Here is a 55,746-nt window from a genome sequence, read left to right as displayed (position 1 = left end):
CCGGCACCGCCACGGCGGCCTACGGCGACGACGACCGTCTCGTCTCCACCACCGATGCGCGCGGAGAGAAACTCTTCTACAGCTACGATTCCATCGGCCGCCCGCTCACCGTCCGGGAAGACGGCGCTAACGGCACCATCCGGACGGAGAACACCTACGACACCGTGCCGGATGCGCTGGGCCTTCCCTCCAGCGCCACCCGCTGGATCGGCGGCAAGGCGTACATAAGCACCGTCAACGACTACGACGAGAGCTACCGCCCCCTGTCGACCACACTCACGGTTCCCGACGGACACGGCGACCTCACCGGGTCCTACAACTTCTCCCAGACCTACAACATCGACGGCAGCCCGGAGACGATGACGTACCCGGCAGCCGGTGGCCTGCCCGAAGAGACGATCAAGTTCCACTACGACGCGACACTCGGGCTACCCGACTGGCTCGGGACCGACTACCCGGACATCGTCACCTACGTCCAGAGCACCAAGTACACCAACACCGGACTCCTCCAGCGCCTCGACACGTCTGGCGCCAAGGAAGACCCCTACCTCAGGCAGTCCTTCTGGTACGAGGACGGCACCCAGCGGCTCAAGTCCAGCGCCGTCCAGCGCTTCCCCGAAGCCCCGAGCGTGCTCACCAACTCCTCCTACGAGTACGACGACGCCGGCAACATCACCAAGATCGCCGACTATTGGGACGGCACAGGCACCACGCTCGTCGAAAACGACGTTCAGTGCTTCCGCTACGACCATCTGCAGCGCCTCACCGAGGCCTGGACCCCCAAGGCCAACGACTGCGTCAAGACTCCAGGGCAAGGCACCGTGCTCGGCGGTGCGGCCCCCTACTGGCAGTCGTACAGCTTTCAGAAGAACGGCAACCGGGCAAGCCTGACCAACCACCCCGTCCCGGGCAAGACCACCGAGACCACGACCACCTACACCTACCCTTCACCGACTCCCGGCACCGACGGTGCACCGGGCAACCACCGGTTGGCGTCCACTGAGACGTCCACACTCGGCTCCCCCGGCTCCTTCACCCACGCATATGCCTACGACCAGGCCGGCAACACCGTCCAACGCCCCGACGGCAAGGGCAAGCTGCAGAACCTGGCCTGGGATCCCGAAGGTCATCTGGCGAAGGTCACCGACGCCGACAACGGTGAGGAGCTGGGCTCCTACATTTACGGACCCGACGGCTCCAGGCTCCTGGCCAAGGACAAGACCGGCGAAACCCTCTACCTCGGCGGAATGGAGCTTCGAGACACCTCGACCGCGGCGCCGACCGCCCGGCGCTACTACGGCTTCGCCGGCAGCACCATCGCCATCCGCACCACAGAGAACGGCCTGACCTGGCTCGTCGCCGACCACCAGGGCACCAACAGCATCGCCATCAGCCAGGACACCAGGACCATCCAGCACCGCCGCCAGGACCCATACGGCAACCCACGCGGTGCGGTCCCCGCCAACTGGCCGGACAAGAAAGGCTTCGTCGGAGGCGACAACGACCCCACCGGCCTCACCCACATCGGCGCACGAGAGTACGACGCTTCCATTGGCCGCTTCGTCAGCGACGATCCGATCACCAGCGGAGACCCGCAACAAGCCAACGGCTACACCTACGCCGACAACACTCCCATCACCGCCAGCGACCCTTCCGGACTCGCGCCCAAGGGCGGCGGTGTACTGGACCTCGGCGCGTACCGGATGTGCCAGTTCTACGGCTGTCGAGACGAGCTCGCGCCGGGCACCGTCAAGGAGTGCAACAGCGGCTTCTACTGCGGCGTGGCAACCCAGCTGACCGACGACCTCCTGGGGCCACTGGAAGATCTGGCTGACGGATGGTGGTGCGCCACGAACTTCTCGGCGTGCAAGCAGAAGGTCATGGACTTCGCCAACGCCGTACTCGCACAGCCAGATCAGTTCATCAAAGACGCGCTCTACGGCATCATCGCCCCCATCGCCGACCCCATCAGAGCAGGCGAGTGGGGTAAGGCCATCGGCGCCGCGGCATGGATGGCGCTCGCATTCATCGCCACCGACGGCCTCAGCACCATCCGCAAGAACATCAAGAACGCCATCGAAACCGCGCTCAAGAAGCGCGACGGCGGAGGCGACGGCAGCAGCGGCTCCCATGGACTCCCCGGCTCGTCCGGGTCGGACTCACCCGGCGACGGCAGCCCGACCAGCAGCATCGACCCCGGTGTCACGACCGGATCCCCCGAGCTCCCCGACGGTGAACCCGGCAAGAAGAAGGACGGAGACGAGGGGTCACCCGAAGCCGACGGAGGAACCGAAGCCGGCAGCGACACCAACGGCGAAGCGGACAACAGCGGCGGCCCCAAGTGCAACTGCTTCACCGAGGGCACCCCGGTCCTCCTCGCCGACGGCACGAGCAAGAGCATCGAAGACATCGACGTCGGCGACAAGGTCACCACCCTCAATACCGACAGCGGCCAGCAGGAGACCCACACCGTCACCGCCCTCTTCCACAAGACCGCCGCCATCCTCGTCGAGATCACCATCCAGTCCAACAGCAGCGACGGATCCAACGACGTCAGTGACACTGGTCAGCCTGACAACGACACCGTCTCGGGCACCGACCCACCCTCAGCCGCCGGCCAGAGCTTCACCGTCACACCTGAGCACCCCATCTGGGAAGCCAGCACACGGACCTGGACCCTCGCGGGGGACCTTCAGATCGGCGACCGCCTCCTCCAGGAAGACGGCGCGACCCCCGTCATCACGGCAATCCATCGGCTCGAGCCCAGCACACCGTTCACCGTCTACAACTTCACCGTCGACGGCACCCACAACTACTACGCGACGACGCTCAATACTCTGGTACATAACTGTTCGTCCGGCGAAGCCGATGAAGTCCTTGACGGCCTGGGCGACCACGTCACAACTGGGCAAGTAGTTGACGGGGGCAAGAGGATCGGCCCGCCGGTTCAGAGCGGGGAAAATAGTTCCACCTCGACCATCAATGAATTCCTCATGGGATCTCCCCATATTGAGAACCCTCGCGCCGGAGCACCGCATCCAGCTGCATCGCATGTCGAGACGAAGATTGCATGGGCCATGAGGAATCGCCCTGTAACACACGCAGTGGTTGTAATCAATAATCCCACTGGAGTGTGCCGGGGGATATACTCATGCTCGAATGCTGTTCCAGCGATTCTACGAAGTGATCAGAGTATGACCGTGATGTTTCCTTCAGCCAACGGATGGAGTCAGGTCACATTGAGAGGACTCAGCGGTTGATTCTAAATGCACTAACCCGGCACGGGTGGCATTATGCGGAGACACTGGAAGCACAGCTTCAGCTAGCATCTCAGCTATTGGAGACCCTGCCACCGGAATCCAGTACTGGACGTTTTCGTGACCCGGGAGGCGACGCGGTATTCAGCTTCTCCGACCGAATCCACGACGACGTCACGGAGCTGCCGACGAACTTCTTGCGAGTTGGACTCAACTCAAAGACCGGATATGGTGCGCTCATCTGGTTCGTGAGCGAGAGGGACCCGCGGAAAGGCGGCATCTACGAGCAAACATGGATCAGCGATAATCCATCACCTCCGGCCAGGGATCCGCGGGTGGTATCTGATCCGGGCGGACCTCGGTTTCACCATCTACGGAGCACCCTTCCCAGGGCGCGAGTCCAGGCGGCGATCGACGAATTCTGTCGGACCGGAACCGGTGATCGCCCAGCCTGTGTGGACTGGGTAATAGGTCACCCGAGCGGGCGCCGTCAAGATGAACCTCATATCGACTACCCACCAGCGGTCGATGACCCCTGGGCCTGAGAGTTCATGGGACCGACATTCGTGCGCCGGAGCGGGCCTGCACAGTAGCCACGGCGCGTGGGGCGCGGACAGCAGCTCGCACCTCCGCCGCCCCGGCGGCTGTCAAGTTCGCTTCTTCAAGTCGGAGGGCCTCAGACGCATCCCGATCAGCTCGCCCAGCGGCTCCTCCTCGGCGATCCCGAGACGCTGGCCTCGTACGCCCGATATCTGACCATTCTTGGTCTGCCCGGTGTCGCCTGACCGGCCTTGTGGCCGCGCCCGATGGCCCGGCTGGAGTTGACCGAGGCCGCCGGGGAGGATCCCAGAAGGTCATCGCCGACTACAACCTGTAGCGGATACGGCCCGGCGTCCACATCAGGGCGCCGGGAGGGTGCGGACGACTCCCGACATCCTCCCCATGCCCAACTTCCAAAGAAGTGTTTGCATCCACTCCTTTGCAAAGCTATCTTTGCCGTCATGACAGATGCCACCCACCCCGAACCCGCCCCCGAGATCCGCCTCGACGCCCGCGCCATCCGCGGCGTCGCCCACCCCCTGCGCGTCCGCATCCTCGACCTCCTGCGGCGCGGTGGACCGGCGACCGCCACCATGCTCGCCGAGCGGCTCGGCCAGTCCAGCGGCGCGACCAGCTACCACCTGCGCCAGCTGGCCGCGCACGGTTTCGTCGTCGAGGATCCCGAGCGTGGGACGGCGCGGGAGCGCTGGTGGCGGGCCGCGCACCGCTCGACGCATCTGGTGTCCACCGATGACGTCGATCTGGCCGACGCGGAGTTGTACATGCGGGCGGTGGCCGAGCGCGACGCGCTCCGGACGCAGGCGGCGATCGGTGAGCTGGCGGCGATGTCGCCGGAGTGGCGCTCGGCGTTCAGCATCCGCTCGCACGCACTGATGCTGACCGTCGATGAGGCGCTTGAACTCGGGCGGGAGCTGGCCGCGGTCTTCGCGCGGTACCGGCGCGACGACGAGGGCGAGGCTCCGGAGGGGGCGCGGCAGGTCAGTGCGGCGATGCAGATCCTGCCGCAGACGGGCGGACGGCTGTGAGACGCCTGGTCGGCTTCTACGCCGGCTTCGCCGTCGCGCAGGTCGGGACCTATATGGCCGCACTGGCGCTGCCCTGGCTAGTGCTGTCCACGAGCGGATCGGCGGCGGCCACGGGTGTGCTGGCCTTCGCGCAGATACTGCCGTTCGTGCTGGCGAGTCTGCTGGGCGCGCCGCTGATCGACGCGCTGGGGGCGCGGCGGGTGGCGGTGGTGTCGTCGCTGGCGGGGATGGCGGTGACGGCGACGGTTCCGCTGCTCTACGGCGCAGGGTTGCTGCCGTATGGGGTGCTGCTGCCGGTGGTGGCGATCGCGGGTGCGTTTCAGGGGCTGGGGACGGGCGCGCTGCGGGTGCTGCTGCCCACGGTGATCGCCCGGGCGGGGGCCGGGCGGGAGCGCGCGCTGTCGGTGTTCCATGGCTTGGACCGGTTGAGCACGCTGGTCGGCGCGCCGGTCGGTGGTGTGCTGATCGCCTGGGCGGGCGCGGCGAACGCGTTGTGGGTGACCGCGACCGCGCTCGGGCTCTCGGCGGTGCTGACGCTGTGGTCGGCGCGGGGGACGACGCCACCGCGCGAGCGGGAGCCGTACTTCACCGCGCTGCGCACGGGTGCGGCGTTCATGCGCGCCGACCGGCTGGTGCTGGCCATGTGCGTGATGCTGCTGGTCACCAATCTCACCGCGCAGGCCTTCAGCGGGGTCTACGTGCCGGTCTGGATCCATGACGTGGTCGGCGATCCAGCCGCTCTCGGGACGCTGTCCGGCGTGATGGCGGCCGGTGCACTGATCGGCACGGTCCTGTTCACGTGGCTGGCGCCGAGGTTGCCGAGGCGCTGGACGTTCGCGATCGGTTTCATGGTGGCCGGGCCGCCGAGGTTCTTCGCGCTGGCCTTCCTGGACTCCCTCAGCGCGATCCTGGTGATCTCCTTCCTCGCCGGGCTCGGCGCGGCGGTGCTGAATCCGATCCTGTCGGCGGTGCAGTACGAGCGGATCCCGGAGCGGCTGCTCAGCCGCGTCCTGGGCTTCACCGGCTCGATCTCCTGGCTCGGCATGCCCTTCGGCGGGCTCCTCGGCGGTCTGGCCATGGACTCCTGGGGACGCGTCGGCGCGCTGGCCACCACCGGCTCGGTGTACCTGCTGGTGACCTTGGCGCCGTTCCTGTTCCCGGTGTGGCGTGGCATGGACCGGGCGCCGAAGGTTCTGGCGACCGTCCACTGAGGCCCGTGTTCGTCGAGAGTGGACGGAGGCGCCAGAGTGCATATGGACCGCATACATCGAATGGTTTTACGGCCCTCCCGGTACCGTTTTCCCGATCACGCCATTGACCTTGATCGATTCATGTTGCTAGCGTTCCACAATCGACATCACCGGCACCACTACCGGTGATGCACGACGGCCCTCGGGAAAGGAATTCCTCATGGCATTCGCGAAACTCGCCGACCGGCTGCTGAACCGTTTGGTGCCGCAGACCGGCGCCAGCGCCGCCCCGGACTGCCAGGTGTACACGGAGGTGACCGGCATCGGCTGCGGCCCGGGCAAGTACCGGCTGCGCAAGCGTCAGTGCTGCGTGGGCACCGGCTGCACCCCGTGGATCTACTACGGCGGCTGCGCCGTCCCGTAACGATCGGGCGGGCCGGGTGGCGTGGGCGCCGCCCGGCCCGGTACCGCCGAAGCGTTCCCGGAGCGCTTTTCGTACGGAGTTTCGATTACGCGACCCCGGGCCGGATCATCATTTCCCGACCGCATTTCCCGCCAGGCCATGGTGGGCCTATTTTCATGCCCTCCAAGAGATTCCGGGGTACACAGAGTGGCCGGGGTCAGGTAGCCGTTTCCTCCCGCGCGAACGCCGCGTCGAATGCCGCCCGCGGCGGCTCGAAGGCATGGCGGCGCAAGAATTCCAGAGCCTCGGGTGCCCCGGCCAGGCGGTCCATCCCGGCGTCCTCCCACTCGATCGACAGTGGACCGGTGTAGCCGATGGCGTTGAGGGCGCGGAAGCAGTCCTCCCAGGGGACGTCGCCGCGGCCGGTGGACACGAAGTCCCAGCCGCGGCGGTGGTCGGCCCAGGGCAGGTGGGAGGACAGGACGCTGCGGCGGCCGTCGGCGGGGCGGATGCGGGTGTCCTTGCAGTCGACGTGGTAGATGCGATCGGCGAAGTCGTGGAGGAAGGCGACGGGGTCCAGGCCCTGCCAGATCATGTGGGAGGGGTCCCAGTTGAGGCCGAAGGCGGGGCGGTGGCCGATGGCGTCGAGGGTGCGGCGGGTGGTCCAGTGGTCGTAGGCGATCTCGCTGGGGTGCACCTCTAGCGCGAAGCGGACGCCGTGCTCGTCGAAGACGTCGAGGATGGGGTTCCAGCGGCGGGCGAAGTCGCGGTAGCCCTCGTCGATCATGTCGGCGGGTACGGGCGGGAACATGGCCAGGGTGTGCCAGATGGAGGAGCCGGTGAAGCCGACGACGGTGCCGACGCCGAGGGCGGCGGCTGCTCGTGCGGTGTCGGCCATGTCGGCCGCGGCGCGCTGCCGGACGCCTTCGGGTTCGCCGTCGCCCCAGACGCGGGCGGGGAGGATGGCCTGGTGGCGGGCGTCGATGGGGTGATCGCAGACGGCCTGGCCGACGAGGTGGTTGGAGATGGCGTGGACGCCAAGTCCGTGCTTGTCGAGCTGGGCGCGTTTGGCCGGGATGTAGGTGTCGTCGGACAGGGCGCGCTCGACGTCGAAGTGGTCGCCCCAGCAGGCGATCTCCAGGCCGTCGTAGCCCCAGGAGGAGGCCAGGCGGCAGACCTCCTCGAAGGGCAGGTCGGCCCATTGTCCGGTGAACAGGGTGATCGGTCGGGGCATCGGTCTTCCTCTCGTCTGTTCTATGTGGACGGGTGAGCGAGGCGACTCTTTCACCGGTGGGTGGGTGAGTCCAGGGGTTGCCAGGTTCCGGTTCGCGCCGAGTGCTCCACGGCGTCGATGACGCGCTGGACGCTGAGGGCGTCGGTGAAGGAGGGTTCGGGGTCGCGGCCGTGGGCGATGGCCTCTATGAGGTCGCGCATCTGGTGGGTGAAGGTGTGCTCGTAGCCGATGAGGTGCCCGGGCGGCCACCATGCCGCCAGGTAGGGGTGTTCTGGTTCGGTGACCAGGACGGTGGTGAAGCCCCGGGTGGTGGGCGGTGCGGTGGCGTCGAAGAACTCCAGTTCGTTGAGGCGTTCGAGGTCGAAGGCGAGGGAGCCGTGGGAGCCGTTGATCTCGACGCGCAGGGCGTTCTTGCGTCCGGTGGCGAAGCGGGTGGCCTCCAGGGTGGCGATCGCGCCGCCTTCTAGGCGGGCGGTGAGGATGGCGGCGTCGTCGACGGTGACGGTCCCGGTCTCCGCGGGCGCCTCTGGGAGTGGGCGCTGGCGGATGAAGGTCTCGGTGAGTGCGCTGACGCCGGTGATGTGCTGTCCGGTGAGGTATTGGGTGAGGTCGATGATGTGGGCGCCGATGTCGCCCAGGGCCCCTGATCCGGCGCGGTCACGTTGGAGGCGCCAGACCAGGGGGTGTGCGGGGTCGACGATCCAGTCCTGGAGGTAGGCGGCGCGCACGTGCCGGACGGTGCCGATGTCGCCGCGGGCGATCATGTCGCGCATGAGGGTTACGGCGGGCACGCGCCGGTAGTTGAAGCCGCACATGGCGCGGATTCCGTTGGCGCGGGCGGCATCGGCGGCGCCGGCCATCGCCTCGGCCTCGTCGAGGGTGTTGGCCAGGGGCTTTTCGCACAGGACGTGTTTTCCCGCGGCGAGGGCGGCGAGGGCGATCTCGGCGTGGCTGTCGCCGGGGGTGCAGATGTCCACGAGGTCGATGTCGTCGCGGGCGATCAGCTCCCGCCAGTCGGTGTGGTGGCCCTCCCAGCCGAGCCGGTCGGCGGCCTCGGCGGTGCGCCGGGGGTCTCGCCCGCAGACCGCGACCATCCGGGCGCGCAGGGGCAGATCGAAGACGCGGTTGACGGTGCGCCACGCCTGTGAGTGCGCGGCTCCCATGAAGGCGTGCCCGACCATGCCGATGCGCAGTTCCTTGTCATCCATCGTGGACACTCGCGTGGGCCCTTCCGGTGCGGGGGTCAGAATCCGAGCGGCAGGTAGCCGGCGGCGTTGTCCTTGGTGATGGTCTCCGAGGCCAGGACGATCTCCTTGGGCACGGCCAGCTCCACCAGGTCCGACATGCCCCTGCCCTGGGCGATCAACCGCGCGAGGGCGATGGCCGAGGAGGCCATCGAGGGGCTGTAGGTGACCGAGGCCTTCAGGACGGAGTTGTCGGCCTGGATGGTCTGGATGGCCGCGGTGGACCCGGCGCCGCCGACCATGAAGAACTCGCCGCGGCTCGCCTGGCTGATGGCGGCCAGGACGCCGATGCCCTGGTCGTCGTCGTGGTTCCACAGGGCGTCCATTGTGGGCAGTGCATTGAGGAGGTTGGTGGCCTCGCGTTGCCCTGAGTCGGCGGTGAACTCGGCGGCGCGACGGTTGGCGACGCTGAAGCCGTAGACGGCGAGGGCCTCCTTGAAGCCGCGGCTGCGTTCCTGGGTGAGTTCGAGGGAGTCGATGCCGGCGATCTCGCCGATGATCGGGCTGGCGGTTCCGGCAGCGGTGAGGCGGGTCCCGATGTAGTGGCCGGCGGCCGCGCCCATGCCGTAGTTGTCGCCCTTGATCTGGAGGCGGTAGGCGAGGGCGTCGGGGAAGGCGCGGTCGAGGTTGACCACGGGGATGTCGGCCTTCATGGCCTCCAGGCCGAAGGAGTTGAGTTCCTTCCCGTCGTGTGGGAGGACGACGATGACGTCGGGCTTCTGGGAGACGAGGGTTGCCAGGGCGGCGCGCTGGGCGGCGGCGTCGGCTCCGGCCTCGACGGTTTTGAGGGTGACGTCGGAGAAGGTGGCGGCCTGGGCCCTGGCGTTGCCGGTGATCGCGGCGATCCAGCCGTGGTCGGCGGCGGGGGCGGAGAAGCCGATGGTGACGGCCTTGCCGGGGCTGGAGTTGGGGACGGCGTCGCCGCCCTTGGTCTGGGCGCTGGAAGGGGTGTCGTTGCCGGTGCAGGCGGCCAGGGCCGCGGTGGTGGTGAGGATGGCGCCGCCGAGCAGGATCCTGCGGCGGTTGATGGGGCCGGGTTTCATGGCGGTCTCCTGTGTGAGGGCGTGGTCGTCCCGGCGACCGCCGGTGAGCAGGTCGCCTGGGCCGGACTGTGGGGTCAGGTGGTGGGGGCGGTGACGGCCTTCTGCCGGTGGAGGAAGGCGGTCAGTGAGCCGAATTTGATCTGCTGGACCAGGACGGCGGCGATGATGATGCCGCCCTTGACCATGTTCTGCGCCTCGGTGGAGAGGTTGTTGACGGCGAAGAGGTTGGTGATGGTGGAGAAGACCAGGACACCGAAGATCGCGCCGGTGATGGTGCCGCGCCCGCCGGACAGCAGGGTGCCGCCGATGATGGCCGCCGCGATCGCGTCCAGCTCGTAGAGGTTGGCCATCGCCGCCTGCGCGGACGTGGCCTGCGAGGTGAGCAGGACGGCGCCGATGCCGCAGCACAGTCCAGATAGGACGTAGAGCAGCATCGTGTGCCCGCGGACGTTGATCCCGGCCAGCCGGGCGGCCTCGGGGTTGCCTCCCACGGCGATGGTGCGGCGCCCGAAGGTGGTGCGGTTGAGCAGGACGGCTCCTGCCGCCGCCACGACGGCGAAGATCAACACGATCAGCGGGATACCGAGAAGTTTCGTGGTGGTCAGGGAGTTGATGGTGGCGTTGAGGGACAGCTGGGTCTGTTTGCCCGAGATCTGGGCGGCCAGGCCGCGTGCGGCCACGAGCATGGCGAGGGTGGCGATGAAGGCGACGAGTCGTCCGTAGGCGATGAGGATCCCGTTGACCAGGCCGACTCCGGCGCCGACGGCCAGGGCGGTGAAGACCATCCCGGCGGCGCCGAAGCCCTGGGTGTCCACAGTGGTCGACCAGACCCCGGCGAGGGCGACGATCGCGCCGACGGACAGGTCGATGCCGCCGCCGATGATCACGAAGGTCATCCCGACGGTGACCACGCCGATGGCCGCCGACTGCTGGAGGATCGTCGCGATGTTGCCGGCCAGCCAGCCGGGATCGCCGTAGAGCTCGGGCTTGGTGAGGAAGCCGATGCCGAACAGCGCGATCAGGATCGCGGCCAGGCCGAGGTTTCGGCGGATGGACTCGCTCACGTCACTTTCCTCCCATGGCCAGTTCGAGGACCTTCTCTTCGTCGATGCCCTCGGCGGGTCCGGTGTGGACGATGCGCCCGGCACGCATCACCAGCACCCGGTCGGCCAGCCCGAGGCATTCGGGGACCTCGCTGGAGACCATCAGCACGCCCAGGCCGTCGGCGGCCAGGTCACGGATCAGCTGGTACAGCTCGGCCCTGGCACCTGCGTCGACGCCCCGGGTGGGCTCGTCGAGCAGCAGCAGGCGGGTGTGGCCGAGCAGCCAGCGTCCGAGCACGACCTTTTGCTGGTTGCCACCCGACAGCGTGCCGACCGGCCGCTCGACGTCGGGTGGGCGCAGCTGGAGCCGCTCGGCGAGGGCGCGGGCGGCGGCGCGCTCGCGGCCGGGACGGGTGAGCCCGGCCGCGGAGAAGCGGCGCAGGGCGGCCAGGGTCATGTTGCGGTAGACCGGCTCGCCGAGGATCAGCGCCTGGCTCTTGCGTTCCTCGGGCGCCAGGACGAGCCCCGCGCGCACCGCTCCCGGGACGCCTCCCCGGACGGGCCGCCCGTCGAGGGTGATCGCACCGGAGTCGGCGCGGCGTGCTCCGGCGATGGTCTCCAGGAGCTCGGAGCGGCCGGAGCCGACGAGTCCGGTGATGCCCACGATCTCACCGGCGGCGACGGACAGGCTCACGTCGGTGAACTCCGCCCGGCGGGTCAGGCCACTCACGGTCAGCAGCGCGGGTGCGTCCACAGTGGTCGGACGCGCCGGAAAGATGCTGTCGATGGCGCGGCCGGTCATGCGCGTGACGAGGTCCCTGGCCGGGGTGTCGGCGGGCAGGCCGGTGGCGGTGCTGCGGCCGTCCTTGAGAACGGTGACGCGGTCGCCGATCTCGCGGATCTCCTCCAGGCGGTGGGTGATGTAGATGACGGCGATGTCCAGCGCGGTCAGCTCCCGCACCACCCGCATCAAGTTGGCGACCTCGTCATGGGCGAGCACGGCGGTCGGCTCGTCCATGACGATCAGGCGCGCCTCGTGGCTCAGCGCCCGCGCGATGGACACGAGCTGGCGACCAGCGGCCGGAAGGGTGTGGACCATGCGGGCGGGGTCGAGCTCGGCGTGGCCGAAACGCGCCAGCAGCTCATCGGTCCGGCGTAGCATCTCGGCGCGGCGGACGAAGCCCGCCCGGCGCGGCTCGTGTCCGAGGTAGACGTTCTCGGCGATGCTCAGGTGGTCGACGAGGTCGAGTTCCTGGTAGATCGTGGCGATCCCGGCCCGCATCGCCTCCATCGGCGCCGCGAACGCCACCGGCGTCCCCTGCCAGTCCATGCGCCCCGAATCCGGCCGGTGCGCACCGGAGAGGATCTTGATCAATGTGGACTTCCCGGCGCCGTTCTGGCCGAGCAGGCAGTGCACCTCGCCGCGCGCGACCGACAGGTGCACGCCGTCCAGCGCCCGCACTCCGGGGAAGGTCTTGACGACGTCGGTTAAACGCAGGATCTCGTTCATGGCGCCTGCTCGAAGGCCGCGTCGCTGGCCAGCACGGCCGCACCGGTCACACCGGCCCGCGCGCCCAGCTCGGAGAGGACCACGGGGAGGTTCCCGGTGGCCAGCGGCAGCGAACGGCGGTAGACCACGCTGCGGATCTCGGCGAGCAGAATGTGCCCCAGCTGCGCCAGTCCCCCACCGATGACGATCATCGACGGGTTGGCGAAACTGACCAGACCCGCCAGCACCCCGCCGATCTGGCGCCCGCCCTCGCGGATGAGGGTGATGCAGGTGACGTCGCCCTCTGTGGCGCCCACGGCCACGTCGACGGCCGTGACCGTCCCGGCCGCGGCGAGACGCTCGGCCAAGACCGGCGACTCCCCCGCCTTCGCGGCCACAAGAGCCTCCCGGGCCAGTGACGCTCCACTGAAGACCGCCTCCAGGCAGCCGATGTTGCCGCACGAGCAGACCGGCCCCTGCGCGTCGACCTGGATGTGCCCGATGTCGCCGGCGCAGCCGTCCTTGCCGCGGTACATCTCCCCCGCCAGATGAACCCCGCAGCCGATCCCGGTACCGATCTTGACGAACAGGAAGTCGTCGACCGAGCGGGTGACACCGCCGTGACGCTCGCCGATGGCCATGATGTTGACGTCGTTGTCCACCACCGCCGGGCATCCGTAGTCGCGGCTGAGGGTGTCACGGACGGGATGGCGGTCCCAGCCGGGCATGATCGGCGGCGATACCGGCACGCCGTCGCGGAAGCTGACCGGTCCGGGCACGCCCATGCCGACCCCGGCGAGCCGGTCGAAGGCCCCGTCGGCGCGGGCTTTGGCGAGGAGTTCGCCGATGCGCGCCAGGATCGGCCTGGGGCCGGTGCGGATGTCGGCGGGCTCGGAGTAGGCGGCGATCGTCTCCAGGCGTCCGTTGGTGACCTCGACGTCGAGTGAGCTGGCGCCCAGGTCGATGGCGGCGAACCGCAGGCCGGGGTGGAGTTCGACCAATGTGGACCGTCGTCCGCCCCGTGAGGCCGCGGGCCCGGCCTCGCTGATGGTCCCGGCGGCCAGCAGGCGGTCCAGCTCGGCGAGCAGCCTGGGGCGCGGTGTCTCCAGCCGGTCGGCGAGCTCGGCTCGGGAGAGTGGCCCGAGGTCGCGCAGCAGGCGCAGGAGTCGGGTGTGGAGCGGGGGCATGTGGCACCTCGGTGGTTCGTGTGGTGCCGGACACGCTATCGACTTCTGCGGCGGAGGTCCATAGTTTCTCTCCGAGGATCTCTAACTTTTGTTGATTTCAGCGAAAGTCCGGTGGTGAGCGCCGGAGCTACCATCGGCTACCCGTCGCAGGTCGCGGCCGAAGGGAGAGTCCATGGTGGACATCGAGCTCGACGTGCCCGCGCCCCTGCGGGACTGCCTCACCTATTGCGAAGACGAGTGCGTGCTCGACTGCTGCGGCATCGCCGCGGTCTCCACCAATCCCACCCTCATCGCGGCCTGGCGTGATCAGGCCGGGCCGGTCGCGGTGGCCGAAGCCCGCCGCCAGATCGCCGAGCTGACCGGGGTCGTCCAGGACCGCTCTCGCAAGGTCATGTCGAGGCGCCTCAACCACTACGCCCACGACGAGCCCAGCCGCCGCGCGCTGCTGGACTTCCTGGCGGCGATCGACGCCGGGCTCACGGCCGTCGGCAGGCGGTGAGGAATGGCGGCCGTCCGAGTCGACGGCTCGGGTGGGAGAGGTCCCCGGCGGTGGCGGACCTCTCCCCTATGTGGACGTCGCGGCGGTGACTAGCCCAGTTCGGCGTAGAGCGCGACGCCGTTGCCGTCGGGGTCCAGGACGAGGGAGAAGCGGCGTCCCCAGGGTGCGTCGTAGGGGTCGACGGATCCCTTGACTCCGGAGGCGACGAGCTCGGCGTAGATCCGGTCGACCTCGGCGGGCGAGCCGCAGTCGAAGGCGACGGTCATGGCCGGGCCGTTGGTGGCGGGGGTGTAGCCGGAGGAGCCGTCGCCCTGGATCATGGCGAGGTCGTCCCAGACGAGCTCGACGCCGTTGCCCAGGTCGTAGTGGACGGACTGCTCGGTGTCGGCCTCGGCGGGGATGTCGAAGCCGATCTTGCGGTAGAAGGCCAGGGAGGCGGCCATGTCGGCGACGATGAACTCGACGGCGGTCATGCTGTAGCGGGGTGGCATGGCGACAGCCTAGGTAAAGATCATCTCGGTTTGTTAACGATACGCGCCAGCCGGGCCTCGGGGACACCGATCTCCTCGTCGAGGCGCTCGACGCCGTCGCGGGCGAACCCGGCGCGCTCGTAGAAGGCGATCGCGCCGGTGTTGGGGACGTAGGCGTAGACGCACACCGGGTCATGGCCGCGCGTCTCCAGGTCGGAGACGGCGTGGGCGAACAGCTCGCGCCCCAGGCCCGTCCCGATCCGGGCGGGATCCAGGTAGAGACCGTAGACCTCACCGGCGGCGGGCCCGAGGTCGAGATCCTCGGTGGCGGGACCGGTGCGGCAGAAGCCCGCGACCTCACCGTCCACCACGGTCACCCAAAGCCGGTGCTCGCCGGGAATGGCGTCGAGGTACTCCGCCCAGTCGGCGGTCTCGGCCGCGGCGTCGAGGCCGTCGAGGTCCATGAACTCCGCGTAGGCCGCGCGCCAGGCGCGGACCTTCAGCTCCGCGATGGCCGCGGCGTCAGCGGGGGTCGCCGTTCTGATCACGCCCGGAGTCTAGGAGGGCGGTTGGCCGTCGGCACCTCTTTTGCCCGCCACCAGGTCCGATGCCGTGACCGGATCGGGCGCGGCGAACGTCCACCGCACCCGATCCGTGGGCTCAGCGCAGGACTCGCAGCGCCTTCGCCCACGCCTCGACCTGGTCCAGCACCCGGTCCAGCTCCGCCTCACGCGATGCCGCCGGCGCGAAGGCCGGGTACTCGGGGAAGTCGCCGGCCACCGTCAGCGCCACCTGCGCGGCGACCGTGGCCAGCCGCAGCTCGGACGCCACCAGCCGCAGGTGCTCCACCGCACGCGCACCACCGACCGCACCCAGGCCCACGAACCCGGCCGCCTTGTCGTTCCACTCGGCGTAGATGTAGTCCAGCGCGTTCTTCAAGGCGGCGGTGGGCCCGTGGTTGTACTCCGGGGTGACGAACACGTACCCGTCGTAGGGCGCCACGGCATCGGCCCAGGCCCGGGTGTGGGCGCCCTCGTACTTGCCGAGCGCGGCGGGCAGGGGCTCGTCGTAGACGGGCAGGTCGAAATCGGCCAGGTCGAGCAGTCCGTAGGACGCCTCGCGCCCGTCCGCCCGCTCCAGGACCCAGTCGGCGACGGCGCGGCTGACGCGTCCGGGACGGGTGCTGCCGACGACCACGGCGATGGAAACCATCTCTCACTCCTTCGAGTTGATGTATCAACCCGATTCTGCGCACCTCCGAGTTGATACGTCAACCCGGGGGCTATGATTTAACCGTGGGCAACGGAATCGACGACGGCGACCGGGCGGTCTGGGACGCGTTCTTCGCCATGCAGATGGACTTCTGGCGGCACCTCTCCCGGATCCTGCAGACCGAGACCGGGCTCTCCGAGCCCGACTACGCCATCCTGCTGGCCCTGCGCGACGCACCCGGCGGACGCCTGCGCGCCTACCAGCTCTCCGAGGTCACCGACTTCGAGAAGAGCCGCCTCCACCACCACCTGCGCCGCATGTCCGTCCGCGGCCTGCTGACCCGCGAGTCCGAAGCCGACGACCCCCGCGCGGCCGTCGCGGCCATCACCCCCGAGGGCACCGCCGCCATCACCGCCGCCGTCCCCAAACGCGAGGAGCACATCCGGCGCTGGCTGCTCGACGCCCTCGACGACGGCCAGAAGGCCGCGCTCACCGACATCTCCGAGGCGGTCCTACGTGGACTCAAGGACAAGACCGCCAGCGCCGAGTGACAGAGCAGGGCCCGACGCCACGTCCTGTCACGGCGATGCGATGGGCTGATCGGGAAGAGCGACGGCATAGCCCGGGTCGCGGCCTGATGCGACACGGACGTAGCGAAGCAGCTCACGCGGGATCCCGGCGTTTCCATGCACCCAGGGCCACCCGGTCACCGCCCGCCATTGCCGGTAGATTCTGCGGGATACCACTCGTTTCCACACGAAGGGTCGCAATGGACTCTCCACAGCCGTATCGCCCACAGCTCTACGCCGTCTCCGTCAAGGGGGTGTGCGTCCAGGACGGGCGCGTGATGCTGTTGAAGAACGAGCGCGAGGAGTGGGAGCTGCCCGGCGGGAAGCTCGACCCGGGTGAGGCCCCGATGGACTGCGTCGTCCGTGAAATCCACGAGGAGTCGGGCTGGCCCGTGGATGTCGCAACGATCCTCGACACGTGGGTCTATGACGAGGGCCGCCTGAACAACACCGTGCTCATCGTGACCTACGCGTGTGTGGTCAACACCGATCAGCCACCCGTGATGAGCAACGAGCACAAGGAAATCGGCCTCTTCACCACCGAGGAAGTGCCCGGCCTGAACATGCCCGCGGGGTACAAGCGGTCCATCGCCGAGTGGTTCGCACGGCTGTCCTCACCGGCACCGATCGGGTAGAGCCGGGGCCATGGGCTAGCAGGCGCGTGGTGCGCGGGTGAGCCGCTGAAGCGAGCCGGGGCTGTTCCCGGCCTGCCGCATGTGTGCGACCTCGCCGTCGTCCACAGTGGCGGCGGCATCTCGGGCGCTACTTCCCGGTCGGGGCCTTCAGATGGCGGCGGGTGGGCATTCATGCCCGTCTCCGGGCAGGCTCAGGACGTTCAGCCAGGGACCGGCGTCCTCGCAGGACTCGAAGGTGAACGCCGCGCCGGTGTGAGTCACGACGATGGTGCGCTGGCTCCCGAACGTCCCCTGTGGCTCGGGCTCCCAGTGGCAGCCGATCTCGTCGAGTGCGGTGATGACGGTGTCGTAGGCGATGCCCGCCGGCGATACCGGGTCGTCTCCGGTGAGGAGCGGGGGCAACTCGATCTCCTCGCGCCATGCCTGGACGCAGACCAGGGTGACTCGACGGCATCCACAGACCTGGATCTCCAGATCTCCGTAGGCGAACAGGCGCGGCCAGCGCCGACGGCTGAAGGACCCCAGGTCGACGGCCTCCCCCAGCGCGCGGGTGACGTCGTCCCAGGCTGCTCCGACGAATACCGGCCCGAGGCGTCCCGTGCTCGCCGCTCGTGTCAGCACTTCGAGTATCGCCATGGGTTCGATCTTGACAGCGGGGCGGGCCGGCGGCTACTGGAGCGGGAACCCGACCGCGGTGCGCGACCCGCCCGACCAGGGGCGGGTCGCACACCGGCTACGGCTTATGCCGACATTGAGCGAGCCCGGTCATGACATGGCCGGGGTACGCCCACCAAGGGGCTCCGGTGAGGGCTGGTCTCGCCTCACCGCTGCGCGGCTACTGCGGCACGCCTCCGCTCGGTCCGCAGTCGTCGGCTAGCAGCAGCCGGCCCAGGACCAGGCGCCGCACTGCCTGCGGTAGAGGGCCCTCTTGCGGACGCAGCGTCCGTGGATGTCCTCCTCGCATTTGGTGGTGTCGGATCCGCAGGCCGCCGAGGCGGTCATCTTCGGGGCGAGCCGGTTCACCATCCGGTCGGTGAGACGGGTGAGCTGTCGCATCGTGTCTCCTTTGCGGGTTGTGTCGCCTGAGTCCTTATAGACGCGATGCGCGGTGATTCGGGTTGCGTGCGATCCCGGATTTTCGTGCCTTTTGCTCGCATGGCGGCTCCGGTCGCCCCGGGTGGTTGTCTGATGGGCATGCGAGTCTTGGCGGCATGACGAGGTCGACCTGGGACGATGCGGAGGCGGCGCATCTGGCGGACGTCAGTGGTCTCGCGAGGCGGCTGCTGGCCGCCGAGGATCCCTATGAGGTCGCTCTGGAGATCATGGGCACGTCCGCGATGGTGATGAGGGTGGATCCGGCCGGGTCTGTGTACCGGATCTGGGGTGTGCTGACCGACTGGATCGAGCTCAAGCCGGACGAGCGCGAGCGGGCCGAGGCTGAGATGGCTCGGGCGGCCCGGGAGTGGCTGGCGCTCGACCTCGCCGACCGCGGCGCCGTCGGGACCTACCTCGATTACTGGGAGTACGACGTGTGCGGCTATGAACGGTCGCAGCCCGATCGTGGTGCCGTCGCGCCGGATTTCTGATCGCTCGCCCCTCGCTGGCGGCACTGGCCTCGGGCGCCGCCGGTTCGAGCTAGCCTCGCCGGGTGAGTTTCGGCGCGTTCGCCCGCCACGTCCGCAACCCGGCTCTGCCCCATGGGCGCCGGGTCTCGGCGCTGCGGTCGTGTGTGCAGCTGTACCGGCCGGTCGGCTATCACGCCGGGCTGGGTTTCCTGCGGGAGGTGGCCGGGCCGTATGAGTCCGACGAGGCGGCCCTGCTCCGCGCGCTCGATGCCCTCAGCGCCAGCCGCGCCGGCTGGCACGCCGAGATCGCCGAGTACGCCGTGCGGCGCCGCGACGCCAAGCGGCGTGGGCAGCGCAGCCCTCGCCCGGGCGAGCCGAATCCCTATCACGGCCCCAGGCACTGGTACGGCGCACCGCGTCAGGCCGCCCTGTTCGCCCTGACGCTCTGGCGTCCGGAGCGCCCGCCGGGCATACCGGCCTGGCTTGAGGCGATCACCGCGCGCGTCGACTCCTGCGTCGCCGCCTGCCTGGAATCGGGAGGACCGCTCACGCCCGCGCAGCGAGACGACCTGGCCGACGCCGTCGACGCGCTCCAGCGCCGCATTCGGGCCGACCTGTGGTACGAGGACCAGAGCGCATACTTCCGGGCGCGGGATCTGCTGACCGTCACCGGGCACGTCCAGACCGCCGCCGCCCAGCCGCGCTAGGCGGTGGTGGAGTCGCGGCGCATGGACACCCGGGGCCAGCGGTCGAGCCCGATGCGGGCCTGGTGCTCGCGGATGGCGCGCAGCCCGGGCGTGGCCTCATCGTCGGCCAGGGCCACGAACCCGAGGCGCCGGTAGTAGGGGGCGTTCCAGGGCACGTCGCGGAACGTGGTCAGGATCAGCGCGGGGTACTCACCGGCGGCCGCGGCGTGGTCGATGAGGCGGCGTCCCAGGCCCTGGCGGGCGCTGCCGGGGTGCACGTTGACCTCGGCGATGTAGAGGCAGTCGTCGACGATCTCGGCTAGGAGGAAGGCCACGGGACGGTCGGCGTCGTCGGTGAAGACCCAGGCGAGGTCCTCGCCGACGAACCCGGCCAGGTCGTCATCGCCGTAGGGGCCGAGCTCGGCGATCGCCGGGATCCCGACCGAGCGGTAGAGCTCGGCGGCGGCGTGCTCGATGTCGTGCAGGGCGGGGAAGTGGCGTGTCTCGGCGGGACGGATGGTCATGGTCTCGCCCATCTCCTGGTTGTGGGTCGGCCGACAGGCTAGTGCCGCCGAATTCGAGCCGGACGGCGAGGGCGGCCCGTGCCCACTTCGTCTAGCGTTGCCCCCGGGCGCGAGGACTGGAGGATGCCGTGCAGGACGAGGGGTTCTTCACGGCAATGGCGCGCGAGACGCATCCGGTGGACCTGATGTGCCTGTACCTGCTGCACGGCTCGCTCCAGGAGATCCCCGGCCTGCTGGCCGACCCGGAGACCCTGTCGTTCGAGCACCTCGATCACCGTGTCGGTGACGCCAACCGCTGGAGGCATGACGACGCCGAGACGTTCTCGCTCGCCATCGAGAAGAAAGTCCACGGGCGGCGCTACGGCCTCGAATGCAGGATCTACTTCCTCGCCGGTGAGCCCTATGCCGACGCGGTGATCCCGTACGGCGCGAGCATCGACCTGCCCCGGTTCATGCACCACCTCCGTACGCACTACGCCACGGCCGCACGCGACTGGGACTTCGACGTGTACACCGACGTCGGTGACCTTCGTGAGAGCGTCATCCTGTTCGGCAACCACCGCGAGCTCTGGTTCCAGATCAACCGCGGGCCGATCGTGACCCGCCAGACCAAGCCCGTCCCCCGGGCCAGGCGGAGGCTGGTCACCGGCCGTCTGCAGGGCAACCGGTTCGGCGCGAAGAAACGGGCTCTGGACGCGGGCAACGCCGTCTTCCCCGACCGGCACGACGCCGTCGCGGGCACCTCGCCCGAGGCCCGGGCCTACCGGCGGTATCTGGCCGGGCTGCGCAACCCTCCGCCCCTGCGCGCGCGACGACCAGGCCACCCCGGCTGATCGGCTACATCGTGCCGGTCCAGGCCAGGCAGATCGTGCCGTCGGCGTGGACGGCGACGCTCGGGCCGGTCTGGCGGCGGACGCGCTCGCCGAGCGTCACCGGGTCGCCGAAGGTGCGGCCGAGGTCATGGGAGTTCGAGTAGTTCAGTCTCCCGTCGGTGCCTCGCCAGGCGAGGTGGAGCGTTCCGTCGCGGATGTAGCGAGGTGGCGGGGTGTAGGCCAGTGCCGGGCCGCTGTCGGCATCGCAGCGCTGGTCGAGGATCACCGTGGGCTCGGGGTCGACGTGCGGGCGCAGGACGCGGCTGCTGACGTGGATCCGGTGCTCTGGTTCGAGTCCGGTGAAGGCCAGGTACAGGTTCGTCTCGTCGACCGCGATCGCGGGCGCGGCGTAAGGGTGGGTGCGCTCCTTGTACACGATGTTGGCGGTCTCGTGGAGATCGAAGTCGAACTGGGTAACGCGGATGTTCAAGTTCGAGTCGACCCAGCACACGTACACCCCGGCGACCATCGGGTCGGTGCTGACCGCGATCGCGGGCGCGGAGTCCCGTGGCCCGTCATTGGGGAGCCGGACGCGCCGGGCGAGGGTTCTGCCGTCGCCGGTCCAGCCGACCCAGGGGTGCTCGTCGGACCCGCGCCACGCCACGTACACGCGTGGCCCGAACCAGGCTACCCCGAGGCCGCACGCGCTGCTCTTCTCCCCCGTCCAGAGGGTCTTGGTCGGGCTGATGGCGATGTTGCACTGGAGGTCCAGGCCCGTCCAGCCGACGCCGAGGCTCGTCTGCGAGAACGCCACCGACGGGTGGTTGTAGCTGCGCCCGAAGGTGACCTTGTCGCCGAAGGAGTGCCCCCGGTCGCGGGAGAAGATCAGGTTCATCGAGCCGCCGGGATCGTCCGGCCCGCTGAACAGTGAGCCGATCCAGTCGATGACCGCGCCGATCGCACCGCCGATGAACCCGCCGACGATCGCCACGATCACCCCCACGATGACGCCGCCGGCGATCGCCCCGGCCAGGCTGCCGACGGTGAGTCCGGCGCTGGCACCGATGGCGATGCCGGTGACGGCCCCTACGGCGATGCCGATGGCGGTCCCGTACGCGGCGGCTGCTCCCCCGAAGGCGAAGATGCCGGCGATGTTCATGCCGATCGCCAGCAGCAGCGCCAAGACGTGCAGGAACTTCTCCAGGACGTTGCCGCGGAAGACGTCGGCGAAATCGCAGTCACTGTGCGTCTTCGGCGGTACCGGTGGGAATGTGGCGAAGTTGGGATCGGGGTGCGGGGGTGCCAAGGTCGTGAAGTCCACCGGCGGCACGGTCGGCACCGTGTCGTCCGGGAGCGGATCGGTGCCCGGGGGTATCGGGATCACCAAACCCGCCGGCACCGGGTCGGGTGCCGTCCCGCCTGAAGGCCGTGGCCAGTCATGCCGCTCCCACACGCAGGTGCACGGGCAGCGACCGCGGACCTTGTCCTCGTAGGCGTAGGCCTCCTTCTCCGGGCAGTTCCCGTCACCGGTACGGCTGAACCCGGCGACGATGTACCGCATCGTGTAGTTGATCCGCGCGAACCACCAGTTGGCGGCTTCCTGGATCTGCAGCGCGTGAACCAGCTCGTGCGTCATCACCTGGAACGTGCTGGCATCACACGGCTCGTAGCGCTCCAGATAGATGTCGATGCCGCTCGGGCCGGGCATCGTCAGGCCGCCCTTGTGCGTCGGCTCCAGACTATGAATCGGCGGCAGGCCCTCGTGGAAGCGGATCCGGCTGAAGTCGAGCGTCGGGAACATCCGCCGGAACTCGTCCATCAGGCACTTGGGCGGCTCGAACTGTGTGGGCATGGAGCACCCCCGTGATCCCCCGGTGACAAACCACTCTCAATCGCCATATTGCCCCGATGGGCGACGGCGGGCAGGAGCGGTTCGGGCAGCTCAAAGGGCAGAAGGGGGCCTCGGCGGACCGGACGCCTTACGCCCGCCGCGCCGCGCGGCGTCCGGCTCGCGTGCGCGCCTGTGATGCCGACGTGCACACTGACGCTTTCCCCATCGAGCGAAGGACCAAAGCCGTGCCCGAACGACCCGAGATCGTCTGCGTCTGCGGCTCCATCCGCTTCGCCGAGCAGATGCGTGCGGCCAACCGCGACCTGACCTTCGCGGGCATCATCGTCCTCGCACCCGGCGAGGCGGGCGAAGCGGGCGAGCCGATCACCGGCGAGCAGAAGGCGGCGCTGGACGCCCTGCACCTGCGCAAGATCGACCTGGCCGACCGGGTCCTGGTCGTCAACCCCGGCGGGTACATCGGCGAGTCCACCAGCAGGGAGATCGCCTACGCCCAGGCAGCGGGCAAGCCGGTCTCGTTCACCCATCCCGCCTGACCGCCAGACGCCTCCTGGCCCCGCCGCGGACCCGAAGTTCGACACCGGATTGTCGCGGCAAGATCGGCTACTCTCGCGCGCATGACGACCACCGCCATCGCGCGCGACCTGGCCCCGACGGGCATCCTGCGGGCCTCGATCAACCTGGGCAACCCCCTCCTGGCGCAGGGAACACCGGAAGCGCCCTCCGGGGTCACCGTCGACATCGCCCGGGAGGTCGCCGCGCGGCTCGGCCTCGATCTGGAGCTCCTCTGCTTCGACGCGGCGCTCAAGTCCTTCGACGCGATGGCCGCGGGCCTGGCCGACCTCTGCTTCCTCGCCGTGGAACCGGCTCGCGAGGCCGAAGTAGCCTTCACCGCGCCCTACGCGGTCATCGAGGGCGTGTACGTGGTCGCCGAGGACTCGCCGCTGTCCTCTCCCGCCGACGTCGACGCCCCGGGTGTGCGCATCGGGGTGAAGGAGGGTTCGGCCTACGACCTGTTCTTGACCCGGACCCTGCGCAACGCGACGATCGTGCGCGGAGAGGAAGGCGTCGACCTGTTCCTCGCCGAGAAGCTCGACGCGGGCGCGGGCATCCGCCAGCCGGCCACCGCCTTCGCTGAGGCGACGCCCGGTGTGCGGGTCATCGACGAGCGCTTCATGGAGATCCGGCAGGCGGTCGGGACGACCATTGGCCGCGAACCGGAGACGGTGGCGTTCCTGCGCGGCCTGGTAGAGGAGCTGAAGGCGAGCGGCTTCATCGCCGAGTCGCTGCGCCGGTCGGGGCAGACGGGCGCGCGGGTCGCGGCGGCGGAGGAGCCGCGGTGACGGACCTCGCAGGACGGGTCGCCTTCTAGGACGGCGCGGCGGCGAAGACGTTCCCCACCTGCTGGGGCACGCTTCGATGAGCCACATTAACGGCATCACGCCAGCACTACGGGCGAACACTTGTGCGAGTCGGTATGTCGTGATTGACTCACCTGCCGGAAGAACCCGGCGGCACTCGATGGACAAGGACGACGCGATGAAGCTTCTCCTCACCTCCGGCGGCGTGAGCAACCAGAGCATCCGCGACGCTCTCGCCGACATGCTGGGCAAGCCGATCGAAGAGGCGACGGCCTTGTGCGTCCCCACCGCGATGTACGGCATGTACCCCCGCACGGCGGTCATGACGTGGCGGCAGATCGCCGGGCAGACGTCGACTCCCATGGTCGAGCTCGGCTGGAAGTCGGTGGGGATGCTGGAGCTGACCGCGCTGCCCAGTATCGGCGCCGACAACTGGGTCCCCTTGGTCCGGGAGACCGACGCGCTGCTGGTCTGTGGCGGCGATGTGCTCTACCTCGACCACTGGATGCGCAAGTCGGGCCTGGCCGAGCTGCTCCCGTCCCTCACCGAGACGGTCTATGTGGGACTGAGCGCCGGCAGCATGGTGATGGCCCCACACGTCGGCGAGGAGTTCGTCGGCTGGAAACCATCCGGTGGCGGCGACAGCGCCCTCGGCATGGTCGACTTCTCGATCTTCCCGCACCTGGACAATCCCATGTGCCCGGAGAACACCATGGCCGACGCCGAGAAATGGGCCGAACGCGTCCCGGTACCCGGCTACGCCCTCGATGATGAGTCGGCCATCACCGTCGTCGACGGCACCATCGCGGTCGTCTCCGAAGGACACTGGCGGCACTTCGAGGGGTGACGTCAACGCCGGTCGGTGGTCACAGCCACCGCGCACCCGGCATGTGCATCCGCTGCGGCACAACCGATGCAGCCGGTCACTAACCAGTGGCCTGCCCCGTGGTGGCCGGTTAGCATCCGCTGGTGCTGCACGCCGAGTTCCGCGACCCTCTGCTGGTGACCGTCTACGACGCCGAGTGCCCATGGACACGCGAGGACGACTTCTTCCTCGCCGAAGTCTCACAGACTCCGCAGGCGCGGGTCCTCGACCTCGGATGCGGCACCGGACGCCTCGCCCTGGGCCTGTCCGCGGCCGGTCACACCGTCACCGGCGTCGACCCCGCTCGCGCCTCCTTGGTGGCCGCCCGCGCCAAGCCCGGCGCCGACCGGGTGACGTGGCTGGAGGGCACCTCACGCGACCTACCCGAAGCCGCCTTCGACGTGACGGTCATGACCAGCCACGTCGCGCAGTTCTTCGTCACCGACGACGAGCTCGCCCAGGCACTCACCGACCTGCGGCGTGCCCTGGTGTCGGGCGGACGCCTGGTCTTCGACACTCGCGATCCCGCCGCGCGGCGCTGGGAGAAGTGGAACCCCGTCGACTCCCGCCGCACGATCACGCTCCCCGACGGCACAGTCATCACCGCCTGGACCGAAGTCACCGCCGTCGCCGATAGCGCGGTCACCTTCACCCACCACTACGTCTTCCCCGACGGGCCGGAGCTGGAGAGCACCGCGACCCTGCGATTCCACACGGAGAAAGAGGTCCGGGAAGCCCTGCACACCGCAGGATTCGGCGTCGAGGACATCTTCGGCGGCTGGGAACGAGAGCCGGTCGGCCACAGTGACGGTGAGCTGCTCGTCATCGCCCGCGCCCTTTGAGTGGCGGTGGGATCACTGCTCGGCCTGCACCACCGGCATGGCCCGCCGTAGGTCTTGGCTCCGTCTGGCCAACATGCGGCCAGGCGCATCCCTGGGCCGGCGCCATCAGCCTTCCGGGCCCCAGTACTCGTGGTGACTGCGGCTCTCGCTTTTCAACCAGAGGTGGCGATACCGTCACCTCCGGCTGTCGGTGGAGGGGAGACGCGGGGTGTGGTCGTCCGGTGATGTCATCAAGGCGCTAGGAGCCGTGCAGGAGTTGATCAGGGAGTCGCGAGCGATAGCGAGACGGGCAGCCGACAAGTACGGAGACATGTACGGTCAGCTCGCCTTAGCGTTCGGCGAGTCGGTGAACCCCAAAGCGACCGCCGCCCTCGGTGAGGTCGGGGAGGCCGCCGAGCGGATCCGTGAAGCCGACGCCGACGCACGAGGCGCCATCGATGTGATCGGCGAGTACATCGAGGTCGTCAAGGGCGACATCTCCGGCGCCGGCTCGACACCAACGAACTCGGCGAGTTCAGCAGGCAGCAGGTTCGATCCCGCAGCACATCTGCGAGACATGCCGACATTTCCCGGCACCGACAACAAAACCCACGGGCGGGCACTCAGCAACGGCGGCAAGGTTGAACCGATCATCAGCGGCGAGCTTGACCCCAAAACCCGCGAGTACGACCCGCGATACGTCGAGGGCGTGAAACTCGCTAGGCGCTTGGGGAAGATCCCACCGAAAGGCAAACTCACCGCGGCCGGAGATGTCGAACTCAAGTGGGCCTTGCAGATGCGCAAAGATGGCGTGAAGCGTTCGCTGGTCACGATCAACAACCCCAAGGGGCCGTGTCAGGGTGAGCTCTCATGCGACGCACTCTTACCCATATGGCTCGACCAGGATTCGGAGCTGACGGTGTGCTGGTGCGACGACCAGGGACGTGACCAGTCCAAGACGTATGTGGGGGAACCCGATGAACACTGAACCCGGTCTCGGCGACTACGTTGACTTCTTCGTGCCAGGTGATGAAGGTCCCCGCCGCGTGAGCAGCGTCGAGGGCATGAATGAAGCACTTGACGCGCTCATAGCCACGTCAAACGGCACGCCCGCCAGGCTGTACCACCGCGCTCGACCTACCCTCCCCGCCGGTGGCGTCGACCATGAACTCCAGGTCGCTGTGGATGCCGGCCGCTCCGTCGGTGCCTTGCGGTTCGGCGCCAACGGGACATGGTTCACCAAAGGCACCACACCACCGAAGGGTCTGGCGGCGGCCGGGGCGATCTACGACTACCCCCAAGATGCCGAGGTGCCACTTGATGACGTGCGGGCGGCCTTGGCGGAGTTCTTCGAAACCCACGAACTCCCCACCGTTATCGCATGGCAGGAGGACACGGCCGACTTCTAAGAGGGCGTTATGTGATTTGTTGCCCCGGTTTATGGTTTGTTTCGGGGTGAGGCAGAGTAAGGTTCCGGTCATTTACGGTGCCCGGCACGGTTGTGGGTCGTTAGGACTGTCGTGAGTGGACGGCCTGCGTATCCGAGTGATCTGACCGATGAGCAGTGGGCGGTGATCGGGCCGTTCCTAGCCGCGTGGAAGGCCCGGCATCCGTCGGTGTCGAGGCATCGCGGGCACTATGAGCTGTCCCACCGTGGGCGGTGATCTCGCAATTGGCTGGGAGCCAGTCGGGCGGGCACCGGCACAATGGCGCGGTTGCAGGGATTCCGTTCATGGGGCGTGGTGTCCACAATGGTGGGATGACGAGGTCGGGGGTGCGGTCGTGGTGGCCGCTGGTCGTGGGGTTGTCGGTTGGTGTGGTGGCGGTTGGTGCGGGGGTGTGGCTGCTGGTTCGGGCGGGTTTGGAGGACGCCGATCGGTGGGCCAGTGTCGTGGGGGTGTTTCTGAATCTGGCCGGGGTTGCGATCGCGGCCTGGGGTGTGGTGTGGGCCAGGCGGGCGGTGAAGGCCCCCGTCGCACCCGTGCCGGTGCGGGTGCCGGGGTCTGGTGTGGTCAATGAGGTGAAGGGTGGCCGGGCCGGGTCCCTGGTCCAGGCTCGTGTGGTGGATCTGTCCGGGAACATCGCGCCTGCGGGGGGCCAGGTTGCCCCGGGTGGGGTGTCCAACCGGGTGGAGGACACCGATGTGGAGGGGCTGCAGATCCAGGGCGAGGTGGTGCGCGGGCCGCTGCCCCCGGCCGGTGATGGCTCGGTGGACGGGCGGTGGTCGTGACCGGCGCGGCCGGTGCGGGTGGGTGGCAGGTGGTGAACACCGTCTCCGGCAGCATCGTGATCGGCGCGGTGGTCCAGGGGCAGACCGTTCATGTGACGCTTCCGGCGAAGGTGCCCACGGCGCTGGGGGGTCTGCCGCGGGCGGCGGGAGTGTTCACCGGCCGCAGCAGCGACCTGGATGCGCTGCTGGGAATGCTCGCCCCGAACGGGCCGGGTGGGAGGCTGCTGGTCTCGGCGGTGGCCGGGATGGCCGGGGTCGGTAAGACCGAGCTGGTGGTCCAGGCCGCCCACCACGCGCTGAGGCAGGGCTGGTTCGGCGGCGGGGTGCTGTTCGTCGATCTGGCCGGCTACGACCCCGAACGGCGTAGGTCACCCGCCGATGCCCTGGGCGGGTGGCTGGGGGCGCTGGGGGTGCCCGGTGAGCACATCCCGGCATCGCAGGACGATCGGGCCCGGTTGTGGCGCACGATCATCGCAGCGCACGCGGCCGGGGACAAACCGATCCTGGTGGTCGTCGACAACGCCGCCGACACCGGCCAGGTCACCCCGCTGCTGCCGGGCGAGGAATCGATTCCGGTGCTGGTGACCTCCCGCCACGTCCTGGACCTGGACGCGCACGTCCACCGCCTGGACGTCCTGGACACCGAACCGGCGATCACGCTGATCACCGAGCTGATCGCGCTGCGCTGCGGGCCTGGTGATGCCCGCCTGCATGATGCGGCCCATCGTGGTGGGTTCGTGGAGTTGGCGGGGTTGTGTGCGGGACTGCCGCTGGCATTGCGGATCATCGCCGCCCTCCTGGCCGACCGCCCCCACCTGACTCCCGCAGCGCTCGCGGCGAGGCTGCGCGATGAACACGGCCGCCTGGATCAGCTGGTCCGCCGCGAGACCAGCGGTGACGTCGCCGTCCGCGCCGCCTTCGACCTGTCCTACCAGCGCCTGCCCCCAGCCCAGGCGCGCATGTTCCGGCTGCTGCCGGCCAATCCCGGCCCCACCATCGCCACCACCGCCGCAGCCCACCTCGCCGGGATACCCGAAGCCCAGGCCGAGGCGCTGCTGGCCGACCTGCACCGCGCGCACCTGGTTGAGGAACCCGCCCTCGGGCGCTGGCGCCTGCACGACCTGTTGCGCTTGCACGCCGGCGTGCAAGCCCCGGACCCGGCAGACCCCGGCGAGGCCGCCACCGCACACCAGCGGCTCCTCGACCACTACCTGACCACCACCAAGACTGCCGACACCCACATGGCCATCCTGACCCCACATCAACGGCCCGACACTTTCCGCGACCGGAACCATGCCCTGGCCTGGCTGGACGCCGAAGCCGCAAACCTCACCGCCGCCACCCAGCACGCAGCCGACAACGGCGACCACCACACCACCACAGCATTCACCTTCGCCCTCACCCGGTACCTGCACCACCGGCGCCGCTTCAACGACGCCATCACCCTCACCCGACACGCCCTGGCCGCCACCCACGCACTCGGCAACCGCCGCGGTCAAGGGGCGGCGTTGAGCAACCTCGGGCTCGCGCTGCAGGAGGTACGGCGCTTCGACGAAGCCATCACCTCCCACGAAGCTGGTCTGGCGATCCGCCGAGAACTCGGCGATCACCACAGCGAAGGGACGGCGCTCAACAACCTCGGGCTCGCGCTGCGGGAAGTGCGGCGCTTCGACGAGGCCATCACCTCCCACCAGCAGGCCGTAGAGATCTATCAGGACCTCGGCGACCGCGACGGCGAAGGCCAGGCGCTGAACAACCTCGGGCTCGCGCTGCGGGAAGTGCGGCGCTTCGACGAGGCCATCACCTCCTACCAGCATGCCGTAGAGATCTATCAGGACCTCGGCGACCGCCACGGCGAAGGGGCGGCGCTGAACAACCTCGGGCTGGCACTGCGGGAAGTGCGGCGCTTCGACGAGGCCATCAGCTCCCACGAAGGTGGTCTGGCGATCTGCCGAGAGCTCGGCGACCGCCACGGCGAGGGGATGGCGCTGAACAACCTCGGGGCTGCGCTGCAAGTGGTACGGCGCTTCAACGAGGCCATCACCTCCCACGAAGCTGGTCTGGCGATCTGCCGAGAGCTCGGCGACCGCCACGGCGAAGGCCAGGCGCTGAACAACCTCGGGGCTGCGCTGCAAGCGGTACGGCGCTTCAACGAGGCCATCACCTCCCACCAGCACGCCGCAGAGATCTATCAGGACCTCGGCGACCGCCACGGCGAAGGGACGGCGCTGAACAACCTCGGGAACGCGCTGCGGGCGGTGCGGCGCTTCGACGAGGCCATCACCTCCTACCAGCAGGCCGTAGAGAACTATCAGGACCTCGGCGACCGCCACCGCGAAGGCCAGGCGCTGAACAACCTCGGGCTCGCACTGCGGGCGGTGCGGCGCTTCGACGAGGCCATCACCTCCCACGAAGGTGGTCTGGCGATCTGCCGAGAACTCGGCGACCGCCACGGCGAGGGGATAGCGCTGAACAACCTCGGGCTCGCGCTGCGGGAGGTGCGGCGCTTCGACGAGGCCATCACCTCCTACCAGCAGGCCGTAGAGATCTATCAGGACCTCGGCGACCGCCACCGCGAAGGCCAGGCGCTGAACAACCTCGGGCTCGCGCTGCGGGCGGTGGGGCGTGATGGGGAGGCTCGGCAGTGCTGGGCGGAGGCGCTGAGGGCATTTGCCGAGACCGGTGACGGCTGGAGCATCGCCAGGCTTGAGGAGTTCCTTGCCTGGCTTGGTGCTCCAGGACAGTAAGAGCCTGGCTCTAGCAGGTGCCGGAGCGCCCGTACCCGGCGGCGACCAGGTCCGCCACCACTCATCTACGTAAGGCCGACAACGGCATTTCCACCGATGTCCTCGCGGTGCCCACACGGTTCGAGGACGCCAACAGGCGGCCGATCACGGCCCCACTTGCCCCGACACACCCGCTCCAGCCACGAAAGTGACTACTGATAACGCGTGCCCGGCCGCCCCCAGCCCCTGGGTTGCCGTAACCGCGACAGCAGGCCTGTGTGGCCTCACGCCCACTGTGGGGTCGTCGGTTGACCAGCACCACGCACACGGTTGAACGGTTGAACGGTTGACCTTATCTCGGTTCGTGCTGGGTTTCAGGTGGTGTTCGGGAACCAGGAGGTGGTGGCGTATCAGGTGGAGGCCGTTGCCGGTGCTGATGGGGCATTCCACCAGGCCGATGTGTGTGTGCCGGTGACGCGGTCGCGGTACCAGGCCAGGAGCCTTGCGGGCCGGGGAGTGGTGAGGTCGAGGTCCCAGGCCCGCACACCGAGGGTCATCATCGGCGGTTGCGTCGGCGGGGATGTCGCGACCATGGTGGGCAGGTCGGCTACGCGGGCGTGGTGGTTCCCGCATGTCCATGTGGTGCGGGTCGAGTCCCATCAGGTCGCCTCGTGTTCCCACCAGCAGCGCCCGGGGACGGTGGCGCGCAGGCGGTCGGCGAGTATCCGCGCGGCACTCTCGCTGGTGCAGGTGAGCGTGGTTTGGGCATGCAGGCTGGTGTGTTCGACGTCCCAGCCGGAGTCGGAGCCGGTTCGGCCTATGGTGATGGTGTGGCCGCCGCCGGTGGTGTGCCACATGACCATCGGTCGCCGCGCCGGGTCGGGAGTGGTGTTTCCGGATCAGCACCCGCCCATGACCGCACACATGTTCGCCCCGGGCGTGTGGGATCACGCCCCGGCATAGGCACCTGCCAGGCTAAACGGTCGGCCGGGCATGAACAGAACGACACCCGCCGCCACCTCGCGCGGACTCCCCGCACTTGCCTACAGGGCACTCCCCGCCTCTGGCGACCTGACGGCCGCGGTTCGGCCTCCGCTTCGCAGAGCAGGCGAGGCAGTAGTTGCCATCACCGGGCATGGTCACCGCCTTGACCTGGGATTTCGATGGATCATGTGAAAACGCTGGGTCCGTATTTGGTGCGGGCCAGTTCCAGGTTGCGGCGGCATGCCTCGTCCAGGACGAAAGTCTGGTGACGGGTGAGGGTGTTGGGGTGGCGGGTGAGCCAGCGGGTCAACTCTCGGATCGACGGCGGTGCCGGCTCGGGTTCTGTCGTTTCGCTGCCGCGCAGCGGGTGCAGGAATCTGCCGGCGCTGCGGCTCGACCCTTGATAGCCGATCGGCAGGTAGGCGGTGAGGCTGCTGTGCGGCGGGCTGGGGTTGACTCCAAGAGCTCGTTGACGTCGGCGCTGGCGGCGTATTTGCGGACCGTCTTGCGATCCAGGCCGAGCTCGGTGCTGATCACGGTGATGGTCCACCCCAGATCGGCCAGGTGACGCACCGCGGTGAATCGGCGATGGACGCCTTCAGCCCGGCGTCCGTTGGGGGACGGCCAGGTCGACGATCTCGCGGTCGTCACACGGCCACAGGCGGGCATGGGCGCGGCGGACGACTTTCTCGACAGCGGTGCTGAGGTTGTTCCACAAGTGCCACCGGTCGGCGACCTGGAGGGGCTTCGGAGCGCCGCGGACAGCGCCTTCGGCATAGCATCCGGCGCGGTCTCGGCAGATCACCTGGACTCCGCGTCGCTTGGACGGCCAGGCGGCGAAGGAGTCGGTGGAGCGCTCCGGGAGGACGTCGATGGGGCGACGGGCGGTGACATCGACCAGGATCGTGGCATACGTGTGGCCCTTGCGCAGTGCGGACTCGTCCACGCCGAGCGCCCGGGGTGTTTGATGCTGCGGGTCGGGCAGCGCCCGGATCAAGCGCAGCTGGCTGTCCCTGGATGCGCTCATCGCCAGGCCGAAGGCGAGCCTGGCACCGGCCCGGCCGCCCGGCGGCAACGCGATCCGGGTCAGTGCATCGCGCAACGGCCGCTGCGCCTGCCGCGCGACTGTCAGCCCCTCGATCTGCTCGGCGAAGGTGACCCTCGCACAAGCGGCCTCGCCGCCCGCCGGGCGTGATCGGGTAGGGGCTTGAGGAGTGCCTGCGGTGGCGAGCGCTGTTATGTGCGAGGGCGTGGGCGGTGTCGGTGCCCGGTTGTCGTGCCGGTTGCGGGGACCGGGTGGCCTGTGGAAGGGCGGGGCCCGGTCTCCCGCGGGCGGATGCCGTTGGGGGCTCAGCCGGTGCCGGCCTCGCGTTCGGCGTTGATGCGCTGGGCTTCGGCGAGCTGGTCTTCGAGGATGATGATCCGGCAGGCCGCCTCTAGCGGGGTGCCCTGGTCGACGAGCTCGCGTGCCCGCTCGGCCAGGCGCAGCTGGTAGCGGGAGTAGCGGCGATGCCCTCCGCTGGAGCGTTGCGGGGTGATGAGGTTGGCGGTGTCCAGGCTTCGCAGGAAGGCCTGGGTGACGCCGACGAGTTCTGCGGCCCGGCCCATGGTGTAGGCGGGGTAGTCGTCGTCATCGAGTTTGTCGCTGGTGCTTGCCCCGGGGGGCGTGGTGTGTGCTGGTTGTCCCATAGAACCTTCCCGAAACGGGTGAGGGGCCCCGGCGCGGAGCGCGCCGGGGCCCGGAATCGTTCGAACGCCATCTCACCGGCGGATACCAGCCGGTGCGCGTGCCGCACCTCGTGGGTGTCGGGCGCGATCGCGTAGTCGTGACCGCGGACCACCTTCGAAGCGGTGGTGCCGCGATGTCCGCGCGGCGAATATCTCAGCGGGCGCGGGCGATCTGACGATGGCGTTGGAACTCCTTTCCTGAAATCACTGAACTCGCACGGCCCTGCTCGCTGACCGCCTTGGCCCGGGCGACGCCCGAACCGGTACCTCTGCTTTCTGTCGAGCGGCCTGGAATTACGCCACCCCTAGTCACCGGCCACGAACCTGGCGACGCGCCCGGCCGTAACCCGCATGACACTTGCCACTTCGTCGAACACTTTCCGGAAATCCACTTCCGCGGCCACCGGTCGTGACCGCTGGCAGAGCCACCGTCCGAAGCCCCTTGCACTTACCGGCCTCGATCCGCCTGACCTGCCAGTTCACACTTCCGGGCAACTAGTCTCTGCTGCCCCGCATGGACTCTCTTGCTCTCCAACGAGAGAAAAGGTAGCACGACCTGAAACCAATGTCTACCGCGGCCGCTGAAGATTTTCGAACGCGTCCCCTGGAGACCCGGCGCACCGCACCGCCTCGTCGGCGCCACTGGCGAGACCTGGACACCGATCGCCTCCAGGCCCGGCGCGAGGTCTTCCCCGCCCCCTCGCGCGGACTTCCCGCCTTGCAAGCCGGGGCTTGGTCACCGGCTCGGCCTGGGATCACGATGGATCATGTGGCAGCGCTGGGCCGGTATCGGTTGCCGGCATGGGTCGGTGTGACCCTCGCGGATTGCCTGGCGGCCGTCCTTAGCCGCCCTACGCGCCTCAACCCGATCGAGAGGCTGGTCCACACGTCACCATCGCCTTGAGCCTCCTGCCCGGTGACCGCGTGACGCGTGCTGTGGCTGAGAGCCCGACGCTGTCGGGGATCTTGCGCTTCCCGAGATGAGAGGCATGGCGACGTCGATGGGGACTGCCATGCCTCCCAGCGTGTTCATGCAGCTCAGTGGCGCGCCTGGTGGCTCAGTTCAACCTCGCGCTGGAACGCATCAAGGCCGCCGGCCTGGTCAACCCCGCGGACGGCAGCGACTCCACCCACATCGTCGCCGCGGTCGGCGACCTCACGCGCCTGGAGCTGGTCACCGAGGCCATGCGCGCCGCCCTGGAAGAACTTGCACGCCATGGCACCGCAGGAGCTGATCGCGCTGGTCACCGGGGAATGGGGACAGCGATATGGGCGCGCGGCCAGGTTCAGGAAGAACCCCACCCGTCCCAAGTACACCGGCGACGACACCTACCTACTGCTGCGCTGCGCCGCACGGTTCCTTCCCGAGCCGGATCGACTGGCAGCGCCAAGAGGCGATCTGCCCGCAAGGCAAGGTCGGCCGCGAGTGGCTGACCCCGCCCTCGATCGCACCGCTGGCCGGAGTGAAGTTCTCCAAACGCGATTGTGGCCAGTGCCCGATCAAATCCGCCCGCACTCGGGCCGGCACCCGCCAGATCACCTTCCCACCGCGTCCGTTGTTCGAACCCCAGGCCCATGCCCGAGCCGAACAACAGACCCGGGCATGGGCGACGCACTACGCGATGCGCGCAGGTGTCGAGAGCACCATCAGCGAGCTCGTCCATGGCCACGGCATGCGCCTCGGCGACCGACCGCCTCGCAGGGGGTTTCTCGACCGGCAGGGCATCCCAGGCCACGATCATGGCGCGCAACCGGATAGCCCCAAAGATCCCCGACGGCGTCAGACACCTAGACGCCGAGCGGCATCTCGTTGGCAATAAGACGGGGGCTACTCGACTCGGGCCTGCTCTGCTGCTGAAGTTCTATTCGTCGCGTGGTCGTTTCCCGCAGAAGTCGCGGGATCTGCCGCCCCTGATCGTGGAGTTCGTCGCTCGTCAGATGCAAGTAGAGCCGGCTGAACGTGGCCTCTACGAGTGGACTGGGCGAACTAACCGCTTCCACAAGGCGCAGATCCGGGACCACCTCGGGTTTCGGGAGTGCACGGTGGAATACGCGGACAAGGCCACGCTGTAGTCGGCGGCCGAGGGCTAATGGATCGCAGGGCCGCCGCTGACGGCTAGCAGCAGCCGTCGCCACCCCAGGGTTCACATCCGCACGTGCCGGTCGCCCAGTCAAACCCGCACCGGTAGAGGTCGCAGCCCCAGCATTGGTACTTCGCACAACCGGCCGCGGTCGCGGTGGCCTTTGGGACGAACAGGCCGACCATCCGGTCGGCGATCGCGTTCAGTGCCTTCATCAGACCTCCTGAATACAGGATCGTGTGGTCACGTTCTCCAGGCGAGGCTAGCTGATTTGAGGAGCGGAAGTTGCCCCATGCTCGGCGACCTTTTACCCCGGCTCACCTGGTCCGACCATTCATGATCACGAGTGAGTTCTGGCCCCACCTCCCCTGTGCATCGCCGATGGCGACAGTGGACACAGGGTCTGTCCAGGCTTGGCGAATGAGTCGGCGACTCACCGCTGCGATGCGGCTGATGCGCACCGGTCGGTTGCACCACGCCCCGTCCCGGGGCTGAGACGTTTTGCTCCATGCCAGGTTGGCGGATGCATGATGCGCTCCGACTCGACTGGCCTGAACATGAGCCCATGTTCTCCAGATTCAGCGAGACCGCCGGCGTCGTCGGCGCGGTGCTCGCCCTCGCGGCCGTGGTCCTTGGAGTCCTGTGGGTGAGCGGCAACTCCCGCCGCTCCCATCTGCTGCCTCACCCGCCCGATCCGACGTGGGCCGACCGCCCGGCGCCCGGGGAGATCTGGTGGGCCAGGGTCGCCTTCCGCGACGGCACGGGCTACAAGGACCGGCCCTGCCTGATCATCAGAACCCACGCCGACCACGTCGTCGCTTTACCCGTCACCAGCCGCGACTACGGCTATGACGCCAGGTACCAGGAGATCTACCAGACCAGGGACTGGGACAAGCGGGCCAAGAGCAACAGCTACGTCAAGCTCACCGAGCGGGTGGACCTCACGTCCGAGGACGTGCTCCGGCGGGCGGGGGTGTGCAGTCGGCGGACGTGGGCGGTGGTTCAGGAGAGGCACAAGACGGGCTGGGTCGTGGATGTGGTCCGCAGGCCGCGTCGGTCGGTCCGGTCCCCGTTCAAGCCGTGAGGCCTGGGCGCCGGCAACATCCACGCGGTTGCCGCTCACACGGCTAGGCGCACAAACCGGGCCGAGCAACCAGGGCGCGGAGCGAACCATCTCGATCATTCTTTGCATGATGCGCCGCACCTCCTCCAGCGTGAGCATCGAGGAATGGACGAAAGCGCTCCCACAAGCTGGATCTGTTTGGCGGTCCAGTTCGGCGCCATAGCCATCAGCGTCGCGGTGGCCTGGCTCCGCCGCGCCCCTCATCGGCAGGTGCTGCTGCCTCACCCACCCGACCTCACCTGGTACGCCCATCCGGCACCCGGTGAGATCTGGTGGGCGCGGGTCGGATTCCGTAACAGCACGGGTTACAAGGACCGGCCCTGCCTGATCATCCGCACTCACGCCGACCATGTCGTGGCCTTACCCATGACCAGCCGCGACCGCCGCCACGATCGGGGCTATCAGGAGGTCTACCGGACCCAGGACTGGGATCCTCGCGCCCGAGGCAACAGCTTCGTCAACCTCAGGGAATACGTCGTCCTCACCCCGGGAGGACTACTCAAGTGCGCCGGAATGTGCAGCCGACGCACCTGGGCGGTCGTTCAGTCCCGGCACCCCACAGGCTGGATCATTGAAGAACCACGCTTGCGCCTCTGGCCAGGGCGGTCACCGTTCAAGTCGTGAGGCCTTCAGGTCGGCGACCAGGCCCCGCCAGCACGCAGTGCTGACCTCGAAGTGTCCAGTGTGCCGAGACTTGCTGTCGCGGACGGCGACCAGTCCTTCGAGGGAACCCGAGACCTCCACGCAGTTGCTGCTCGCGCCGGTACTCGCCGTCGCCTTACGCCAAGCTCGGAAGTCCGCCATCAATCACCACTCCCCGATCGCGTCGCGAGATCATCTGCCATGGTAGCCAGCAGGGTGGCCGCTTTCACCGGGTCCAGACACGCCGATTCGAGTCGGCGGAACAGCTCGGCGTAGGGCCTTACCGCTTCGGCCTCGGTGGTCACGTGATCGATCATCTCCGTGTCGATCGCCAGGGTGTCGGGGTCTCCACTGTCGTACGTGTAGATGACGGCCGGTGACCTGGGCAGCCAGTAGTCGCGGAGATCCGCCTCCAGCGGGAGAATCCGCACGGTGATGCGGTCGCCGTCGACGTACTGGATGAGGTGCCGGAGCTGACGGGCCATCACCGCGGGCGGTGCCGATAGACGCCGGATGGCGCCCTCCTCGATCAGCGCCGTGTAGCGCGGCCCGTTCTGGCGGGCGAGCATTCGCTGTCGCACTAGGCGGGCATCGATCATCTTCGGCGGGAGGCTCCGGACTCCATCGGCGTCCGCCACGGTCAGTTCGTCCCAGCTCCACCGGAAGGTGATGTACTCCCGCAGCTGGAGCAGCCCTGGGATCACGTGGATCTGGTACTCCGTGATCGTCTTCGCGCCCCACTCCAGGTTGGCGTACATCGCTTGGCGTGTACCGATCTCCGGCAGGTAGTCGTCCCACCAGCCGCGCTCGCGCGCTTGGGTGGCCATCTCGACGAGCTCCTCCCAGCGGTCGCCGGTGATGTTCAAGGCCGCGAGGTAGTCCATGACCATCGCCATGTCCGGGCGCGTGGTGGCGCGTTCCAGGCGGGTGACGGTGGGGACGCTCTGGTGGATCTTCTTGGCGAGCTGGGCGGCGGTGACGTGTGCCCGGGCTCGTTCGGCGCGGAGTTCGGTGGCGAGGCGGCGGTGGCGGACGAGTGGGCTCGGCATTGCTGCTCCTTTTCGGCAGTCGTCCGGCGTCGGGTCGCCGGGTGCTTTTCGGGTCGTGATGAAACAGGGGTACTTTCACGCACCCCGGTTGTTTCACGACGATAGCTCGACTGTTTTGCCTGGTAGACGACGTGATTCAGACTGGAAAATACCCGAGGGCGTTCTTGAAGTCACCCCCTGTGGCGACCAATGTGGAACCTGATCAGCACGACGGGTCCGGCAATTTCGATCCGTTTCGATCGCGTGTCCATGAGGGGTGGGATCCGCAAATGGAAGAACTCCGCAAGAGGTACTCCGCGCGTGTCGAGCGGGCGCTTCGCGTCCTGCGCACCAGGCACACCCGGCCCGAGCGGATGCGTTGGGCCGCGCGGATCGCCGGCGAGGTCTATCTGGTCGAGGTCGTGGCCGAGCATGCCGCGGACGGGGTTCCGCCCGTGGGGTCGGGTTACGCGCGCTGTGACTGGTGTGGGCGGGACAACGCGCCGCGGCCTTGTGCCGATGTGGTGCGGGCGTGGCGGCTGGCTCAGCTCGGGCGTGAGCCGAGGAGGCGGCCGTGACGGTCGACATTCTCGCCGCGCTGCGGCGGGCCGACGCCGAGAGTCTGTGGCGCACCGAGTCCGACCACGGGCCGTTCGGCGGCGCCTGCGTCCTTTGTGGAACCGCGCATCCGTGTCAGCTGCTGCGGGCGGTCCGGCTGATCAATGACCGGGATCCCGATACCGGGTCCACTCCCCCTGCCGTGCCAGAGATCTAGCGCATCACCGGTCCACCTCGTCTTCTCTCACAGGAATGTGGTTCGCCATGCTCACTCGCACACCCACCCGACGGATCACCCGCAGGCCGTCACCGCCGCCGACCGTCCGCCGCCCGCACGGTGTGGTTGCTCCCCCGGTCGCCGAGGCCGGGCCGCCCGAGGCGTTCCTGCGGGCGATCGGCGGGGACCGGGAGGCCTTCGCCGGGATCTACCGGGACAACCATGTCGTGGTGCGGCGGGTAATCCTGTCCAGGCTCGGCCAGGCCGATCGGGGTCTCACCGAGGACTTCGTCCAGGAGGTCTTCGCGCGGGCGTGGAAGAACATCCGACTGCTGCGCTGGAGGGGTCGCGACATCGCCACGTGGCTGGTCACGATCGCCTGCAATCTCGTGCGCGATCACTGGAAGCGGGCCGCGGCGCGTGAGGTGCTGGGTGCCGACGTCGTGGACGCCCCCGACCGGTTCTTCGACGCGCCCGAGGACGCGGCGATCTCGGCGGCGTCGCGGCCGGAGCTCGTGGCGGCGCTGGCCGCGCTGCCCCACCGTCAGCGGCAGTGTGTGACGCACAGGTTCGTCCATGACCACTCGGTCGCCGAGACCGCGCGGGTCCTGGGGATCACGGCGGCCAATGTGAAGGTGACGACGCATCGGGCTCTGGAGCGCCTGGCGCGGCTGCTGGGAGGCGATCGATGAGCGCGCTGGATCCGCGCAAGCATCATCTCGCCGGGGACAGGCGGCTGCCGTTGCTGGCCCGGAACTGGGACCGGGTGGCGCGCGAGGCCGCCGCCGTCGCCGAGGGCTATCGCGGCCTGAGCATCGACGGCGACGCCCTCGATCGGCTCAAGGCCGCGATCACCAAGGCCGTGCGGTTGCAGGCGGACCTCGCCGCGCATCCGGGCGCGCGTCCCGGCGACCCGATCGCCGCTCTCACCGAGGCACAGCGGCGCGTCCTCAAACTCCTCGCGGAGGGTTTGACGAAAGCGGAGATCGGTGCGGAGATGGGCGTCGGCGAGTCGACCGTGAAGTCTCATACGGCCGAGGTGTATCGGGCGCTACGGGCACGCAACGCCCCGGACGCCGTGGCGATCGCGCTGCGCACGGGCCTGCTCAACTGACAACCGCCGCCGTTTCAGGACCAGACGGAACCCGGCCTGCTCGGTAGTGCCGGACCCGATGCGGTCGGCGGACGTGGGCCTCCGCCTTTCAGCTGCAGCGCCCAGTCCTTGTACTGCGAGGCGCACTCGGCGGCGTTGCAGCCGACCGACTGGACCGACGCGGTGGCCTTCCCGCCGCGGAACAGGCCGTTGTGGCTGGTGACGGTCACCGTCCAGGGCACCGGATCGCCGCCGGGGTAGCAGTAGATGTTGACGCCGTTTTGGCCGCTGATGATCACGCGTCCGACCCGCTGGGACAGCACGACCTCGACGGCGGCGAACTCCACGGTGGACGCGCACGAGGCGGTGCCGGAGACGGTGGCGCCGCCGGCGTGGTCGAAGTAGCCGACCGAGTTCACCGTGGACGTCACGACCGGCGGTTCCGGCGCGACCTCGGCCGTCAGGCGCAGCTGCCCGCCGAGGCTGCTGCCGCAGCAGGCGGCGACCTCGATGTAGTAGGTGACACCGGCCTGGGCGTCGAAGCGCAGGGACCGCTCCTGGCAGGCGAGGAACGTGCCTGGGCCGGGTGTTCCGGCGAAGAGGTTGAGGCCGGTGTTGTAGTCGCTGCCGGAGGCGTCGACGACCACGCGCTCATCGGTGGCGAGGGTGAGGGTGTACCAGACGTTGGCTCCGGCGTCGGCGCTCGTGCAGCCGCCGTAGGGCACGTAGGTCGCCTCGGTGGTGTTCTGGACGGCCACCGCCGGTAGTGGACCGATGGGCAGCGCTCCGGCGGGCTCGTCGTTGCCGGGCGGGGCGGCCGAGGCGGGCTGGGCGGTGAGGATGACCGCGAGCGCGGTGAGGACGGCGAGTACGGACGCTGCGGCATGGCGCGGCATGTGCGCCTCCCAACGGTGTGGGGAACGGTTTTCCTCACTCTCAGACGGTGCCCGGCTCGGGCACAGTGCCGAAGGTCCCGGTGGGGATACTCCGGCCGTCCGGCCCATGTTTGAGGCCGGGGGCATGATGCCCCCGGCCTCACGGTCGGGTCGCTAGCGCCGGTCGATGAGTTCGGCGTTGCGGGCGGTGGCCTCGCGGGTGAGGGCCATGGCCGCGGCGGCCTCGGGCCCGCCGGCGAGGGGGAAGGCCGCCGCCATCGCCGGCAGGCTCTCCCATTCCCAGGTGTCGGTGTAGGTGCCGTCCTCGTTGCGCAGGAGCCTGGCGTCGAGCAGCCCGGTGTGGGCGGCGCGGATCGTGGCGATCAGGGTGGCCCGGCGGGCGATGAACTCGTCGAGGTCTGCGGGTTCGACGGTGTAGGTGTGGATGCGGTAGACGCTCACCACTTGCCGCCCGCCTGCTGACGCGTGGGCGCGTTCAGCCGGTTGAAGAGGTTGGTGACGGCGATGTTGAGCAGCAGGACGGCCAGCTCCTCCTGGTCGAAGTGCTTGGCGGCGGTGTCCCACACGGTGTCGGGGACGGCGTCGGGCTGGTCGGCCATGCGGGTGACGGCCTCGGTGAGGGCCAGCGCGGAGCGCTCGGCGTCGCTGAAGTAGGGCGTCTCGCGCCAGGCGGCCACGGCGTCGACCTGGTCGTCGGTGGCGCCGTGCTGGCGGGACTGCTTGGCGCCGCTGGACACACACGGCGCGCAGTTGTTGATCTGGCTGGCGCGCAGGTGGGTCAGGCCCAGCAGCTTGGGGTCGAGGCCGCCGTTGTTGACGGCCTTGATGACGCCCATCAGGCCCTGCATCGCGGCGGGGACCAGTGCGGCGGGGTTCGGCATGCGCTCAGTGGACATCTCGTTCCTCATCCTTCAGGTGTGTTTCGCGTTCGGTCTTGCGTAAGACCGATGGGACCACCCGGCGGTGGTGATCGGCGCGGTCCGTGGGACACCGTGGGACACTCCGAGACGCTCTGACCTGCAACAACGGCACTGAAAGATCTTCGGGTGGGGCGGGACGGTAGCGTGTCCCGGGTGGCGGGAGAACGCGAGAAGCTGGTCGAACGGCTCGGCCGGCTAAAAGAGCTGAGCGGGCTCAGCCAGCGTGCCCTCGCCCGCGCCACCGGGCTGAGCAACTCCTCGCTGTCGCGCTACCTCACCGGGCAGCTCGTGCCGCCCTGGGACGCGCTGGTCGCCCTGTGCAAGGCGGTCGGACGCGACCCGCGTCCACTGCGCCCACTGTGGACGGAGGCGATGAAGGCCGAGGCCATGCCCGCCCCGCGCCGCAATGACCTGCCCGCAGACTTGGCCGACTTCACCGGCCGCTCGCTGGAGCTGGCGATGGTGAAGAAGACCCTCGCCACGGGTTCATCGGTGTCCATCGACGGGATGGGCGGGGTCGGCAAGACCAGCCTCGCCGTCCACGCCGCCCACTCGGTCGCCGGCGACTATCCCGATGGCGGGCTCTACCTCGACCTGCGCGGCTTCACCCCCGGTCAGGAGCCGCTGGACGCCTTCGTCGCGCTGGAACGGCTCCTCGGCGCCCTCGACGTCGCGCGGATCCCCGGCGACATGGAGGAACGCGCCGGGCTGTGGCGCTCGGAGCTGTCACGGCGGCGCGTCCTGGTGGTTCTGGACAACGCCGTCGATGCCGCCCACGTCGCGTCCCTGCTGCCCGGCGCGGGCAAGTCGGCGGCGCTCATCACCAGCCGCAACCGCCTGGTCGGCCTGCACGGCGTCCCACCGGTCTCGCTGGAACCGTTGTCCCGGGCCGATTCTGCCGACCTGTTCACCCGCGCCGCCGGGATCGCGTCGGACGCCGACGTCGCCCAGGTTCTGGAGCAGTGCGGCGGGCTTCCGCTGGCGCTGCGGATGGCCGGGGCACGCCTTCTGCACCGTCCAGGGTGGACGGTGGCGGTCCTCGCCGAGCGCCTGCGCGACAGCGCCGGGCGCTTCGACGCCGTCTTCGAGATGTCGGCGCGGCAGCTGGACTCCCAGCAGCGGCGCGTCTTTCGCCTGCTGGGTGTGCTGCCCGGCAGCGACTTCGACGCCGCCGTGGTCGCCGCCCTCGCCGAGCTGCGGCCCGGCCAGGTCGCCGCCGTCCTGGAGGAGCTCGTCGACGCCCACCTCGTCCAGGAACCCGCGCCCGGCCGCTACCGGCTCCACGACCTCATCCGCGACTACGCCGCCGACCTGGCCACCGCCGAAGAACCCCGCGCCGCCGAGGCCGTACACCGGGTCCTGCGCCACTACCTCGACCTCGCCGTCACCCACGACAAGGTCATCCCCTTCCTGCACCGCCGCGAGACGCTGCCCGGCGACCGGGCGGCCGCCCTCGCCTGGTTCGACCGCGAGTACGCCAACCTCATCGCCTGCTTCGACACCGCCGTCACCGTCGGCGCCGACGAGATCGCCATGGTGCTCCCCAAGGCGATGCGCGCCTGGTTCTTCCGCCGCGCTGGCACCGGCGAGAAGGTCCGGCTTTTCGAGGCCGCCGTCCAGGCAGCCGAACGGCTCGGGGACCGTCCCTCGCGCAGCGCACTGCTCCTCGACCTCGGCTTCGCCCATGCCGCCGCGGGCAACCCCACGAAGGCACTCGCGGCCTACGACGGCGTCCACACCGACGACCTCGACGCCGAGGACCGCGCCGGGCTGGCGCTGCGACGCGGCTACACCCTGCTCGACCTCGGCGAACTCGACGCGGCCGGTGCGTCCTTCACCCTGGCCCACCAGCTCATGGAGCACATCGGATACCGCGCCGGGCTCTCCCAGGCCCTGGCCTTCGAGGCCTGGGTCGCCCTCCACCTCGGGCGGCCGGACCAGGCCGCCGAGCTGGCCCGCGCGGCCGTCGACCACGCCGACGGCGTCCCGCAGATCACCGGCCTGGTCACCCTCGGCGTCGCACTGGCCTACTCAGACCCGGCGGCGTCCCTGGCCACCCTCGGCGACGCGCTGCGACAGTCCGAACAGGACGATCACCGGCACAATCAGGCCTGGTGCCTCAACTACCTCGGCGTCGCCCTACGCATCATGGGCTCACCGGAGGAGGGTTTGGAGCAGCACCGGGCGGCGTTTTCGATCCTGGAGGAGCTGGGCGAGGCGCAGTGGGAGCTGGACTTCCTGCACACCTACGCCGAAACGTTCGAGGCGGCGGGCCGTCCCGGCGAGGCGCTGGCCCTGCACGAGCGGACCATCGAGCTGGCCCGGGAACTGGGGCGCGACCACGATGAAAAGCGAGCACTGGAGGCGATCGCGGCGCTTGGCGAGCCGGTCGTGTTACCGGCGGACCGTCAGGTGAATGACGCGCGTCTCCGAATCCTTCGCCCCGCTCACGTCCTCTTATGCGGCCCGGCACGCTCTTGGAGGGAACCCGCATGCGCACGCTGATCAACCAGCTCCTAGACCGCCTCGCACCCGGCGGCACCGCCAACGCGCAGCAGTACTACATCGAGTACAAGTGCGTCGGCAACACGCGCTACAGCCGAGTCTGCATGAAGTCCGATCCCGGCTGGAACTGTCACGCCTGGCAGGTAGATGGAACCTGCAAGCCCATCCCGTAACTGCCCCTCGGCCGCGTGTTCCAGAGCGGGCCTCGACCGAAAGGCGGGCCTGTTCCCGGTCGCCGTGCTACGGCCCGGTGTACCCGGATCAAGCTTGCATCCGGCACCCGGGCAATCCGAGCCCTCTCAGGGCGGTGAGTACTCGCGGTCGCCGCCAGCAGGGACGGCTTCATGCCATGTTCCGAGCCCTCTTAGGGCGGTGAGTACCCGAAGGTAACGGCGCAGGTTGACCGCCACATGCAGGTTACCTCCGAGGCTGGCATTGCAGTGATCCCTCGGTTCGACATCCCACCCTGGCGTGTCGCTGCAGCTAGCTTGCCCCGACATCTTGGCGGAACGGGAGTCGTCGTTCTCCTCGTACTTCAGCTTCATCGTCACACCCGCCGATGGCGAGAGCGTCGAGCCGGGCATCACGGTCCCGGCCGCGCATGCCGGTGGCCTGGCGGCGCTGGTGGAACGTGCTTGGGCCGCGCGCAGGCATGGCGCAAGCGAGGGCTCCCAGCGGAGAGGCCGCCGCAGCGGCGGAGGTGGACCGGCGGACCCTGCGCTATTGCCAGGCGCACGAATCCCAGTGGCTTCAGCGTTCGGGGGAGAAAGCTCGGTGGAGGCTGCCTCCCGAGTCCGGCGAAAGCGCTGCGGCGGGCCTGGTAGGAGCGTGTGACGACATTTCCCGCCATGACTGCGTACAGGTGATCGAGCACGTTCTTGTCGGGGTTGGTCTCTAGCCTCTCTCGCGTTCTCGATGAGCTGGAGGGGCGATGACCGAGGACTGGATGTCGGGTATCGACATGTGGTTGTGGGGGAAGTCTCGGGATCTGGAGTCGACGTATCCCTTGGTGTGCCATTGCCTTGACACAGGGGCGTTCGCGGAGGTCCTTTGGGACAGGCTGTTGTCGCCGGGAGTGCGCGGATGGCTCTGCGGGCAGCTGAAGGTCGATGAAGCCGTCGGTCGCTCATATGTGGCCTTCGTTGCCGCCCTGCACGACACCGGGAAGGTGACCGAGGCCTTCGTGAGGAAGGACGCCGATGCGTTCGCGAAGCTCTCGGGCTATCCGGTCGTGGCCGGCAACGACCAGAACCACGCGTTCGCGGTGCACACCTTCCTCGCCGAGGCTCTGCGGGATCTGTGGGGACTCACGGCGGGAAGCGATGCCGAGTGCGTGCGCCTGGCACAGCTGCTGGGCGGCCACCACGGTGGATACTCGCCTCTGGATGGGCGTGCCATGGGCGCACCGGGCAAGTACGCGCCCTGGCTGGGGTGGGGGAAGTGGGATCAACAGCGGCGCCTTCTAGTGGCTGCGCTGCACGAGCTGTTCGGCTCCCCTACCCCGACGGGATCCTTGACCAAGGAAGGGGCGGTGTTCATCACCGCCATCGTGATCCTCGCCGATTGGCTGGCCAGCCAGGTCACCTACATCGCAGCACGCATAGGGTCCGTACCGGCCCAGGCTGGCCGGGGTGTGCTGGCGGCGCATCTCGAAGCGGCGCGCCACGACGCTCCCGGGTTCGTGGAGGCCGCACAACTAGGCGGGGCGACGGTCGACGCCGGGAGCTTCGCCGAGGAGTTCCCCTTCGACCCCAATGACCTGCAGGCCTCGATCGCGCAGAACCTTCCCGGCTTGTTGCGGGGAGCGGGCATCTTGCTGGTGACCGCCCCCACCGGGGAGGGCAAGAGCGAGGCCTCATGGCACGCCGCCCGGCTCATGGGCGAGGCGAGCGGGCGACGCGGGTTCTTCCTGGGATTGCCGACCATGGCCACCGCCGACCAGGCCTACCAGCGTGTCGAGGAGTACCTCAATCGGCACCTCACCTCACGCTCGGCTCTCACACTCCTGCACTCCATGGCATGGCTGAGCAAGGCCTACGACCCGGCTACCGAGCCGGGGCGGGTCGACGGGGTCAGCTCCCGCGATTGGGTGCGCGCCTTGGAGTGGCTGCGCGGCCACAAGCGCGGAATGCTGGCCAACTGGGCCTTGGGGACGGTCGACCAAGCGCTACTGGCGGTAGTGAAAGTCCGCCACAACGTGCTGCGGATGCTGGGGCTGGCCAACAAGACGGTGATCATCGATGAGGTGCACGCCTACGACGCCTACATGCAGGGACTCCTGCTGCGCCTGCTGCACTGGCTGGGCGCCACCGGCACTCCGGTAATCCTGCTGTCGGCGACGGTCTCGGGACGGATGGCCAACCGCCTGATCGCCGCCTACCTCGAAGGCGCCGGCCAAGTGAACGGCCGCGATCGGCAGCCGGTCACCTACCCGGGCTGGGCTTACGCCTGCGCCGTCACCGGCGAGGTCCACCCGTTCCAGGTCGCATCCCGCCACCGGAGACTCGCCATCACCAGGCACGAGGTTCCCCTGGTCAACGGCGTACCCGAGCGGCTGGGCGTCCTCACCGGCGAGCTCGCTCCGCTGCTTGATGCGGGAGGAACCGGGGCGGTCATCTGTACCACCGTCGCCGAAGCACAAGAGACGTTCCAATCCGTCCGCGATTGGGTGCAGGGCTCCGGTGCCCGAGTCGATGTGTGGCTGCTGCACTCCCGGTTCCGCGTCGAGGACCGCGAGGAGCACACCCGGAAGATTCTGGCTCGCCTGGGAAAGGAGGGCCGCGGACCCGATGGGAAGCGAGCGGCGACCATCCTGATCTCCACAGCCCTCATAGAGCAATCGCTCGACATAGACCTGGATCTGCTGGTCACGGACCTGGCGCCGATGGCGTTGCTGCTGCAGCGGGCGGGACGCCTGTGGCGCCACGTTGCCGAACAGCTCAAGACCCCGCTGGTGCGGCCGGCTTGGGCGAGCGAACGCCTGGCCGTCATGGTGCCGACCGGAAAGAAGGGGGAACTGCGCCTGCCCAAGAGGTGGATCTACGACGAGGCGCTGATGATCCGGACCCTAGACGCCCTCACCGATGTCGTGGACGTTCCCGGTGACGTCCAAAGTCTGATCGACACGGTCTACGACGCGGCATTCCTCGCTGGCGCCGAACTCACCGAGGCCGACCTGGCGCATCTGGCCGGGGAGAGCCTCCGGAGAGGAAAAGCGAGGCAGGCGGCCATCCCGACGCCCGCCGACATGCGCGACCTCTCCGAACTCAGTGCAGGTCTCGACGAGGAGCGCCTGGGAACTCGCTGGGGCGCCGAATCCGGCCGCATCGTCTGCCTCTACCGCAACGACGGTCGGCTATGGCTTGACGAGCACGCGACCATCCCCGTCCCCGACCGAAAGCTGCCACCGCCGTCGGTCACAGACAACGAGTGTCTGCCGCGCGAGGGGGTGCGAGCGGTGGTCGCCAAGAGCGTCCCCGTGCCCTCCACCTGGATCAGCGGAGTCACCAACCAGGCACCGGCCTCATGGGCGAAAGACCCGCATCTGCGCTCCATCACCGCCATCGTCTGCGATACGCCTTCCCGTGGTGCCCCGACGATCGTGCGACTGGGCGACCGATCCTTCGAGCTGACTAAGGAACGCGGTCTGCAGGAACGGTGACATCGGCTTCGCATGCCATCTTTGCTCCCGGTGTTACATGCCATCTTGGTGGAGATCGATTCACATCCTGTACCGTCCTCGTGTGACCCGATGGTCCATTGGGGACTGCTGACGGGCTCCCCCGCAAAAGCGGTATGCCCACCCCCGTAAATGCGAGCGGTTAAAACGGTGGACCTGCCATATCTGCCCGGTCCGCCCTGACCCCCACGCGCGTGGGGAGTGGTATCGCGTACTGCCGCCGGCGTTGCATGCCATCGACTGACCCTCATGCACATGAGGAGTTGTTGACCTTGTATATCACCACCAGCGACGGGAGTCGCCTGTGAACTCACCCTCCTTCGATCTCCTCACCCGCCCCTGGCTCACCCCGATCGGCGACCATGCTCCCGATCCGTCCGGGTTGATCGACTTCTTCAAGCGGGCCCACAGCCTCACCGACATCCAGTGGCCCTTCGCTCCAGCAGCATCCGGGCTGTCACGAGTTCTCACCGTCCTCACCGCACGCGTCACAGGACTCGATGATCCCGGCAGGGGCTTCGACGACTGGGCAGCGCGACGCGCGGTGCTACTCACGAAGGGTCATTTCGATCCTGAGACCGTCGAAGACTACTTCGAGCGCTGGAAGGACAGGTTCGACCTGTTCGGGGCACGACCGTTCCTGCAAGACCCGAGGCTTGCCACGCAGTGTGAGAAGACTTCGGGGGTCAACAAGCTCGTGCCCCGGCGGCCTTCTGGCAACAACCAGGTGCTGTGGGATCACAACACCGACCTCGACGCCCGTCCCCTGGATCCGGTGGATGCCCTGTGGGGCCTGCTGACACTGCTGTTCTACGGCCCGTCCGGGCGCTGTACCTCACGAACCGTCGGTGGTGTCGCCAATGCCAACAGCCTCGGCGGGCCGCTGCGGCGAACCATCTCCTACCACTCACTCGCCCCGACGGTGTTCCAGAGTCTGGTGCTGTCGGTGCCCTACCCGGTCGTGGATCCCGACGGGGAGGATGCGGCGCCCTGGGAACGCGATGAGCCTCCCGACCCTGCGGCGGCCCCACCGGCACCAAGCGGTGTGGCCGGTGTGCTCACCGGTCGCTTCCAGCACGCGGTGCTGCTGAGTCCCTCCCCCGACGGCCCCACGGTCATCGACTGCCGCCTCACCTGGGCATGGCGCTTCCCAGTGCCGGAGGTCAAGGACCCGTACCTGGTGTACCTGCATAACAGCAAGGGCGAGGAGTACGCGCGGTTCGCCGATGCCGATAGGGACCTGTGGCGTGATCTCGATTCGCTGCTGCTGGCCGATGTCGGTCATGACCATCGCCGCCGTCCCGGCGTGTTCGAGGGGCTGGAGACGGGAGTTCCGTTCGACCTTCTGGAGTCGCTGCGGGTGCGTTCCTTCGGTTTCGACCAGGACGGGCAGACCCGCGACTCGATGTACATCACCGCCACCACGCCCCCACAGATCCTGCAGCTGATGCTCTCCGGAGACGGAGCCTGGCGCATCAGCCGATTGCGCAGTGAGGCCGAGCGGTACGCGAGCAACCTCGCCGCCGCGCTGCGGTCTGCGTGGACCGCCGTCAACGACCCCAGCAACGGCAGTGGCAAACCCGTCCGCAAGGAACTGTCCTCCGGTGCCTGGCCGTCGCGCGGCCTGGCCCGCTACTGGCCGGCGGCCGAGCAACTGTTCTGGCAGCTGCTGCGCGACGACCTCGGTGGCGAGGACGATCCACGCCCGAAGTTCGTGCGGCTGGCGCTGGACGCCTACGACGGCGTCCTGGACTACCCCTCGGTGACACCGCGCATGGCGCGTGCATTCGCCCTCAACCGCAAACGCGTCTTCGGTATCTCAACGCAGCCCACTGGAGGCCGCTCATGACCAGCCCCGCGACCGGCGTCCGCGCCGAGCGCCTCGCTCGCGCCCAGACCTTCCTCGCCCGTCTAGGGCGGGTCACCTCCCGGCCGGGGCCGCGATCGGTCCTGCGCCGAGGGCTCGGCCGCCCGATGGACCACCAGTCCGGGCAGGCCGCCTTCGCCACGGTGATCCCACTGGTCCCCGCCGACGACATCGCCACCGATGCCGAGCGAGCCCACATCGCCATCGCCTGCCTGATCGCCTCCACCACCGCCCGCGATCAGCCTGCGGCCGAGGGCCAGGAGACCGAGGCCGTCACCGACGAGGCACCGGAGGAATCCGGTGAGGCCATTTCAGCGGGGGCCACCAGTCTCGGGCGAACGCTGGCGCTGGCCGTCAACGGCAGATTCCTCTCGCAGGCCACCACGCAAGCGCGGCTGCACCACATGTGCCGCCAGGACCTCGATGGCGTCCTCCCGCACCTCCCGCGCCTGGTGGGACGCCTGAAGGCGGAGGCCGTCCCCATCGACTGGGCTGAGCTGCTGGTCGACCTGTCCACCTGGAACACCCACCGCCCCTACATCGCCGCCCGCTGGCTGCGCGACTACCACCGCAGCCTCACCACCGAATCCTGAAACGGAGCCGTTCATGTTCATCGACATCAGCCTCATCCAGCCGGTCCCGCTGTCCAACCTCAACCGCGATGACCTCGGCGCTCCCAAGACCGTCGTCTACGGGGGCTCCACCCGCACCCGGGTCTCCAGCCAGTCCTGGAAACGTCAGGTCCGCCTTGAGATCGAACGCCAGCTGGCCGACCCGGCCGTACGCACCCGCAGGATCCTCACCGAGGTCGCCGGGCACCTCACCGGACCCGACTACGGGTGGGAGCCCGCCGAGGCCGAGGCCGCTGCGGCACAGGTGGCGCTGTCGACGGGCAAAGGCCTGAAGCTGGAGAAGGACGGCTCGACCTCGGTGCTGATGTACCTTCCGGCCGGCGTCATCACCCAGCTGGCCGACCTGGCCGTCACCCACCGCGAAGCGATCCTGGCGGAGGCCACCAAGAAGACCCCGAAGGCGATCCTGCCCGGCGATGAGATCCTCGCGGTCCTGTCCGGGCGCAACGGGACCATCAGCCTGTTCGGGCGCATGCTGGCCGAGCTGCCCAGCACCGAAGTCGACGGCGCCGTCCAGGTCGCCCACGCCTTCACCGTCCACGGCACCGCACCGGAGATCGACTTCTTCACCGCCGTCGACGACCTCAACTCCGCCGATGATCGCGGCAGCGGCCACATGAACAGCGCCGAGTTCGCCGCAGGCGTCTTCTACCGCTACGCCTGTGTCAACGTCCGCGGCCTGCTCCACAACCTCAACGGCGACGAGAAGATGGCCAGGGAACTCACCAGCGCCTTCCTGACCGCGTTCATCTCCACCCTGCCCACCGGCAAGCAGAACTCCACAGCGGCCAACACGCTGCCCGAGCTGTGCCACCTCGCCGTCCGCGTCGACCGCCCCCTCTCCCTGGCCGGCGCCTTCGAAACACCTCTCGGCGGCACCAGCGGCCACAGCCTCGCCGCGCGATATGAGCTGGCCGACTACGCCCGGCAGCTCAACCTGCTCTGGGGGCAGACGGGGCTTCGCTTCGAAGGCCACGCCGGACTTGAGAAGCCCTCCCTGACCGGGCTCGGCCCCCGCGTCGGCTCCTACCACGACCTGATCGACCAGGCCGTCACCGCCGCCTACGGCGGCGAGCAGTGAGCGGGTTCCTTCTGCGGCTGAGTGCTCCCATGCAGTCCTGGGGTGAGCACTCGGCCTTCAACCGCCGCGAAACTCAGCGCTTCCCCACCCGCAGCGGCCTCATCGGCTTGTTCGCCAACGCTCTCGGACGGCCGCGCAGCGCCCCTCTGGACGAGTTCACATCCCTGTCCATCACCGTCCGCATCGACCGGCCGGGAGTGTCCATGATGGACTTCCACACCGTCGGAGGAGGGCTGCCCGCCAAGAAGGCGCTGCCCACCGCCGAAGGCAAACGCCGCGGCGAAAACGCCTCCACCCTGGTGTCCAACCGGTACTACCTAGCCGATGCCGCCTTCACCATCGCCGTCACCGGCCCCGCCGACACCTGCACCTCCATCACCGAGGCTCTGAAGGCGCCGCACTGGCCGCTGTATCTGGGACGGCGCTCCTGCCCACCCGATCAGCCCCTGCTACTCCACGCCAACGCGAGCGACCCGGTCGCCGAACTCCAGCGTGTACCGGTGCCGGCGCGTCTGCCAGAAAAGGCCGAACCCATCCTGGAATTCCTCTACGAGGGCCGGATACCGGGCGCCGCCGCCATCACCGAACTCGACGACGTCCCGGTCTCCTTCACCTCCAGGGCCCGAAAGCACACCACACGCCAGATCAGCTCCAGCCGCGAAACCCTCCCGCGCGCGTTGTGGACCGGCCGCGGCCGCACCCACCTACTGGCCCTCAGCGACTACATCAAGGCCGCCACATGACACTTCACCTCACCAGAATCACGCTCAACCCCGCCGATCGCAACGCCATCACCGACCTCGGCGACCTTCAGCGCCTCCATCGGCGGCTGATGCTGCTGGTGCCCGACGACCTCGGTGACCGTGCCCGCCAACAGGCCGGCGTCCTCTTCCGCATCGACGAGACCGCGAGCCGAACCGCCATCCTCATCCAGACCCGCGCCGAACCAGGCGTCGACCGCATCCCCAGCGGATACGGCACCATCGAGCACCGCGACATCAGCCCCCTACTCGAACACTTGGCCGTCGGCACCAAGGTCGCCTACCGGATCACCGCCAACCCCAGCAAACGCAACGCGATCGGTGAGGCAGCGGGCAAGATCCGAGCCCTCAACGGGGCAGCCGCAGACACCTGGTGGAGGGACAAAGCCACCGCCTGCGGCATGGAGCCCGGCCAGTTCTCCACCGTGTCCCTGCCCGACGCCGTCGCCAAAAAGGGGCCCGATCCACGCCGTTGGATCCGCCACGGACTACGCCGCTTCGAAGGCACCGCCACCGTCACCGACCCCGACGCCCTGCGCGACGCCGTCCTCAGCGGCATCGGGCGTGCCAAAGCCTACGGAGCCGGACTGCTGAGCCTGCGAGTCCTGGCATGACCGATGCCCGCAAACGCCTGGCCGCACCCACACTGGCCATGTTGCCCCGCGTCGCCGATTCTCTGTCATTCCTGTATCTGGAAGCCGTCCGCGTCGTCCAGGACGACACCGGAGTATGCGCTCAGATCAACACCCAGCACGGAATCGAACGCACCTATCTACCCACCGCCTCCCTGGCCTGCATCCTGCTGGGCCCAGGCACGTCCATCACCCAGCCCGCTCTGGCCACCATCAGCCGCCACGGAACCACACTGGTAGCCACAGGATCAGGCGGCGTACGCACTTACGCCGGGCTCACCTCCTCCTCCATGACCACCGCCTGGCTGGAACGCCAGGTCACCGCCTGGGCCGACCCGGAGGAAAAACTCGACATCGCCAAACGCATGTACCGCATGCGCTTCGAAGACGAAGACATCCCCGACGGACTCACCCTGGCCCAGCTACGGGGACTCGAAGGGCAGCACGTCAAGACCCACTACCGGCTCCTGACAGCCCAGCACTCCATCAAGCGCTTCCGCCGCAACTACGACCGCGACAACTGGGACAGCCAAGACCCCGTCAACCTCGCCCTGTCAGCCGCCAACACCTGCATGTACGGCATCGTCCACGCCGCCATCCTCGCCCTGGGGTGCTCCCCGGCCCTCGGCTTCGTCCACAGCGGGAAACAGCACGCCTTCGTCTACGACATCGCCGACCTGTACAAAGCACGCGTCACCATTCCCCTTGCCTTCTCCCTCCACGACAGCGACCGCCCTGAACAGCAAGCCAGACGACGCCTACGAGAACAGTTCAAACTGCTCAGGCTCATGCCCACCATCGTCAACGACCTGCAGCACCTTCTCGACCCCGACCAGATCACCCGCACCGCTCACCGCACCGCCGACCTGGTCCACCTCTGGGACCCCATCACCGGATCAGTCCCGGCCGGCGTCAACTACGCCGAACCCGATTGGTGACACGACATGGCATCCATGATCGTCATCTCGGTCACCGCCGTACCCGACCACGTCCGGGGCGCCCTGACACGCTGGCTCACCGAACCAGCACCAGGCCTCTACGTCGGAACCGTCTCAAGCCGCGTCCGCGATGAGCTCTGGAGCGCCGTCGCCGCCAGCATCGAAGACGGCGCCGCCGTACTGATCAACCCCGCACACACCGAGCAGGGATACAACATCTCCACTAGCGGACAACGCCGACGCGTCGTCGACGACTACGACGGCTTGCAACTCATCCGCTTTAAGACGACAGAGGATGTCATCATTTCGGCAGAACTCGAAGATCTGCAATAAACCCGCAGGTCGGGAAGTCCGCTCCCCACGGACGTGGGGGTCACCCGCGGAGCAGGCGGCCGTGAGTCTCCCCGTGGGCCCGCTCCCCACGGACGTGGGGGTCACCCGCGATGATGACCGCGGCCCGTGAGGCTGGCGAACCGCTCCCCACGGACGTGGGGGTCACCCGGCGAAACTGCCCGAGGAGACCCTTGAGGTATGCCGCTCCCCACGGACGTGGGGGTCACCCGGATGACTGAGCCTCTGCCCACGTGTGACTCGACCGCTCCCCACGGACGTGGGGGTCACCCGCGAGCCTCCGGGGCGGTTAACCGCGGCCCTATCCGCTCCCCACGGACGTGGGGGTCACCCGTCCTCCTGGTCCTCGTTGGGGGTCTGATTGTCCCGCTCCCCACGGACGTGGGGGTCACCCGTAGCCCGCGCTGGCACCGGTCGCGCCGGACGTCCGCTCCCCACGGACGTGGGGGTCACCCGTGCCCTTTACCGGGGGTCTCCAGGTAGACCGGCCGCTCCCCACGGACGTGGGGGTCACCCGGTGCTGAACCGGATGACCTTCTTCTCGCCGTACCGCTCCCCACGGACGTGGGGGTCACCCGGACGAGGAGACGCCATGACTTCGCAGGCCCGCCCGCTCCCCACGGACGTGGGGGTCACCCGGGAAGGGAAACGCGAGACTCCACTACAGACTCCCGCTCCCCACGGACGTGGGGGTCACCCGTCGCTCATGGTCTTTCCCAGCCGCCGTTTTTGCCGCTCCCCACGGACGTGGGGGTCACCCGAACGGGGTCTCGGCGGGGGTGAGCAGGTGAAGCCGCTCCCCACGGACGTGGGGGTCACCCGACGAGGCGAATGCTGAACCTGTTGCTCACGGCCCGCTCCCCACGGACGTGGGGGTCACCCGCGCGGCGTGAACTGGTAGCCCTGCTCGGTCTCCCGCTCCCCACGGACGTGGGGGTCACCCGCGATCTCCCTGTCAACTAAGGCTGACGCTAACCCGCTCCCCACGGACGTGGGGGTCACCCGCCGGGACATGCTCCAGCGGTACCAGCACGTACCCGCTCCCCACGGACGTGGGGGTCACCCGATCGCGGTCGTGACCTCGGCCTCTTTCCGGGGCCGCTCCCCACGGACGTGGGGGTCACCCGGCGGCCCATGGTGAGGTATGCGGGGTATCGGGCCGCTCCCCACGGACGTGGGGGTCACCCGCAGCCGTACCCCGATACCCCGCCTACCTCACCCCGCTCCCCACGGACGTGGGGGTCACCCGGCGACGGCCGCCGCTGTGCAGTCGGTGATGAACCGCTCCCCACGGACGTGGGGGTCACCCGTAGAAAGGGAGGGATCATGCTCGGGCTTGAAGCCGCTCCCCACGGACGTGGGGGTCACCCGGCGAGCAGCAGGTCCAGGAGGCCGAGGGCAGCCCGCTCCCCACGGACGTGGGGGTCACCCGTAGAAAGGGAGGGATCATGCTCGGGCTTGAAGCCGCTCCCCACGGACGTGGGGGTCACCCGGCGAGCAGCAGGTCCAGGAGGCCGAGGGCAGCCCGCT

General features: G+C 68.8%; 58 protein-coding genes, 1 pseudogene and 1 CRISPR repeat array (1 of these 60 only partly in view). Of the genes and pseudogenes, 36 read left to right on the top strand and 23 right to left on the bottom strand.

Annotated features, from left to right (window positions below; all coding sequences use genetic code 11):
- The 5 genes from QSK10_RS15740 to QSK10_RS15725 all read left to right on the top strand — a co-directional run.
- Positions 1-3,260, top strand: partial view of a DddA-like double-stranded DNA deaminase toxin gene (locus QSK10_RS15740; RefSeq protein ID WP_285663561.1) — the end only. Its footprint begins 3,814 nt before the window's first position; the window shows 3,260 of its 7,074 coding nt (coding positions 3,815-7,074); its start codon lies beyond the left edge, outside the window; the stop codon is at positions 3,258-3,260.
- Positions 3,224-3,802, top strand: a complete 579-nt coding sequence (locus QSK10_RS34295; RefSeq protein ID WP_432705329.1) for an Imm1 family immunity protein — start codon at positions 3,224-3,226, stop codon at positions 3,800-3,802. Before QSK10_RS15740 ends, QSK10_RS34295 begins: the two co-directional genes overlap by 37 nt.
- 456 nt (positions 3,803-4,258) lie before the next feature.
- Positions 4,259-4,843, top strand: a complete 585-nt coding sequence (locus QSK10_RS15735; protein WP_285663560.1) for a winged helix-turn-helix domain-containing protein — start codon at positions 4,259-4,261, stop codon at positions 4,841-4,843.
- Positions 4,840-6,054 (top strand): MFS transporter, encoded by a 1,215-nt coding sequence (locus QSK10_RS15730; protein WP_285663559.1) that lies wholly within the window; start codon positions 4,840-4,842, stop codon positions 6,052-6,054. Before QSK10_RS15735 ends, QSK10_RS15730 begins: the two co-directional genes overlap by 4 nt.
- 199 nt (positions 6,055-6,253) lie before the next feature.
- Positions 6,254-6,457, top strand: a complete 204-nt coding sequence (locus QSK10_RS15725; protein WP_285663558.1) for a hypothetical protein — start codon at positions 6,254-6,256, stop codon at positions 6,455-6,457.
- Between the two features lie 196 nt (positions 6,458-6,653).
- Here QSK10_RS15725 and QSK10_RS15720 read toward each other — a convergent pair whose 3' ends face one another.
- The 6 genes from QSK10_RS15720 to QSK10_RS15695 form a co-directional block, all read right to left on the bottom strand.
- Positions 6,654-7,670, bottom strand: coding sequence for a sugar phosphate isomerase/epimerase family protein (locus tag QSK10_RS15720; protein ID WP_285663557.1), 1,017 nt, complete (start codon positions 7,668-7,670; stop codon positions 6,654-6,656).
- Positions 7,671-7,720: 50 nt separating this feature from the next.
- Positions 7,721-8,878, bottom strand: a complete 1,158-nt coding sequence (locus QSK10_RS15715; protein ID WP_285664459.1) for a Gfo/Idh/MocA family protein — start codon at positions 8,876-8,878, stop codon at positions 7,721-7,723.
- A gap of 35 nt (positions 8,879-8,913) precedes the next feature.
- Positions 8,914-9,957, bottom strand: a complete 1,044-nt coding sequence (locus tag QSK10_RS15710) for a substrate-binding domain-containing protein (protein ID WP_285663556.1) — start codon at positions 9,955-9,957, stop codon at positions 8,914-8,916.
- 74 nt (positions 9,958-10,031) lie between these two features.
- Positions 10,032-11,021, bottom strand: coding sequence for an ABC transporter permease (locus QSK10_RS15705; RefSeq protein ID WP_285663555.1), 990 nt, complete (start codon positions 11,019-11,021; stop codon positions 10,032-10,034).
- Position 11,022: 1 nt separating this feature from the next.
- Entirely contained in the window at positions 11,023-12,510 is a 1,488-nt protein-coding gene (locus QSK10_RS15700) for a sugar ABC transporter ATP-binding protein (protein WP_285663554.1), read from the bottom strand.
- On the bottom strand, positions 12,507-13,676 hold the full coding sequence (locus QSK10_RS15695; protein WP_285663553.1) for an ROK family protein: 1,170 nt from the start codon (positions 13,674-13,676) through the stop codon (positions 12,507-12,509). Before QSK10_RS15695 ends, QSK10_RS15700 begins: the two co-directional genes overlap by 4 nt.
- Positions 13,677-13,848: 172 nt before the next feature.
- Here QSK10_RS15695 and QSK10_RS15690 point away from each other — a divergent pair, with 172 nt between their 5' ends.
- Positions 13,849-14,175, top strand: coding sequence for a DUF6331 family protein (locus QSK10_RS15690; RefSeq protein ID WP_285663552.1), 327 nt, complete (start codon positions 13,849-13,851; stop codon positions 14,173-14,175).
- A gap of 89 nt (positions 14,176-14,264) precedes the next feature.
- Here the strand turns inward: QSK10_RS15690 and QSK10_RS15685 are convergent, their stop codons facing one another.
- The 3 genes from QSK10_RS15685 to QSK10_RS15675 all read right to left on the bottom strand — a co-directional run bounded on the left by QSK10_RS15685 (position 14,265) and on the right by QSK10_RS15675 (position 15,857).
- Complete coding sequence (locus QSK10_RS15685) at positions 14,265-14,666, bottom strand: VOC family protein (protein WP_285663551.1); 402 nt, start codon at positions 14,664-14,666, stop codon at positions 14,265-14,267.
- A gap of 20 nt (positions 14,667-14,686) precedes the next feature.
- Positions 14,687-15,193 (bottom strand): GNAT family N-acetyltransferase, encoded by a 507-nt coding sequence (locus tag QSK10_RS15680; RefSeq protein WP_285663550.1) that lies wholly within the window; start codon positions 15,191-15,193, stop codon positions 14,687-14,689.
- Positions 15,194-15,305: 112 nt separating this feature from the next.
- Complete coding sequence (locus QSK10_RS15675; RefSeq protein WP_285663549.1) at positions 15,306-15,857, bottom strand: NADPH-dependent FMN reductase; 552 nt, start codon at positions 15,855-15,857, stop codon at positions 15,306-15,308.
- A gap of 83 nt (positions 15,858-15,940) precedes the next feature.
- Here QSK10_RS15675 and QSK10_RS15670 point away from each other — a divergent pair, with 83 nt between their 5' ends.
- Together QSK10_RS15670 and QSK10_RS15665 are read left to right on the top strand one after the other, a co-directional pair.
- Complete coding sequence (locus QSK10_RS15670; RefSeq protein WP_285663548.1) at positions 15,941-16,408, top strand: MarR family winged helix-turn-helix transcriptional regulator; 468 nt, start codon at positions 15,941-15,943, stop codon at positions 16,406-16,408.
- Between the two features lie 218 nt (positions 16,409-16,626).
- On the top strand, positions 16,627-17,061 hold the full coding sequence (locus QSK10_RS15665) for an NUDIX hydrolase (protein ID WP_285663547.1): 435 nt from the start codon (positions 16,627-16,629) through the stop codon (positions 17,059-17,061).
- Positions 17,062-17,208: 147 nt separating this feature from the next.
- Here QSK10_RS15665 and QSK10_RS15660 read toward each other — a convergent pair whose 3' ends face one another.
- Positions 17,209-17,697 (bottom strand): hypothetical protein, encoded by a 489-nt coding sequence (locus tag QSK10_RS15660; protein WP_285663546.1) that lies wholly within the window; start codon positions 17,695-17,697, stop codon positions 17,209-17,211.
- Positions 17,698-17,934: 237 nt separating this feature from the next.
- Positions 17,935-18,117, bottom strand: a complete 183-nt coding sequence (locus tag QSK10_RS15655; protein WP_285663545.1) for a hypothetical protein — start codon at positions 18,115-18,117, stop codon at positions 17,935-17,937.
- Positions 18,118-18,272: 155 nt separating this feature from the next.
- Here QSK10_RS15655 and QSK10_RS15650 point away from each other — a divergent pair, with 155 nt between their 5' ends.
- The gene (locus QSK10_RS15650) at positions 18,273-18,647 is read left to right on the top strand and encodes a hypothetical protein (protein ID WP_285663544.1); all 375 of its coding nucleotides are present in this window, start codon (positions 18,273-18,275) and stop codon (positions 18,645-18,647) included.
- A gap of 62 nt (positions 18,648-18,709) precedes the next feature.
- The gene (locus tag QSK10_RS15645; RefSeq protein ID WP_285663543.1) at positions 18,710-19,333 is read left to right on the top strand and encodes a hypothetical protein; all 624 of its coding nucleotides are present in this window, start codon (positions 18,710-18,712) and stop codon (positions 19,331-19,333) included.
- On the opposite strand, the gene QSK10_RS15640 is transcribed toward QSK10_RS15645, so the two are convergent.
- Positions 19,330-19,836, bottom strand: coding sequence for a GNAT family N-acetyltransferase (locus QSK10_RS15640; RefSeq protein WP_285663542.1), 507 nt, complete (start codon positions 19,834-19,836; stop codon positions 19,330-19,332). The genes QSK10_RS15645 and QSK10_RS15640 overlap by 4 nt on opposite strands.
- Positions 19,837-19,964: 128 nt before the next feature.
- On the opposite strand from QSK10_RS15640, the gene QSK10_RS15635 reads away from it, so the two are divergent.
- The gene (locus QSK10_RS15635) at positions 19,965-20,669 is read left to right on the top strand and encodes a hypothetical protein (RefSeq protein WP_285663541.1); all 705 of its coding nucleotides are present in this window, start codon (positions 19,965-19,967) and stop codon (positions 20,667-20,669) included.
- Between the two features lie 4 nt (positions 20,670-20,673).
- Here the strand turns inward: QSK10_RS15635 and QSK10_RS15630 are convergent, their stop codons facing one another.
- The gene (locus QSK10_RS15630) at positions 20,674-22,500 is read right to left on the bottom strand and encodes a hypothetical protein (protein WP_285663540.1); all 1,827 of its coding nucleotides are present in this window, start codon (positions 22,498-22,500) and stop codon (positions 20,674-20,676) included.
- A 224-nt stretch (positions 22,501-22,724) separates the two neighbouring features.
- Between QSK10_RS15630 and QSK10_RS15625 the strand changes: the two genes are divergently transcribed.
- From QSK10_RS15625 to QSK10_RS15590, 8 genes are all read left to right on the top strand, one after another.
- The gene (locus QSK10_RS15625; RefSeq protein ID WP_285663539.1) at positions 22,725-23,033 is read left to right on the top strand and encodes a hypothetical protein; all 309 of its coding nucleotides are present in this window, start codon (positions 22,725-22,727) and stop codon (positions 23,031-23,033) included.
- Positions 23,034-23,114: 81 nt separating this feature from the next.
- Positions 23,115-23,840, top strand: a complete 726-nt coding sequence (locus QSK10_RS15620) for a transporter substrate-binding domain-containing protein (protein ID WP_285663538.1) — start codon at positions 23,115-23,117, stop codon at positions 23,838-23,840.
- 196 nt (positions 23,841-24,036) lie between these two features.
- Complete coding sequence (locus QSK10_RS15615; protein ID WP_285663537.1) at positions 24,037-24,705, top strand: Type 1 glutamine amidotransferase-like domain-containing protein; 669 nt, start codon at positions 24,037-24,039, stop codon at positions 24,703-24,705.
- Between the two features lie 122 nt (positions 24,706-24,827).
- On the top strand, positions 24,828-25,565 hold the full coding sequence (locus QSK10_RS15610) for a class I SAM-dependent methyltransferase (RefSeq protein ID WP_285663536.1): 738 nt from the start codon (positions 24,828-24,830) through the stop codon (positions 25,563-25,565).
- Positions 25,566-25,875: 310 nt separating this feature from the next.
- Positions 25,876-26,532 carry a DddA-like double-stranded DNA deaminase toxin gene (locus QSK10_RS15605; RefSeq protein WP_285663535.1) on the top strand — a complete coding sequence of 219 codons (657 nt, stop codon included), beginning with the start codon at positions 25,876-25,878 and terminating at the stop codon, positions 26,530-26,532.
- On the top strand, positions 26,522-26,953 hold the full coding sequence (locus QSK10_RS15600) for an Imm1 family immunity protein (RefSeq protein ID WP_285663534.1): 432 nt from the start codon (positions 26,522-26,524) through the stop codon (positions 26,951-26,953). The genes QSK10_RS15605 and QSK10_RS15600 overlap by 11 nt, the downstream gene beginning before the upstream one ends.
- Before the next feature lie 428 nt (positions 26,954-27,381).
- Positions 27,382-27,774 (top strand): hypothetical protein, encoded by a 393-nt coding sequence (locus QSK10_RS15595; protein ID WP_285663533.1) that lies wholly within the window; start codon positions 27,382-27,384, stop codon positions 27,772-27,774.
- Positions 27,775-27,806: 32 nt separating this feature from the next.
- Positions 27,807-30,521 (top strand): tetratricopeptide repeat protein, encoded by a 2,715-nt coding sequence (locus tag QSK10_RS15590; protein ID WP_285663532.1) that lies wholly within the window; start codon positions 27,807-27,809, stop codon positions 30,519-30,521.
- A gap of 638 nt (positions 30,522-31,159) precedes the next feature.
- On the opposite strand, the gene QSK10_RS15585 is transcribed toward QSK10_RS15590, so the two are convergent.
- The 4 genes from QSK10_RS15585 to QSK10_RS15570 all read right to left on the bottom strand — a co-directional run bounded on the left by QSK10_RS15585 (position 31,160) and on the right by QSK10_RS15570 (position 34,460).
- On the bottom strand, positions 31,160-31,357 hold the full coding sequence (locus tag QSK10_RS15585; RefSeq protein WP_285663531.1) for a hypothetical protein: 198 nt from the start codon (positions 31,355-31,357) through the stop codon (positions 31,160-31,162).
- Between the two features lie 725 nt (positions 31,358-32,082).
- Complete coding sequence (locus tag QSK10_RS15580) at positions 32,083-32,586, bottom strand: transposase (RefSeq protein ID WP_285663530.1); 504 nt, start codon at positions 32,584-32,586, stop codon at positions 32,083-32,085.
- 248 nt (positions 32,587-32,834) lie between these two features.
- Entirely contained in the window at positions 32,835-33,173 is a 339-nt protein-coding gene (locus QSK10_RS15575; RefSeq protein ID WP_285663529.1) for a MerR family transcriptional regulator, read from the bottom strand.
- A gap of 1,077 nt (positions 33,174-34,250) precedes the next feature.
- Positions 34,251-34,460 carry a hypothetical protein gene (locus QSK10_RS15570; protein ID WP_285663528.1) on the bottom strand — a complete coding sequence of 70 codons (210 nt, stop codon included), beginning with the start codon at positions 34,458-34,460 and terminating at the stop codon, positions 34,251-34,253.
- 20 nt (positions 34,461-34,480) lie between these two features.
- On the opposite strand from QSK10_RS15570, the pseudogene QSK10_RS34285 reads away from it, so the two are divergent.
- A pseudogene (locus QSK10_RS34285) lies at positions 34,481-34,831 on the top strand (hypothetical protein); the annotation flags it as partial.
- A gap of 43 nt (positions 34,832-34,874) precedes the next feature.
- Positions 34,875-35,285: a DUF4158 domain-containing protein gene (locus QSK10_RS15565; RefSeq protein WP_285663527.1), complete on the top strand. Its 411-nt coding sequence runs from the start codon at positions 34,875-34,877 to the stop codon at positions 35,283-35,285.
- A gap of 43 nt (positions 35,286-35,328) precedes the next feature.
- Here QSK10_RS15565 and QSK10_RS15560 read toward each other — a convergent pair whose 3' ends face one another.
- Complete coding sequence (locus QSK10_RS15560; RefSeq protein ID WP_285663525.1) at positions 35,329-35,508, bottom strand: hypothetical protein; 180 nt, start codon at positions 35,506-35,508, stop codon at positions 35,329-35,331.
- Positions 35,509-35,858: 350 nt separating this feature from the next.
- On the opposite strand from QSK10_RS15560, the gene QSK10_RS15555 reads away from it, so the two are divergent.
- Complete coding sequence (locus QSK10_RS15555) at positions 35,859-36,377, top strand: type II toxin-antitoxin system PemK/MazF family toxin (RefSeq protein ID WP_285663524.1); 519 nt, start codon at positions 35,859-35,861, stop codon at positions 36,375-36,377.
- Positions 36,378-36,521: 144 nt separating this feature from the next.
- Positions 36,522-37,040, top strand: a complete 519-nt coding sequence (locus QSK10_RS15550) for a type II toxin-antitoxin system PemK/MazF family toxin (protein WP_285663523.1) — start codon at positions 36,522-36,524, stop codon at positions 37,038-37,040.
- Here the strand turns inward: QSK10_RS15550 and QSK10_RS15545 are convergent.
- Together QSK10_RS15545 and QSK10_RS15540 are read right to left on the bottom strand one after the other, a co-directional pair.
- Complete coding sequence (locus tag QSK10_RS15545; RefSeq protein ID WP_285663522.1) at positions 37,023-37,220, bottom strand: DUF397 domain-containing protein; 198 nt, start codon at positions 37,218-37,220, stop codon at positions 37,023-37,025. The two genes, QSK10_RS15550 and QSK10_RS15545, sit on opposite strands and share 18 nt — an antisense overlap.
- Entirely contained in the window at positions 37,220-38,107 is an 888-nt protein-coding gene (locus QSK10_RS15540) for a helix-turn-helix domain-containing protein (RefSeq protein ID WP_285663521.1), read from the bottom strand. The genes QSK10_RS15545 and QSK10_RS15540 overlap by 1 nt, the downstream gene beginning before the upstream one ends.
- Before the next feature lie 553 nt (positions 38,108-38,660).
- Between QSK10_RS15540 and QSK10_RS15535 the strand changes: the two genes are divergently transcribed.
- The 3 genes from QSK10_RS15535 to QSK10_RS15525 are packed head-to-tail and all read left to right on the top strand — an operon-like array spanning position 38,661 to position 39,975.
- A complete protein-coding gene (locus QSK10_RS15535) occupies positions 38,661-38,861 on the top strand; it encodes a hypothetical protein (protein WP_285663520.1) in 201 nt (66 codons plus the stop codon).
- 47 nt (positions 38,862-38,908) lie between these two features.
- A complete protein-coding gene (locus QSK10_RS15530) occupies positions 38,909-39,553 on the top strand; it encodes an RNA polymerase sigma factor (RefSeq protein ID WP_285663519.1) in 645 nt (214 codons plus the stop codon).
- Positions 39,550-39,975, top strand: coding sequence for a helix-turn-helix transcriptional regulator (locus QSK10_RS15525; RefSeq protein ID WP_285663518.1), 426 nt, complete (start codon positions 39,550-39,552; stop codon positions 39,973-39,975). The genes QSK10_RS15530 and QSK10_RS15525 overlap by 4 nt, the downstream gene beginning before the upstream one ends.
- A gap of 14 nt (positions 39,976-39,989) precedes the next feature.
- Here QSK10_RS15525 and QSK10_RS15520 read toward each other — a convergent pair whose 3' ends face one another.
- The 3 genes from QSK10_RS15520 to QSK10_RS15510 form a co-directional block, all read right to left on the bottom strand.
- A complete protein-coding gene (locus QSK10_RS15520; protein ID WP_285663517.1) occupies positions 39,990-40,850 on the bottom strand; it encodes a hypothetical protein in 861 nt (286 codons plus the stop codon).
- Positions 40,851-41,003: 153 nt separating this feature from the next.
- The gene (locus tag QSK10_RS15515; RefSeq protein ID WP_285663516.1) at positions 41,004-41,291 is read right to left on the bottom strand and encodes an antibiotic biosynthesis monooxygenase; all 288 of its coding nucleotides are present in this window, start codon (positions 41,289-41,291) and stop codon (positions 41,004-41,006) included.
- The gene (locus QSK10_RS15510) at positions 41,288-41,746 is read right to left on the bottom strand and encodes a carboxymuconolactone decarboxylase family protein (protein ID WP_285663515.1); all 459 of its coding nucleotides are present in this window, start codon (positions 41,744-41,746) and stop codon (positions 41,288-41,290) included. Before QSK10_RS15510 ends, QSK10_RS15515 begins: the two co-directional genes overlap by 4 nt.
- 177 nt (positions 41,747-41,923) lie before the next feature.
- On the opposite strand from QSK10_RS15510, the gene QSK10_RS15505 reads away from it, so the two are divergent.
- The 10 genes from QSK10_RS15505 to cas2e all read left to right on the top strand — a co-directional run bounded on the left by QSK10_RS15505 (position 41,924) and on the right by cas2e (position 54,198).
- Positions 41,924-44,275 carry an ATP-binding protein gene (locus tag QSK10_RS15505; protein ID WP_285663514.1) on the top strand — a complete coding sequence of 784 codons (2,352 nt, stop codon included), beginning with the start codon at positions 41,924-41,926 and terminating at the stop codon, positions 44,273-44,275.
- Positions 44,263-44,448 carry a hypothetical protein gene (locus QSK10_RS15500; protein ID WP_285663513.1) on the top strand — a complete coding sequence of 62 codons (186 nt, stop codon included), beginning with the start codon at positions 44,263-44,265 and terminating at the stop codon, positions 44,446-44,448. Before QSK10_RS15505 ends, QSK10_RS15500 begins: the two co-directional genes overlap by 13 nt.
- A gap of 758 nt (positions 44,449-45,206) precedes the next feature.
- Positions 45,207-47,936, top strand: a complete 2,730-nt coding sequence (gene cas3, locus QSK10_RS15495; protein ID WP_285663512.1) for a CRISPR-associated helicase Cas3' — start codon at positions 45,207-45,209, stop codon at positions 47,934-47,936.
- Positions 47,937-48,258: 322 nt separating this feature from the next.
- Entirely contained in the window at positions 48,259-49,803 is a 1,545-nt protein-coding gene (gene casA, locus QSK10_RS15490) for a type I-E CRISPR-associated protein Cse1/CasA (protein ID WP_285663511.1), read from the top strand.
- On the top strand, positions 49,800-50,414 hold the full coding sequence (casB, locus tag QSK10_RS15485) for a type I-E CRISPR-associated protein Cse2/CasB (RefSeq protein WP_285663510.1): 615 nt from the start codon (positions 49,800-49,802) through the stop codon (positions 50,412-50,414). Before casA ends, casB begins: the two co-directional genes overlap by 4 nt.
- 13 nt (positions 50,415-50,427) lie before the next feature.
- Complete coding sequence (gene cas7e, locus QSK10_RS15480; RefSeq protein WP_285663509.1) at positions 50,428-51,534, top strand: type I-E CRISPR-associated protein Cas7/Cse4/CasC; 1,107 nt, start codon at positions 50,428-50,430, stop codon at positions 51,532-51,534.
- The gene (cas5e, locus tag QSK10_RS15475) at positions 51,531-52,277 is read left to right on the top strand and encodes a type I-E CRISPR-associated protein Cas5/CasD (protein WP_285663508.1); all 747 of its coding nucleotides are present in this window, start codon (positions 51,531-51,533) and stop codon (positions 52,275-52,277) included. The genes cas7e and cas5e overlap by 4 nt, the downstream gene beginning before the upstream one ends.
- Entirely contained in the window at positions 52,274-52,909 is a 636-nt protein-coding gene (cas6e, locus tag QSK10_RS15470) for a type I-E CRISPR-associated protein Cas6/Cse3/CasE (RefSeq protein ID WP_285663507.1), read from the top strand. The genes cas5e and cas6e overlap by 4 nt, the downstream gene beginning before the upstream one ends.
- Positions 52,906-53,865, top strand: a complete 960-nt coding sequence (cas1e, locus tag QSK10_RS15465; RefSeq protein ID WP_285663506.1) for a type I-E CRISPR-associated endonuclease Cas1e — start codon at positions 52,906-52,908, stop codon at positions 53,863-53,865. Before cas6e ends, cas1e begins: the two co-directional genes overlap by 4 nt.
- Before the next feature lie 6 nt (positions 53,866-53,871).
- On the top strand, positions 53,872-54,198 hold the full coding sequence (gene cas2e / locus QSK10_RS15460; protein WP_285663505.1) for a type I-E CRISPR-associated endoribonuclease Cas2e: 327 nt from the start codon (positions 53,872-53,874) through the stop codon (positions 54,196-54,198).
- Positions 54,199-54,216: 18 nt separating this feature from the next.
- A CRISPR array of direct repeats spans positions 54,217-55,709; the repeat unit is 29 nt; unit sequence CCGCTCCCCACGGACGTGGGGGTCACCCG.
- Positions 55,710-55,746: the final 37 nt, after the last annotated feature.

Source organism: Actinorhabdospora filicis, from assembly GCF_030269765.1.
In the GTDB taxonomy this organism is placed as follows: domain Bacteria; phylum Actinomycetota; class Actinomycetes; order Mycobacteriales; family Micromonosporaceae; genus Actinorhabdospora; species Actinorhabdospora filicis.
This window is presented reverse-complemented; position numbering and strand designations above follow the sequence as displayed.

Coding starts and splice junctions, on each gene's coding strand:
- QSK10_RS15555 (WP_285663524.1), top strand. CDS start 35,859: ATGTTCTCCAGATTCAGCGAGACCGCCGGCGTCGTCGGCGCGGTGCTC.
- QSK10_RS15605 (WP_285663535.1), top strand. CDS start 25,876: ATGTACGGTCAGCTCGCCTTAGCGTTCGGCGAGTCGGTGAACCCCAAA.
- QSK10_RS15655 (WP_285663545.1), bottom strand. CDS start 18,117: ATGCGACAGCTCACCCGTCTCACCGACCGGATGGTGAACCGGCTCGCC.
- QSK10_RS15630 (WP_285663540.1), bottom strand. CDS start 22,500: ATGCCCACACAGTTCGAGCCGCCCAAGTGCCTGATGGACGAGTTCCGG.
- QSK10_RS15560 (WP_285663525.1), bottom strand. CDS start 35,508: ATGAAGGCACTGAACGCGATCGCCGACCGGATGGTCGGCCTGTTCGTC.
- QSK10_RS15650 (WP_285663544.1), top strand. CDS start 18,273: ATGACGAGGTCGACCTGGGACGATGCGGAGGCGGCGCATCTGGCGGAC.
- QSK10_RS15695 (WP_285663553.1), bottom strand. CDS start 13,676: ATGCCCCCGCTCCACACCCGACTCCTGCGCCTGCTGCGCGACCTCGGG.
- QSK10_RS15735 (WP_285663560.1), top strand. CDS start 4,259: ATGACAGATGCCACCCACCCCGAACCCGCCCCCGAGATCCGCCTCGAC.
- QSK10_RS15520 (WP_285663517.1), bottom strand. CDS start 40,850: ATGCCGCGCCATGCCGCAGCGTCCGTACTCGCCGTCCTCACCGCGCTC.
- QSK10_RS15545 (WP_285663522.1), bottom strand. CDS start 37,220: ATGGCGGACTTCCGAGCTTGGCGTAAGGCGACGGCGAGTACCGGCGCG.
- QSK10_RS15690 (WP_285663552.1), top strand. CDS start 13,849: ATGGTGGACATCGAGCTCGACGTGCCCGCGCCCCTGCGGGACTGCCTC.
- QSK10_RS15500 (WP_285663513.1), top strand. CDS start 44,263: ATGCGCACGCTGATCAACCAGCTCCTAGACCGCCTCGCACCCGGCGGC.
- cas7e (WP_285663509.1), top strand. CDS start 50,428: ATGTTCATCGACATCAGCCTCATCCAGCCGGTCCCGCTGTCCAACCTC.
- cas3 (WP_285663512.1), top strand. CDS start 45,207: ATGACCGAGGACTGGATGTCGGGTATCGACATGTGGTTGTGGGGGAAG.
- QSK10_RS15725 (WP_285663558.1), top strand. CDS start 6,254: ATGGCATTCGCGAAACTCGCCGACCGGCTGCTGAACCGTTTGGTGCCG.
- QSK10_RS15575 (WP_285663529.1), bottom strand. CDS start 33,173: ATGGGACAACCAGCACACACCACGCCCCCCGGGGCAAGCACCAGCGAC.
- QSK10_RS15720 (WP_285663557.1), bottom strand. CDS start 7,670: ATGCCCCGACCGATCACCCTGTTCACCGGACAATGGGCCGACCTGCCC.
- cas6e (WP_285663507.1), top strand. CDS start 52,274: ATGACACTTCACCTCACCAGAATCACGCTCAACCCCGCCGATCGCAAC.
- QSK10_RS15600 (WP_285663534.1), top strand. CDS start 26,522: ATGAACACTGAACCCGGTCTCGGCGACTACGTTGACTTCTTCGTGCCA.
- QSK10_RS15710 (WP_285663556.1), bottom strand. CDS start 9,957: ATGAAACCCGGCCCCATCAACCGCCGCAGGATCCTGCTCGGCGGCGCC.
- QSK10_RS15585 (WP_285663531.1), bottom strand. CDS start 31,357: ATGTGGCACACCACCGGCGGCGGCCACACCATCACCATAGGCCGAACC.
- QSK10_RS15660 (WP_285663546.1), bottom strand. CDS start 17,697: ATGGCGATACTCGAAGTGCTGACACGAGCGGCGAGCACGGGACGCCTC.
- QSK10_RS15620 (WP_285663538.1), top strand. CDS start 23,115: ATGACGACCACCGCCATCGCGCGCGACCTGGCCCCGACGGGCATCCTG.
- cas2e (WP_285663505.1), top strand. CDS start 53,872: ATGGCATCCATGATCGTCATCTCGGTCACCGCCGTACCCGACCACGTC.
- QSK10_RS15565 (WP_285663527.1), top strand. CDS start 34,875: ATGGCCACGGCATGCGCCTCGGCGACCGACCGCCTCGCAGGGGGTTTC.
- QSK10_RS15675 (WP_285663549.1), bottom strand. CDS start 15,857: ATGGTTTCCATCGCCGTGGTCGTCGGCAGCACCCGTCCCGGACGCGTC.
- QSK10_RS15540 (WP_285663521.1), bottom strand. CDS start 38,107: ATGCCGAGCCCACTCGTCCGCCACCGCCGCCTCGCCACCGAACTCCGC.
- QSK10_RS15685 (WP_285663551.1), bottom strand. CDS start 14,666: ATGCCACCCCGCTACAGCATGACCGCCGTCGAGTTCATCGTCGCCGAC.
- cas1e (WP_285663506.1), top strand. CDS start 52,906: ATGACCGATGCCCGCAAACGCCTGGCCGCACCCACACTGGCCATGTTG.
- QSK10_RS15715 (WP_285664459.1), bottom strand. CDS start 8,878: ATGGATGACAAGGAACTGCGCATCGGCATGGTCGGGCACGCCTTCATG.
- QSK10_RS15550 (WP_285663523.1), top strand. CDS start 36,522: ATGGACGAAAGCGCTCCCACAAGCTGGATCTGTTTGGCGGTCCAGTTC.
- QSK10_RS15665 (WP_285663547.1), top strand. CDS start 16,627: ATGGACTCTCCACAGCCGTATCGCCCACAGCTCTACGCCGTCTCCGTC.
- QSK10_RS15525 (WP_285663518.1), top strand. CDS start 39,550: ATGAGCGCGCTGGATCCGCGCAAGCATCATCTCGCCGGGGACAGGCGG.
- QSK10_RS15640 (WP_285663542.1), bottom strand. CDS start 19,836: ATGACCATCCGTCCCGCCGAGACACGCCACTTCCCCGCCCTGCACGAC.
- QSK10_RS15615 (WP_285663537.1), top strand. CDS start 24,037: ATGAAGCTTCTCCTCACCTCCGGCGGCGTGAGCAACCAGAGCATCCGC.
- casB (WP_285663510.1), top strand. CDS start 49,800: ATGACCAGCCCCGCGACCGGCGTCCGCGCCGAGCGCCTCGCTCGCGCC.
- QSK10_RS34295 (WP_432705329.1), top strand. CDS start 3,224: ATGGAGTCAGGTCACATTGAGAGGACTCAGCGGTTGATTCTAAATGCA.
- QSK10_RS15510 (WP_285663515.1), bottom strand. CDS start 41,746: ATGTCCACTGAGCGCATGCCGAACCCCGCCGCACTGGTCCCCGCCGCG.
- QSK10_RS15530 (WP_285663519.1), top strand. CDS start 38,909: ATGCTCACTCGCACACCCACCCGACGGATCACCCGCAGGCCGTCACCG.
- QSK10_RS15700 (WP_285663554.1), bottom strand. CDS start 12,510: ATGAACGAGATCCTGCGTTTAACCGACGTCGTCAAGACCTTCCCCGGA.